Below are 56770 nucleotides of genomic sequence, written 5' to 3'. Positions count from 1 at the left end.
GCGATCGGCGGGGCATTTTTCCGTTACTCCGACGATATTATCATCGTCATTCCCGGCGGCGAACCGGAAGCGTTAGCCGCGCGTGACTTCGCTATGGCGGAGATTCAAAAGCACGGATCGCAGATCGTTATCAAAGCGAAGAAAACGTCCGTACTAAAATACTCCCCCGCCCCCGGCGGACAGGCGTTCGAGAAGCTACACGGCGAGCAAGGCGAAAACGGCCTCGAATACCTCGGTTTTCGATACGACGGACGTGCGGCATACCTACGCGATGCAACGCTGTCGCGGTTGTATAGGAAAGTAACACGGTCGATACGTGCCGAGGCGCGTGCGTTGGTGCGGCGATATCTTGGCAAGGATCAAGCATACATCGAGAGCCGATTTGACGCCGCCAAATTTATGCAACGGTACGGACGAGTCGAGGAATTCGACCCTGCCGCCAGCTACGACACATGGACGTTTTGGACGTACGCAAAGCGCGCTATCGAAACATTCGGTCCGCTTGGGCGACCGATCGGCGGGCAGTTGAAGAACTACGGTCGGATTGTCCGCACTCGAATGGCGCACGAGATTGCTGACGCCCTCGCCTAACGAGTGAGTGCGATTAGCGGCGTTAATCCACTTGCGAAACCGATCCGCCGTTAATCCACAGATCCGTTTCGCGACCCTCCATGCTATCCCATACGATGCGGGGAATTACGGCGACACCTTACCAAATCCCCAACCTGAACCAGCGGCAGCTTTCAAGATGTGATCTTGGTGCCGAGTACGTCGCCTTTGTCAGCGGCTTTGATCAACGGGACATGACGCGCGGAATGGCCGGTGTCGGCGTAAACTGCCATTACCGGCACCGCGTCGGAACGGAGATATCTGGTCGGCTGCCGACTCCGCGTGAGCGTCGGCTATCCCCGCGACCCGTCTCAAATCCGGACATTCTCCTTACGGCCATAGCCGGCAGATAACGCGGTTTATGAAAACCATGACTGAACCTATTTTTTTGGGAGGGGCTGCTGTGCGCCCCTTTTGCCGCCATTTTTAACGAAATCGGCAAACGACTGCTATATTTCACAACTGGCCGTTGCAGTCCCAACCATTCAACACCCGCGAGACAAGCGGCGTCGGATCAGCGGCAGGGTTTCGCCAGTCGGCGCGGCCGGGATGCGTGACAGTCACTACCGTCCGGCCATTCGCCGCCTGATGAGCTTCACTCTTCCAGCGTCGAGCATTCATCTCCTGAAAGCTATCGAGTAATTGGTTCGCTCCGACCTTTTCCCGCACCCACTTTCCGGCGGTGCCACCAAAGCAGATGATGGCTTTGACGCTAAGCGTGTCGATCACGGCTTGATGGACAGGCCAGCACATGTCGAGCAAATGGCTTTTCTCAGCCTGCAGCATGGCCTCTGTCGCTGATCGTACGAAGACGACGTTACTTGCCGGGGTAAGGCGAGGATCTAGGTTAAGCTCTCGCAGCATGTGAAGAACGCGAGGCTGGAGCCCCCATGTCCCCGGCGCCGCGCCTTCCCAACTATCATCGGCGTAAGCAGACCATTGGCGAGTAAGAGCGCGAAAATCGGCGATGCTCGTGCCGATTGTCTCGGAGGCCTGCTTGTCGGGATTACCGCCTGGATTAAGGCCGAGGAGATATACTGGCCGCGTTTCCGTGAATGCCTCAGGTCCGGTGTAGAACACCGATCCAGAACGATTCAGAAGCGTAGCGGGCAAGCTACTAAGCGCAGCATCAATCGAGTTATGCGTGGCAGGGGTTCTATTGCTGGTGACTGGCGGCGAGGAAGTTTGGCGAGGTGCTGGAGAGTGAGCAGCCGATAAAACAACAGGTCGATGGCTATGCTTTGTTTTCGCGGAACGAGATTTCTGCGTCTTTGGTTCCAGTCTGTTCATTTGCCAGGCGAATACGATAAAGACAGCAACCATTATAACAACGCCAACGCCGCCAAATACCTCGAACGTCCTCATAGCAATCCACAAAATGGCCAAAAATCCAAATAAGCGAACCATGCTGCAGTCTCAATTGGAAAGTTTCGGGGTATGGTGAAAATAATACTCAATTATCCCGAACAACGTTAAATGAATTGTTTGGTATGTTGCGACCGGGAATGGTAATATTCACCATGATCTAACTTTAGCGAGATATTCCATAACGGCCTCGGCTGCTGACAACGCGGCTTGTCGGAACAATATGCATGGATAGGTGGGGAGGCAATCCTCCCCTGTAGGTTCATTCACGCTGCCAAATTACGCTTCCAAAACACCCGGAGCATCGGGGGTTTGCTGTTGAAGTGAGACCGACTTTTCCATTATAAAGCGCTCGCGATAGAGGTTGTGAGCAGCGTCGCAGACATTCGATGCAAAGTAAGCATTAAATCCGCCGCCGACTACAGATCCAACTACGGGTACAACCTGAGCCAGCTTTGCCTTAGTAAGTCTTACGCCCAACGCTTTTGCGATCTGTTGAACTAATTTCACGAAAGCGCTCTTCTCCAATTCCTGCCAAGTCGCCCGCTTTGCGAGACTTCCGGAGATTTTTGTCAGTTGAGCCATTGCAGCAGCTTTTGATGCGTCCGTCGGACTTGAGGATAGGGCCAAGACATTCAGAGCGTAAATTCGCTCTTTTTGGTTGTTTATGTCGAAACCGTAATAGGTGGCATATTCTCCAACTGCTCGCAGGCAACCAACCATTAGCGCAGGGACATCGGCGACGAGCCCAACAGCCCCGACAGCGCCAGTGGCAGCACCCTCAGCGAACAGCAGCCCTTTATATTTAGCGGCGAGCCAGCCGACGGTCCGATCAACTTGCTGAAGATCAAGCTTAGAAATATCGTCTAAGCATGAAACCTCATGGCCATCTCCCCTGAATTCTTTAAATATTACTTCTGGATTTACGCTCCACTGGGCTGCATCGTTTGCGACCCCGATAATTCCAGTCATTGCCTTCTTGATCACATCGCCAACGTAAGGAGTGCTCATGATCGCTTCGCCAGCAATGTCTACTGGCTTTGTTAAAAGTCTCGTCGCCGTGCTGAACCAAGTTTTTGGCGGGTTCTTCCATGCTTCAATTTCTACTAAGGCATTTTTCTCATATGCTGAAAGCTTCATGAACCACGTCCTGGCGAGAGTGCAAAGGCAATTTCCAGTTACTTTCTAGGCGTTAATCAGCACAGTCAATCAATGATCTTGAAGGCTCTCACATCGGGTTCTGACCGGGTCGAAATTCCAAAGTTCACCGAGCCAAAGTGCTTTCAATAGGAAGACGCCCAGTTCGGATTTCAGGACAATCTGGGTATCGCTTGGGCAACCCGGAAGCCTGGGCAAATTCCGGCATCAGAAGCCTCGGAAACCGTGGATTTCTGCCGTTCTATCGCTCGTATTCGTAATGATGGGGTCACAGGTTCGAATCCTGTAAGCGGCACCATTCTCCAACATCAACAAGCTGAAATACAACGCAGCGTCGCTGCCTGCACGTTCGCGCGGGCAACACCGCTGCGGGGCTCTTTTTCAGCTGGTGAAAATAAGGGGGTCACGCCGGCGATGGAGCCGCTACGTTCGCAGGGAAGCGAAGTGGGAGCAGGATGTGGCGCAAGCGGCGAATCACGAAGATACGGCGGACCTGCCCTATTTGCGCAAGGTGGTCGGGGCTTCGATGGCCGGCACCATCGTCGAATGGTACGAATTCTTCCTCTACGGCACCGCCGCCACGCTGGTGTTCGGCAAGCTGTTCTTCCCGGCGGGCACGAACGAGCTCGACGGCGTGATCGCCGCCTTCGCCACTTACGCGGTGGGCTTCATCGCGCGTCCGCTGGGAGGGGTGGTGTTCGGGCACATCGGCGACAAGGTCGGGCGCAAGTCGCTGCTGCAGTTCAGCCTGATGCTGATCGGCGCCTCCACGTTCCTCATGGGCTGCCTGCCGACGTTCTCGGGCATCGGCTACTGGGCCCCGGTCCTGCTCGTGAGCCTGCGCTTCATCCAGGGCTTCGCGCTGGGCGGGGAGTGGGGCGGCGCGGTGCTGCTGGTGGCCGAGCACAGCCCCAACCGCAGCCGTGCGTTCTGGGGCAGCTTCCCCCAGGCCGGGGTGCCGCTCGGCAACCTGCTGGCGACGATCGTGCTGCTGGTGCTGTCCGCCACGCTGTCCGACGCGCAGTTCCTCGCTTGGGGCTGGCGGATCGGCTTCTGGCTGTCGGCGGTGATCGTGGGGGTCGGCTACTACATCCGTACCCAGGTTGCCGATTCGCCGATCTTCGAGGCCGCCAAGGCCGAGGCGGAGAAACGCGCCGATGCGGGCTATGGACTGGTCGAGGTGTTCCGGCGCTATCCGCGCGGCGTGTTCACCGCGATGGGCCTACGTGTGGGCGAGAACATCCTCTACTACATGGTGGTCACGTTCTCGATCACCTACCTGTCGCATATCGGTGTCAACACGACGAACATCCTGACGCTGCTGTTCTGTGCGCATATCCTGCACGTCATGGCGATCCCGCTGTTCGGGGGGCTGGCGGACCGGGTGGGGCGCAGGCCGGTCTACCTGACGGGCGCGGTGCTGACGATGGCCTGGCCCTTCGCGGCATTCCCGATGTTCGCCACCGGCCATCTCGCGGTGGTGCTCGCGGCGATCTTCATGGGGATGATCGTCCACGCCCTGATGTATGCGCCCCAGCCGGCGATCATGGCGGAGATGTTCCCGACGCGCATGCGCTACTCCGGCGTGTCGCTGGGCTATCAGGTCACCGCGATATTCGCGGGATCGTGGGCGCCGCTGATCGGGACGGCGCTGCTGCGCGCCTACGACGACTGGCTGCCGATCGCGTTCTACATCCTGGGAGCGGGCGCGATCAGCGTGGTTTCGGCGCTGGTGATGGCGGAAACCCGGGGCACCTCGCTCCTCGCGATCGATCGCGAGGACGAGGCGCGGCTGCGGGCGGCCGGGCCCTGATCGCCTTCGGGCCGATCAGGGCGAGACGGCGCTCGCGCGCCAGCCCATCCATCGGCGAAGCGGCGGGGACAGGCGCCCGAGCGTAACTTCCAGGCCGCAGGCCAGGGCTAGTGAGAGCCCGAACAGCGGCATCGCCAGCGCCAGCGCGAGGACCAGCGCCACCAGCGCCCAGGAATGGCGCAGCGCGGCGAGGCTGACCGGAGCGCCGAGCTGGCCGCCCGGGCGCCGCCGCCACCACAGCACGACGCTCGACACGCAGAGCGCCGCCAGCCCGCACAGCACCGCGAGGTTGGCGAGCTGGTTGGCAAGGCCCGCCCAGGCGCCCTCGTGGATGGCGACGCCGTAGCCGACCGCGCGGTCGATCCAGTGGCGGTCGGCGAAGCGCTGCACGCCGACGAGCGTGCCGTCGGCGGCGATCTCGGCGCTGTCGCGGCGCGGGCGGTTCTCTGCTTGGCTGCGGACCTGCCACGGGGCGCTGTGGGTGGTCGGGGGGCTGACTTCGACGGGGGCGGCGAAGTGCAGGGCGGCGGCACGGGCGGCGACGGCGTCGAGTGCGGCCGGGGGCGGGGCCATGTGCATCTTCGTCATGCCGTGATGCTCGGCATGTTCGGATAGCATTGCGCGCATGCCGGCGTCGGCGCGGACGCGGTTGGCGGCGTCGGCGGACGCACCGGCGGACCAGTCCTGCGCGCCGTAGGCCATGCCGGTGATGGCGCGGACCTGGCGGAAATAGTCACCCCAGGCGCTGGCCCAGGGCAGCCCGGAGGCGATCAGGAACAGCGCTCCCAACGAGACCCACAGGCCGGTCACCGCATGGATGTCGCGCCAGAACAGCGCGCGGCCGCGGCGCAGGCGGGGGTAGAGCACGCCGGCGAGGCGTGTCCCTCCGCGCGGCCACCACAGGAACAGCCCGGTCAGCAGCATGACCATGGTCCAGCACGCCGCCGCCTCGACCAGCGCCGAGCCGCGGTTTCCGGCGAGAATTTCGCCGTGGAGGCGGAAGATCACGCGCATCAGGCGGTCTTCCTCGGGCACTTGGTACAGCACCGCGCCGGTCTGTGGGTGGACCCATACGCGTATGTCCTGCGCGCCCTGGCCCACCAGCACCTGCACCGCATCATCCGGGTTTTCGGGCAGCACGTACTTGTGGAGCACCGATCCCGGCACCGCCGCCACGGCGCGCGCGGCGATCGCGTCGGGCGCGAGGCTCGGCGCCAAGGTGCGCTTAACGCCGCGATAAGGCGCATATAGCGCGTTTTCGATCTGCGGCTTGAACAGGTAGATCCCGCCCGTCACCGACAGCCAAAGCACGAAGGGCAAACAGAAAAGCCCGGCGTAGAAGTGCCAGCGCCAGACTGCGCGGTACCAGCGTTCGGTGCGCATTTCCGTTCCGCTCACAGCTTCCACCCCGCTTCGAGCAGGAAACTGCGCTGCGGGTAGGGGTGATAGACCCATGCGCGGTCGTTGGTGATGTTGTCGACCCCGGCGCTGACGCGCAGCTGCGCGGTCACGTCCCAGCTGACCTTGGCGTCGAGCGCAAACAGCTCGGAGGTGTAGCCGTAGGTATCGCCGCGCTGGAGGCCGAACAGGTCGGTGTTCGGGCGGCTGGCATAGCGCACGCCGACCGAGACCAGCACCGGCTCGGCGACGCGGTAGCGCAGGTTGCCGTTGATCCGCCAGCGCGGGATGCGCGGGAACTGCACGCCCTCGGCGGCGGGGGCGGCGTCGTTGCGCAGCGTGACCGAATCGATCCAGGCGGCGTTGGCGTCGAGGTCGAGGCCGGGCAGCGCCACGTCACGGGCCTCGGCGATCAGTTCGAGGCCGTATTGGCGGGTGCGGTCAATGTTCTTGTAGCTGGAGGTGGTCACCCCGTTCTGGTTGAACCCGGTGAACGAGAAGATCGTGTCCTTCACCCGCTGCCAGAAGGCGGAGGCGGTCAGCTTCACGCGGCCGAAATCACGGGCGACGAGCAGGTTGGCGTCGGTCGAGCGTTCGGGCCGCAGGTTCGGGTCGAAGCTGTCGCGGTTGAAAGTGCCGTCGCCGTTGAGGCTGCCCTGGAACAGCTCGCCCACCGTCGGGAAGCGGGCGGCCTTCGCGAGGCTGAGCTGGACGCGGGTATCGGGACCTGCCGCCCATTCGAGCGCGGCCTTGGGCTGGAAGCCGTCGGCATGGCGGCTGGGGTAGAGCCTGGTGACCGTCGCTCCCGCCGTGCCGAGGCGCGCCAGCCCGCCGTCGAACGCGCGCCAGTCCTCGTAGCGGGCGCCCAGCGTCAGGGTCACCGGATCGAACGGCACGCGCAGTTCGGCCCAGGCGGCGAGGTTGCGGGTCTTGCCGAAGGTGCGGGTGGAGAACGCCTTGCCGTCATCGCTGCGCCAGTCGGCGAGCGCGTAGTTGGTGAGGTCGGTCCGGTAGAGGTTGGCGCTGCCGCCGCCGGCCAGTTCCAGGCGGCCGAGCCGGGCGGTCAGCGAAAGTTCGCCGGTCCACCACCAGGTCGGCCCCTGCCTTGCCAGCGTGCCCACGCCGTCGCTGGCCCCCGCATTGTAGCCTTTCGAGGTGAAGCCGTCCGCGCGCAGGATCCGGTAGGTCGAGACGTTGGCCTGCACGACCACCGCGTCGGACAGCGGCGCGGCGAGCTTGAGGCCGGCGAGCAGTTCGTCGCGCACCGTGCGCGACCAGTTGGCGCCGCTCGCGGTGTATTTCTGCCCGCCGATCGAGACGAGGCCGTCGCACACCGGGTTGCCCGCCGCGTCGCGCAGGTAACAGTCCGGGGCTGTCTGGCTATCGAGGTTGTGCCAGTAGGCGAGCAGGAATTCGCCGGTCACGCCGGATGCGCCGTCGTAACCGAGGCGCAGCTTGGCCTGGTCCTGGGTGATCCGCGCCGGGCTCTGCGCGGCGAACATCGGGTTGGTCGCGGTGCCGGGCGCGCCCGCCATGGCCTGCCTGGGATCGAACACGGCGCCCGTCACCGGCGTCGCGGGGGCGGCGCTCGCCGAGGGCGTCAGCCCGTAGAACATCTGCGGGTGGCCGGTGTTGCGGAAGTGGCGACCCGATAGACGCAGCGACCACGGGCCGTCCTTCTGGTGGAAGCCGAAGCCGGCCTCGGCGGAGTAACCCCGGTAGGTGTCGTGGGTGCGGTACTGGTCGTAGGGCTGGGCCATGCCCTGCACCGCCGCGAAGGCCTCGGTCCGCTCGGGCGAGCGGGTGGTGATGTTGACCACGCCGCCCATCGAATTGCCCGCATAGCGCGCCGAATAGGGCCCGTAGACGACGTCGAACTGCGCGACCTCGCCGGGGCCGACCACGCCCCACTTGGGCGCATAGGCGAAGGAATTGCCGAGGAAGTTGGACACGGTGAACCCGTCCACCATCACCAGCGTGCGGGCGCTCTGGGTGGAATGGGTGCCGCGAAAGCCGGGCACGCCGTTGGAATCGCCAGCGTAGCGGGTGCGCACGAAGAAGTCGGGCGCGTACTTCATCAGGTCCTCGACGTTGCGTGCGTTGACGCCTGCGAACTGCTCGTCGCCGAGGCTGACCGAGAGGCCGCGCGCGTCGAGGCTGATGTCGCGCTCGCGCTGGCCGACGACGAGGATGGTGTCGCCCGGGGCTTCCTCCGCGAGGGCGTGGAACGGCAGCAGGGCAAGCGGTGCGGCGCCGAGCGCCAGCAAGGTACGGAACATGGAAAATTCACCTGAACGGCCGCGCGCTGGCGGGGCAGCGCGGGCTTGCATGACGACCGCGGGCGCTGGGCCTACGGCGTGGCTATGGCGTCAGGTGAAGGGGGGAGGGGCCTGGCTGGGCGGGCGGATGCGCGCGGGCGTGCAGCGGAGCGCCAGCGGCTGGCGCACGATCGCGGCTACGAACACGAAGGCCAGCGCCGCCAGCACCAGCGGCGCGAGGTCGGCGCCGGTCATTCCGGCGGCGAGTGGCGCGAAGGCGCAGGGGTGGTCGGCGGTGGTGGTGTTATGGTCCTGATGCGGACCCTTCTTCGGGATCGTGATCGTCATCGTGGTGCCGGCAGGCATCGAGCCGGAGCACAGCGCGACGATCAGCCCGGTATCGGGCGCGGCGGGCATGTAGCCGGCCGGGACCAGCGCCTTCAGACACAGCGCGGCGGCCAGCAGCAATGCCGCCAGCGCCGGTCGGTCCCGAAAGAAATGCCTGATCGTGCCCACGGGTTCGCCTTTAGCGGGTCGGGTCGGTTGGGGGAAGGGGAAGACCTGAGGCGAATGGCCCCGGTGTCTGCCCCTTCCTAAACCGTCAGCCCCAGCCGACTACGGACTTCACTTCGAGGTATTCGTGGAACCCGAACTCGCCCCACTCGCGCCCGTTGCCCGAGCGCTTGTAGCCGCCGAACGGGGCGTGGAAGTCGAAGCCGCCGTTCACCCAGATCGCGCCGGTGCGCATCCGCCGCGAGACGGCGCGGCAGGCCTCGATGTCCTCCCCCGAGACGTAGCCGCCGAGGCCGAAGTTCGAATCGTTGGCGATGGCGATGGCGTCGTCGATGTCGTCGTAGCCGATGATGACGAGGACCGGGCCGAAGATCTCCTCGCGGGAGATGACCATGTCGTTGGTGCCGATGAACACGGTGGGCTTCACGTACCAGCCCTTGTCGAGACCATCGGGACGGCCGAGGCCGCCGGCGATCAGTTCGGCGCCTTCGGCGACGCCCTTCTCGATGTAGTCCTGGATGATGTTGTATTGGCTCTTGGAGACGACCGGGCCCATCGCGAAGTTGCCGGTGGGATCGCCCACGGTGACGCCGTTGGCGGCCTCGGCGGCGACCTTGCGGACTTCATCCATGCGCGAGGACGGCACCAGCAGGCGCGAGCCGGCGGAGCAGGTCTGGCCGGAATTGCCCATCATGCCCGCCGTGGCGCCCGCGACGTTGGCGGCGAGCGAGGCATCGTCGAGCACGATCCAGGCGCTCTTGCCGCCCAGTTCGAGGCCGACGCGCTTGACGGTGTCGGCGGCGTCCTTGGTGATCTGCACGCCGACCGGCTCGGAGCCGGTGAACGAGATCATGTCGACGTCCTCGTGCTTCGAGAGCGCGGCGCCGATCACCGAGCCCTGGCCTTGGATCATGTTGAACACGCCTGCCGGAACCCCGGCCGCATGGATCATCTCGGCGAGGATCTGCGCCGAGTAGGGGGCGAGTTGCGGGGGCTTCAGGATCATCGTGCAGCCGGCTGCTAGCGCGGGGAAGATCTTCACGCAGGTCTGGTTCATCGGCCAGTTCCACGGCGTGATGAGGCCGCAGACGCCGATCGGCTCCTTGCGGATCATGGTGACGCCGCGCTGTTCCTCGAACTTGAACTCGCGCAGCACTTCGATCGCGGTGCCGAGGTGTCCCTTGCCGAGCAGGGTGTGGAAGCCGTTGGCGAGCGAGGTGGGCGCGCCCATCTCGACCATGATCGCCTCGCCCAGTTCGGCCTCGCCGCGCAGGTATTCGGCCTGGATCGCCTCGAGCAGGTCGAGCCGTTCCTTGACGCTGGTTTCGGAATAGCTGGCGAAGGCGCGGCGGGCGGCGGCGACGGCCTTGTCGACGTCGGCGGGGGAGCCGAGCGAGATTTCGCCCGAGACTTCCTCGGTGGCCGGATTGATGACTTCGGCGGTCTTCGGGGTGACGGGGGCGACCCATTGGCCGTCGATGTAGAACTGCGTGTAGTTGCGCATGACCTTCTCCCAAGGTTTGTGCTGGGGACTAAAGGCAATGCCCGCACCGCGCGCAAGGCGGGTACGGGCATCGTCGTTTTTATCTGGGCGCCGCCTGAGCGCGCCCACTTGGCCGGAAAGCGGTCTTTCCGGCTGAAGGCATTACTGCGTGCCTTCAGCGTACCAGGTGCGGAACTCGTTGTAGTTCGGCATTTCCTCCGAGTTCGCGGCCGGGTCGATCGGCACATGGATCACGGTGCAGCCGCCGCGGGCATAGGCGCGCTCGATGGCGGGACCGATGTCGGCGGCCTTCTCGACGTATTCACCGGCGGCGCCGAAGCCCTCGGCGATCTTGTCGAAGCGGACCTTGTCGGACCAGTGGACGCCGGTTTCCTTGGTGCCCTTGCCGAAGGTGCGCTTGTAGACGCCCACTTCGAGGCCCCACTGGAAGTCGACGCCGACGACGATCACCAGCGGCAGCTCCTTGCGCACGGCCACTTCGAGCTCGCCGATGTGGAACAGGAACGAGGAGTCCGAGGTCAGCAGCATGCCCGGGCGCACCTTGCCGGTCTCGGCCTGGTCGGCGAGCATGGCGCCCGTCGCATAAGGCAGGCCGGTGCCGATGTGGCCGTAGTTCTGGTTCCAGATCACGTCGCGCGGCTTGGCCTGCGAATAGGTCCACTGGAAGATCACCGTGGCGCCGCCGTCGCGGATCAGGATGCCGTCCTTGGGGAACGCCTTGGTCGCCTCGGTGACGAACTGGCTGGTGTGCATCTTCGAGGTCGAACCATCGGGCTTGGACGCGGCGTCCTCGGCCAGTTCCTCGAGCTGCTGGGCATCGCGCTGGATATATTCCGAGAGCGATTCCGACGCCTTGCGCGGCGTGTCCTTCAGCGCGCGGACGAGCTGCGGGACGACGGCGCGGACGTCGCCGACCAACGGGATGTCGATCGGGCGGTTGACGCCGATCGCGGTCGGATCCTGCTGGACGTAGATCCACTTGCGGTTGGCTTCGTTGTCGACCCAGTGGCGCCAGCGGCCGTAGTGGCTCGGCTCGCCCAGTTCGGTGGCGAGGGCGACGCAGCAGTCGCTCTCGACCACGGCGTCGATCGAGGCTTCCGAGAAGCCGTAGGGGAAGGTGCGGTCTTCCAGGCCCGGAATGAACGAGGTGCCGCCCGAGGTCTGGACGACCGGGCACTGCATCAGGTCGGCGAGTTCCTTGACCGCCGCGCCCGCCTTGGCGGTGTAGACGCCGTGGCCGACCAGCAGCACCGGGTTCTTGGCGTTGCGGATGGCTTCGACGGCTTCGAGGATGCGGTCGCCGTCGGCGCCCTGGTTGGTCAGGCGATAGCGGTGCGGCGGCAGCACCGGCGGCAGGTCGAGTTCCTCGAGGATGATGTGCGAGGGGAATTCGATGTATGCCGGTCCCGGCGTGCCCGACATGGCGATGCGGATCGCCTCGCGGACGATCTCGTCGGTCTGGTCGGCATATTCGATCGAGCTGGAGAACTTGACCGAATCCTCGATCATGGGCTCCTGGCGGACGAACTGGATGCGGCCGCGGCGCACGCGGCGCTCGGTGATGCGGGCGCGCTGGCCGCCGATGAAGATGACCGGGTCGTTCTCGACCTTGGCGCACTGGATGGCGGGCATCATGTTCGCCATGCCCGGGCCCAGGGTGCCGATGCAGACGGCGGGCTTGCCGGTGATGCGCGCGGCGGCGGCGGCCATGTGGCCGGCGGACGCTTCATGGTGCGGCGAGACGACGGTCCAGCCGCGCGTCTCGGCCTCGAGGAAGAGGTGGACGAAGTTGGGATCGGGGATGCCGAACAGGGTCTTGATGCCCTCGGCCTCGAACAGGTCGAGCATGCGCTTGAATACGGGGGTGCCCGTGGAGGACTTGGCCGGCGCTTCCGCCTGGGGCTGGTCGTCGTACATCGTGGTTTGCCTTTCTTCCGATCCGTTGTCGCTAGGTCTTCAAGGGAGGTTCGGGGATACCGATCACGCTCCCAGGGTCCGGCTTGGGCAGGTGGTTAGCCCAAGCCTTTCGATGCTGTCAGGTGAAATCAACAGTCCTGTTCACTTCGACTCGCTGACCATCGCCGGGGCGACGCTTGCAGGCGCGTTGGCGAGTTCCGCCAGCACCGCTTCGTTGTCCTGTCCGAGCATCGGCGCCGGTCCGCGCACTTTGCCGGGCGTGGCCGAGAACCATGTCGGCACGCCGGGGAAGCGCACCGGGCCCTGCGGCGTCTCGACTTCCTCGAAAAAGCCGATGGCGTTGAGCTGCGCGTTGTCGAACAGCTCGTCGGTGGTCTGCAGGCGCGCACAGGGGATGTGGAGGGCGCGCAGCGTGTCGAGCCATTCCTGCGTGGTGCGGGTGAGGAACGTCTCGCCCAGCAGTCCGTAGACGCGGCCGATCTGCTTCGCGCGCTTCTCGAGCGTGGAGAATTCCTCGCTCGCCCAGGGCGGGCTGACCGAGGCCATGAAGGCGTCCCAGTGCTTGTCGTTGTAGACCAGCGCGGCGACGTAACCGTCCTGCGTTCGGTAGGGCCGCCGGTTGGGCTCGACCGCGCGGTGGTAGTGCGCGGGCGTCGTCGGCGGCGCAAACATCGCGCCGTTGGCATGCTCGACCAGCATGAACGAGGACATCGCCTCGAACATGGTGACTTCCACCTCCTGGCCTTCGCCGGTGCGCTCGCGGTGGAACAGCGCCATCATCGTCGCGTAGAGGGCGTGGAGACCGGCGACCTTGTCCGCCATGATCGTGGCGACGTAGCCGGGCTCGCCGTTCATCAGCCCCTGGACGTGGGGGATGCCGCATTCGGCCTGGATGGTGTCGTCGTAGGCGGGCTTGTCCCCCTCGGGCCCGCGCCGGGAGTAGCCGTAGCAGTTGGTGTAGACGATGTCGGGCCTGATGGCCTTCACGGCCGCGTAGTCGAAGCCGAGCTTGGCGATCGCGCTCCCGCGCATCGAGTGGATGAAGACATCGGCGGTGGCGATCAGCGCGCGCAGCGTCGCGCGGTCGGCGTCCTGCCTGAGGTCGAGCATGAGGCCGCGCTTGCCGCGGTTCACGTTGACGTAGATGCCGCCCATGCCCGGGACCGGGCCGGTGGTGATCCAGCGGGTGTTATCGCCGGCGGGGGGCTCGATCTTGAACACCTCGGCGCCCATGTCCGCCATGATCTGCGTGGCGTAGGGCCCGAAGACCACGCTGGTGAGGTCGACGACGCGAATGCCCGCGAGGGGGCCCGGCGCCGTCATGTCTGCCTTTTCGGCCATCCCGCTCTCCACCTCTGCCGCCAGCGCTCCACCTGCCTAACTTCGTCATCCCCGCGAACGCGGGGACCCATCTGATGCCCGTTCGACAGGCACCGTCATCAGCTGGGTTCCCGCCTTCGCGGGAATGACGAGGAGGGGGACGAGGCCTTGCGGCGATCCTTCTTGTCCCAGCAAACCTAACCCAACGTCGAAATCAAATCCATGCGTATTTTCGTTCGACGAACCGATATCGGAACAACGCCGTTGTCTCGGCCCCTTCGCGCTGCTACGCCGTCGCCAGCGCCGGAACGGGCGGAAACCGGGAAGAAGGGCCGAAACCAGGTGGATTTCACACTCAACCAGGACCAGCAGGATATCCGCGAGGCCGTCCTGAAGCACTGCTCGCAGTTCCCCGACGAGTACTGGCTCGAAAAGGATCGCAGCGGCGAATTTCCGACCGAGTTCCACCTGTCGATGGCGCAGGCCGGCTGGCTCGGCGTCGCCATGCCCGAATCGGTGGGCGGCGCTGGCCTCGGCATCACCGAGGCGGCGGTGATGATGCAGGCCGTGGCCGAGAGCGGCGGCGGCATGACCGCGGCCTCCGCGATCCACGGCCCGGTCTTCGGCCTGGAGCCGGTCGCCCTGTTCGGCACCGAGGAGCAGCAGCAGCGCATGATCCCGCCGATCCTGTCGGGCGAGGAGAAGATGTGCTTCGCGGTGACCGAGCCCAACACTGGCCTCGACACCACCAGCCTCAAGACCCGCGCCGAGAAGGTGCCGGGCGGCTACAAGGTCAACGGCGAGAAGATCTGGATCACCAACGCCCACGTCGCCGACCGCATGCTCCTGATCGCGCGCACCACCCCGCTGGAGGAGGTCAAGAAGAAGACCGAGGGGCTGACGCTGTTCTACACCAAGCTGGACCGTGCCCACATCGAGCACCAGCTGATCCCCAAGATGGGGCGTCACGCGGTGGGCTCGAACATGCTGTTCATCACCGACCTGTTCATCCCCGAGGAAGACCGCATCGGCGCCGAGGGGCAGGGCTTCAAGATTCTCCTCCAGGGCCTCAACCCCGAGCGCGTGCTGCTCGGCGCGGAAGCGACCGGGCTTGGCCGCATCGCCATCAAGAAGGCGTCCAAGTACGCGCAGGAGCGCGTCGTCTTCGGGCGGCCGATCGGGCAGAATCAGGGCATCCAGCACCCGCTCGCCAAGGCTTGGATGCAGGTCGAGGCGGCGAGCCTCATGGTGTTCAAGGCCGCGACCATGTTCGACAAGGGGCTCGACTGCGGGGTGGAGGCCAACGCCGCCAAGTACCTCGCCGCCGAGGCCGGGTTCGAGGCCTGCCAGACCGCCGTCATGTCGATGGGCGGCATGGGCTACGCGCAGGAATATCACGTCGAGCGCTACCTGCGCGAAGTGCTGATCCCGCGCATCGCCCCGGTCAGCCCGCACCAGATCATGAACTACATCGCCGAGAGGGTTTTGGAACTGCCGCGCTCGTACTGAGAAGGTTTGCGCCGTCCCGGGCTTGACCCGGGACCGCTGGCCGCCAAGCAAGGGCCCAACACATCACCGTCATCCCCGCGAAGGCGGGGATCCCGCTTCCTCGCGGCGGGTGAACACCAAGCGGGGCCCCGCCTGCGCGGGGGCGACGAGGTTAGAGGACATCTGGAAAATGCCGTTCGATCACCAGCCACCCCGGCACCAGCCTTCCACCGCCCGCTCCTGGCTCTTCGCGCCGGGCGACAGCGAGAAGAAGATGACCAAGGCGACGGAAGGCGACGCCGACATCGTCCTCATCGACCTCGAGGACGCCGTCGCCCCCGACGCCAAGGCCGCCGCGCGCCCCATGGTCCACGACTTCATCAAGGCCCACCCCGAGCAGCGGGCGCGCCTGTGGGTGCGCATCAACCCGTTCGACGGCCCGCACACCCTGCACGACCTCGCCGCGGTCATGCCCGCGCATCCCGGCGGCATCATGCTGCCCAAGGTCTATGGTCGCGCCGAGGTGGAGAAGCTCGACCACTGCCTCTCCGCGCTGGAAGTGGCGAACGGGATCGAGGAAGGCTCCACCCCCGTCATCGTGCTCATCACCGAGACCGCCGAGGGCATGTTCCACACCGGCGACTACAAGGGCGCGCCGCGCGTCGTCGCGCTGACCTGGGGGGCGGAGGACCTTGCCGATTCGATTGGCGCTTCGTCCAACCGCAACCCGGACGGCTCGTACTCCTTCACTTACGAACTGGCGCGCAGCCTCACCGTGCTGGGCGCGGCGACGGCGGGCGTCACCGCGATCGAGACGATCAGCGCCGACTTCCGCGACCTTGACGCGCTGCGCACCCGCGCCGAGAAGGTCCGCCGCGACGGTTTCCGCGGCATGATGGCGATCCACCCGGCGCAGGTTCCGGTGATCAACCAGGCCTTCACCCCCACCGAGGCGGAGATCGCCGAGGCGCAGGAAGTGGTCGACGTCTTCGCCGCCAACCCCGGCGTCGGCGCGATCGGCTGGAAGGGCGGCATGCTCGACCGGCCGTATCTGGCCCGCGCGGAACGACTGCTGCGGCAGGCGGGGAAGCTCTAATGGCTGGCGTTCGTCGTCGTCCCGGACTTGATCCGGGACCGCTGGCCGAGCCGCGCCTACCTCGCCGCACGCGGAGCCTCGCCGAAGGGTGGGCCGTTCCCGGCCAGCGGTCCCCGGTCGAGCCGGGGACGACGTCATTATGATAGCGCCGGAAAACCTCGACCTCACCCAATACCTTCGCCCCGGCGACCACATCGTCTTCGGCCAGGCCTGCGGTGAACCCACAACGCTGGTCGAGGCGCTGATCGCGCAGGGGCCCACCATCGGCGACCTCAAGGCGTTCATCGCCACCAGCTTCTCCGGCCTGTTCACGCCCGAGAGCGCGCCCGCATTCCGCTTGTCGTCGATGGGCGCGATCGGGGCGCTGCGGGCGATGACCAAGGCCAATCTGCTCGACGTCATCCCGGTCCACGTCAGCCAGGTGGCGCCGCTGATCACCGCGGGCGTGATGCCCTGCGACGTGGCGATGGTCCAGGTCAGCCCGGCCGACGCTGAGGGCAACCATTCGTGCGGCCTCATCTCCGACTACGTGCGCGCCGCCGTGGACAAGGCGCGCGTCGTCATCGCCGAGGTCAACGAGGCTGTCCCCTACGTGCCGGGCGAAATGATCCCGGCGAGCGCCATCGACGTGGCGGTGCCGGTCAGCCGCGCCCCCGTAGAAGTCGCGCCTGCGAAGATCGGTGCCACCGACGAGGCCATCGCGCGGCTCTGTGCGGAGTTCATCGGCGACGGCTCGGTGATCCAGACGGGCGTCGGCGCGGTGCCCGATGCGATCCTGCGCCGGCTCCACGACCGCCGCGACCTCGGCGTCCACTCGGGGATGCTGGGCGACGGGCTGGTGGACCTCGCCGAGGCGGGCGTGCTCACCAATGCGCGCAAGGAGATCGACCGGGGCGTCTCGATCAACGGCGCGCTGATCGGCACCCGGCGGCTCTACGACTGGGCGCATGACAACCCGGCGATCCGCATGACCCCGACGAGCTACACCCACGATGCGGGCGTGCTGGGCCAGCTCTCCCGGCTCGTCACGATCAACTCCGCGCTGGAGGTCGACCTCACCGGGCAGGTCAATGCCGAGCAGTCGGGCGCGGCCTACATGGGCGGCACTGGCGGGCAGGTGGACTTCGTGCGCGCCGGGGCCCGTTCGCCGGGCGGGGCCTCGCTGATGGTGCTGGCCTCGACCGCCAAGGGCGGGACGCTGAGCAAGATTGTGTCCTCGCTCTCCGGGCCGGTTACCAGCGCGCGCAGCGAAGTGGACGTGGTGGTGACCGAGTTCGGCGCCGCCCGGCTCAAGGGCCAGACGCTGGCCGAACGCGCCCGGCGCCTCGTCGCCGTCGCCCACCCCGACTTCCGCGAGGACCTCGACCGCGCCGCGTTCGAGATCGCCAAGAGAGGTTTCTGAGATGACCGACGCCGTCCTGTATGACGCCCGCCCGGACGGCATCGCCGTCATCACCATCGACCGCCCCGACCAGCGCAACGCCCTCAGCCGCGAGGTCCGCGAGGGCCTGCGCGCCGCGTGGGCGCGGTTCGAGGCGGACGACGGCGCGCGCATCGCCATCCTCACCGCGACGGGCGATAAGGCCTTCTGCGCGGGCGGCGATCTCAAGGAGATGGTCGAGACCGGCATGGCGGTCCCCCCGCGCGACATGTACGCGCTGCCCTACGACACCATCGAGCTGTCCAAGCCCACCATCGCGGCGGTCAACGGCGTCGCCTTCGCGGGCGGCTGGATGATCGCGCAGGCCTGCGACTTGTGCGTCGCCTCGACCAGTGCGAAGTTCGCCATCACCGAGGTCAAGGTCGGGCGCGGCAGTCCCTGGGCGGCGCCGCTGATCCACATGATCCCGCAGCGCGTGTTCATGGAGATCGTCCTCACCGGCAAGCCAATTACGGCGGCGCGCGCCTACGAGATCGGCCTCGTCAACCGCTTGGCCGAGCCGGGCGCGGTGCTGGACGCAGCGATCGAACTGGCGCTCGAAGTGCTGGAAGGCGCGCCGCTGTCGGTCAAGGCCGCGCGCGAGACCGTGATGCTCTCGACCGAAATGGGCCGCAGCGCCGCGCTCGCCGCCGCCCGCGCGGCGCACGAGCTGACCTACAATTCGCACGACGCCCAGGAAGGCCCGCGCGCTTTTGCGGAAAAGCGCAAGCCGGAGTGGACCGGGCGGTAATCCCGCCCCTAACCCCCTCCAACGGGAGGGCGGTGGGCAGTCATCCGTTTCGCCCACGGCTTCCAGCGGTGCCTGACTTGACGGATACCCGGTGCCGGGGCCTATGGCCGGTGTGCCCGGAGCGCTCGGCTTCGCAAGTCCCGACCTGAAAGCTCCCGACACCATGCCGCAAGATTCGATGGTCCAGCTCGCCCTCTTCACGCAGGCCGTCGAGGCGTTGGGCGGGCAGCGGGTGACGGCGCGCATGCTCGGCCTCGAGGAGCGGGACCTGCTGGCCCGGCTGGCGGGCGATGCGCCGCTGGACACCGGGATCCTGCGCGACATCGCCAAGGCCCTGATCGACCACGCCGACCGCTGCCGCAAGATCGAGCGCAAGCTCTCGCCGGCATTCTCGGAGAACCTGACCGTCATCCAGGCCGAGGGTTTCGGCGGCGGGTGAAACGACAAGGGCGACAGGTCCTTCGACCTGCCGCCCCCGCCCTCCTCCAGAGCTCTCAAATCTCAGCTCACGGTTTCCCGCGTCTCGAACGCGACGCCCGGCAGGTCCGGGGTCTTGCGCCAGTCGGCGAGCATGTCGCGCCAGGCGTCCCAGCCGGGCAGGTAGCCCTTGAACAGGGCCCACTTGAGCTCCTTGTCGCCTTCGTTGTTGAAGTAGCTGGGCGTGCAGCCCTGCTGGAATTCCGACATGTCGACTTCGTTGTCGCGGCAGTGCTGGACGTAGCCGGCGACGCCTTCCGCCGTGGCGGAGAACTTGTCGGCGCCGCGCCGCACGGTCTCGCCGATCATGAAGGCGAGGTGCTCGGCCTGGCGGCCGAACTGCTCGGTGGTGCTCGAGTTGGTCGCGCCCTGGATATAGCCCATGTAGAACATACCAGGGAACTTGTCGGTGGTCACGCCGTGGAGCGTGCTGGGGCCGTTGGTCCAGTGCTCGTAGATCGACAGGCCGCCTTCACCCTCGACGGTGTCGATGCCCCACCGGCGCTTGAGGTCGGAGGTGACCTCGAAGCCCGAGGCGAAGATGAACAGGTCGACCTCGTATTCCACGCCGTCGGCGACGAAGCCCTTCTCGGTCATCCGCTCGACGCCCTGGGTCGGCGAGACGTCGATGACCTTGACGTTGGGCTGGTTGAAGGTCGGGTAGTAGTCGTTGTTCGACAGCGGCCGCTTGCACATGAAGCGGAACCACGGCTTGAGGATTTCTGCCGTTTCCTTGTCGGACACCTGCTCGTCGACGCGGCGGCGCAGGCGTTCCATCACCTGGAAGTCGACCACGTCGCGGCGGGCCAGCAGCTCCTCGATCGGCAGCTGCGGGTTGCCGTCGGCTTCGAGCTCGATGTTGAGGTTGCGGCTGATCTCGGTCCAGATGTCGCAGATCTGGTCGGGCTCGCCGGGCAGGAAGAACTGCTGCGCGCCGCGGTGGAAGTTCGCCATGCGCTCCTGCTGCCAGCCGGGCTGGAGCGAGGCCGCCCAGTCGGGATCGGTCGGCGGATTGGGCCGCTCGTCGATGTTCGAGGGCGTGCGCTGGAGCACGTAGAGCTGCTTGGCGTACTTGCCGAGATAGGGCACCGCCTGCACCGAAGTGGCGCCGGTGCCGACGATGGCGACGCGCTTGTCCTTCAGCTTGTCGAGCACCGGCTGCGTCCACGAGCCGCCGGTGTAGTCGTGCTCCCAGCGGCTGGTGTGGAACATCTTGCCCTTGAAGTCGTGGATGCCGGGGATGCCGGGCAGCTTGGGCATGTTCATCACGCCGCCGGCCATGACCACGAAGCGCGCGCGCAGGTCGTCGCCGCGGCTGGTCTTGACGTGCCAGCGCTTGATCGTCTCGTCCCAGGTGATGCTTTCGACGAGGGTGTGGAACAGCGCCTTGTCGACCAGCTCGAAGTCGGTCGCCATCTTCTGGCAGTAGGCCTGGATTTCCCAGCCGTCCGAGAACTTCTTGCTCGGCAGGTAGCCGGTTTCCTCGAGCAGCGGGAGGTAGCAGTAGGCGTCGTTGTCGCACTGCACGCCGGGGTAGCGGTTCCAGTACCACACGCCGCCGAAGCCGCCCGCGTGGTCGATGTTGCGCACGTTGGAGACGCCCTGCTTGTGCAGGTGGTAGCCCGCCAGGATGCCGGAGAACCCGGCGCCCAGGATCGCCACGTCGAGGTCCTCGACGATCGGATCGCGCGTCGCCACCGGGGTGAAGGGGTCGTGGGCGTAGTTGTCGGAGAAGTCGCCGGTGGGACGCACGTACTGCTCGCCGCCTTCGCGGCGCAGGCGCTTGTCGCGCTCGGCGATGTACTTCGCCTTGAGCGCGGGGATGTCGAGTTCCTCAGGCGCTGGCACGTTGGTTTTCTGGCAGATCATTCCGGTCCCACTTTCTGTCGTGCGGGCGACTCTGCCGCGAGGCGGCGCCCTATGGATGCGATGTGGATTTGGCGCATTTAGTTGTCAACAGTGTTGTTGATTAAGCATCCGCATCCGTAACCGATCGCTCTCCCGATCGCGCCATGGCGAAGCTGTAGCCGATGTGGCCGACGTGGCCGTGGAGGCCGAAGTCGAGCAGCTGTGGATTCTCCGGCCCCTTGTCCTGGAACGCCTCGGCGGCGGCGGCGACGTCCTCGATGGTCCATTCGGGCCGCCAGGCGCCGCGCGTCTCGGCGATGAAGGCACGGGCAATGCGCCCGGCGATCGAGGCGATCATCTCGCCACTGACCGAGCAGGCCTCGTGCGCCAGCCAGGCGACGACGGGGGCGACCAGTTCGGGGTCCATCGGCGGGTACTGCGACACGTCGATGCCCTCGGCCATGCGCGTGACCGCGCTGGGGACGATGACGTTGGACTTGACGTTAAAGTCCTCGCCCTCGAGCGCGGCGACGTTGCTGAGGCCGATCATGCCCGACTTCGACACGGCGTAGTTCACGCAGGCCTTGTTGCCGTAGATGCCGCCGATCGAGCTGGTCAGGACGATGCGGCCGAAGCCCGCGTCGCACATCGGCCCGAAGGCGGCCTGGACGACGTGAAAGGCGCCGAGCAGGTGGACGTCCAGCACGCTGCGGAAGTCCTCGTAGGCGATGTCGCGGATGGTGCCGTAGCGCACGTTGCCCGCATTATGGATCAGCGCGTCGATGCGGCCCCAGGTGTCGAGCGCGGCCTGGATGATCGCGCGGCCGCCCTCAGGGGTGGCGACGGTATCGGCGTTGGCGATGGCCTCGCCGCCCGCCGCGACGATCTCGTCCACGACTTCCTGCGCGACGCTTGTATCCGGTCCATCGCCGCGAATCGCGCCGCCGAGGTCGTTGACCACCACCTTGCAGCCCAGCGAGGCGAGCAGCAGGCAATAGGCGCGGCCAAGGCCCCGGCCGCCGCCGGTGACCACCGCGACGCGGCCGTCGAAACGCAGGGCAGGGGTCGGCATGGTCGGGCGTCCTCTCGTGCGGCGCGGGTCGGCTTGTCGGAAGAACGGCGGCGCCCTGCGCTCGGCGTTCCGGCGCGACGCCCGGCCGGATTGATTATGGGTTCGGCGCACGAATATCCGCACGCCTTCCCACTTGGCAACGGTAGGCCCGTCGCCGGGGCGATGCCGGGTGGAGGCGGGTGGGCCGCGTTGCGTGGGGGGACACCTGCCTATACCAATCGGCAAAAGACTCGGCCCGCGCCGATGGAGAGAGGTGTATACATGCTGCAAGCCGCAGGCCGGAATTCCAACGCGATAGCCGCCACCCCGGGCGAAGGCTGGGCGATCCACCGCATGACCCCCGCCAGCCGCCTCGCCAGCGCCAACGGCATCCGCACCGGCGCCGATGGGCGCATCTATGTCGCGCAGGTCGCTGGCTCCATGGTCAGCGCGATCGACGTCGACAGCGGCGTGATCGAGACGATCAGCCCCAACGGCGCCGGCATCGTCGGGCCTGACGACCTCGCCTTCGACGAGGCGGGCAACCTCTACTGCACCGAGATCACCATGGGCCGCGTCTCGATGATGACGCCCCAGGGCGAGTACCGGGTGATCCACGGCGACATGCCGGTCGCCAACCCGATCACCTACCACCAGGGCCGGCTGATCGCGGGCGAACTGCGCATCGGCGGCCGGATCATGGAGCTGGACCGCGACGGCGGCGCTCCCCGCGTGATCTACGAGGGTGTGCCGATGGCGAACGCCTTCGAGGTCGGCCCGGACGGCAAGCTCTACTTCCCCGCGCAGGGCGCCAACGAGATCTGGCGCATCGGCCTCGACGGCGGCGAGCCCGAGGTGGTGGCGAAAGACCTCGGCGTGCCCGACTCGGTCAAGTTCCACCCCGATGGCTACATCGTCTCGACGCAGGTCTATTCGGGGCAGGTCCTCAAGATCGACCCGCGCACCGGCGAGAAGTCGATCCTCGCCGACATCGGTCCGGGGCTCGACAACGTCGCCTTCGTGAACGGGCGCACGTTCGTCAGCCATATCAACGGCTCGATCACCGAGATCGTGGAGCCCGGCAAGACGAAGCCGCTGGTCGAGAAGGGGCTGCAGTGGCCGCTTGGCCTCGCGGTGGACGAGCATGGCCATGTCCTCGTCGCCGACGGCGGGTTCGCCTACCTGCTGCGGCCGGGCGAGCACCTGCAGCTGGCCGGGATGCTGTTCTCGCCGGGCTTCCCGGGCTGGATTCGCGACGCGGTCGCCAGCGGCGCGGACGAATGGATCGTCACCACCGCCAACGGCGACGTCGCGCGCTGGAAGCCGGCCGCGGGCGAAACCGAAGTGCTGGCGAGCGGCTACGACCGGCTGATGGGCGTCTCGGTCGGCCCCGACGGCGGCGCGGTCTTCGCCGAGTTCGGCACCGGCAAGGTGTTCGCGCAGGAGGGCGGCAACGTGGTCGAACTGGCCTCGGGCCTCGACCGGCCGATGGGCGTCGCGGTGGCGGGCGACGGCAGCGTCTACGTCGCCGAGAGCGGCGCGGGCCGCGTGGTCAAGCTGGTCGGCGGCCGCCAGGAGACAGTGCTCGACGGCCTCGCGCGGCCCGAAGGCCTCGCCATCGCCGGGGGCACCCTCTACGTCGCCGATCCGGGTGCCAACGCCGTGGTCGCCTGCGACCTGTCGGGCGGCGCGCGCGAGACGCTCGCGAGCGGCCTGCCGATCGGCGGCCCCGGCGGCGCGCAGCCGATCCAGCTGGGCGGGGTGGGCGACATGTGCGGGCCGATGAACACTTTCAACGGCGTGGCCGTCGCCCCCGACGGCACCGTCTACCTCTCCGCCGACGCCGAGGGCTCCGTCCTCGCGCTGCGCCGCGTCTGACACGGGAGCCCGCCACGATGCTCAAGCAGATCTGCTTCTTCCGCAAGCGCCCCGACATGACCATGGACGAGTTCATGGACTACTACGAGAACCAGCACTCGCAGCTCGCGAAGAAGATGGGTGCGGCCCCGGCGATCCCGGGCGCGGTACGCTACGTGCGGCGCTACCTCGTGCCGGAGAAGAACCCGATCACGGGGCAGGTCCATGACAGCGGCTACGACTGCATCATGGAAATCTGGTGGAACAGCCGCGAGGATTTCGAGCGCTCGCAGGCGATCATCTCCTCGCCCGAGCGCCTGCCGATGACCAAGGCGGACGAGGACAAGCTGTTCGCCGGGCACGAGAACCCGGTAGCGACCTGCATCGAATACGATTCGCCCATGGGCCCGAACGGCGAGGCCACGCAGGTCGAGCTGCGGTACGGGGACTGAGGGGTCTGATGCGAAACCACGTTTTCTGCCCCAATCCCCGCCATCCCCGCGTAGGCGGGGATCCCGCTTGTTCTTTCGACCTCGCGACAGGAAGCGGGATCCCCGCCTGCGCGGGGATGACGGGGTGCGGTGGGGCAGCGGAAGTGGTCCGTCCTCTACAGGGCGGGCTGTAAATGCACGCCCCCGCACCTCCCACCGCCCGCGAGGAATGGCGCGCGAACCCGTTGCTGCCGGTGGCGGCGGGGCTGGGCTATGCCACCAGCGTCATCCACATCTACGGCATCGGCCCGTTCTACGGCCCCACCGCCGCCGAGTTCGGCTGGAGCCGCACCGAGGTCACTTTCGGCCTCACCATCGCCACGCTGGTGCAGGCGGTGGGCGGGGTGTTCATCGGCCTCGCGGTCGACCGCTTCGGCCCGCGCCGGTTCGGGGTGGTGGGGCTGGTGCTGCTCGGCCTCGCCTTCGCGCTACTGGGGAGCGCGGACGGTTCGCTGCTCAACTGGTACCTGCTATGGGGCCTGATCGCGCTGGCGGCGCTGCCGGTGCAGGCCTCGGTCTGGACGAGCGCGGTGGCCTCGCGCTTCACCGCGTCCCGGGGCATGGCCTTCGCGGTGACGCTGTGCGGCGCTTCGATCGCGGCGGGGGTGTTCCCGCCGATGGCGACCGCGCTGATCGGCGCATTCGGCTGGCGCGCGGCCTTCCCGGCACAGGCCGCGATCTGGCTGGCGGTGGCCTTCCCGGTGATCTTCGTGTTCTTCCACGGCCGCTACGACAAGGGCCGGCGGCAGAAGGTCGAGGACCTGGGCTCGAAACCCGCCGACCTGCCGGGCGCGAGCCTGAAGGACGGCCTGCGCTCCAGCGTCTACCACCGCCTGTTCGTGGCGAGCCTGCTGTTCACCTTCACCATCATCGCCCTCGTCGTCCATTTCACCGCGATCCTCGGCGACGCCGGGGCGAGCCCGATGGCGGCGGCGGGAATCGCGTCTGTCATCGGCTGGTTCTCGCTCGCCGGGCGGCTGGGGACGGGCCTGCTGCTCGACCGCCTGCCCGCCTCGCTGGTCGGCGCGGCGGTGTTCCTGCTGCCGGTCGCGGGCTGCCTGCTGCTCCTGCTCGGCGGCGGCTCTATGGCGGCGATGATCGGCGCCTCGGCGCTGATCGGGCTGACCCTGGGCGCGGAGATCGACGTGGTGGTCTACCTGCTCACCCGCCATTTCGGGTTGCGCAACTTCGGCGGCCTCTACGGGGGCCTGCTCGCGGCGCTGTCGATCGGCACCGCGATCGGGCCGCTCGCGGCGGCGCAGTTCTACGACCGGACCGGCAGTTACTCGGGCTTCCTGTGGCTGGCGCTCGGCTTCATGGCGGCGAGCAGCGTTGCGATCGGCACCCTGCCGAGGGGCAAGGCGGCCTACGCGGCGCATTGAACGCCGTTGACGGGATAAGGGGGATCGCTGGTCGTGCCGGTAACCGCACCGGCGATTTGCCCCGCCGTGCCAATAATGAGATAACCGCCGCAAATCGGCACAAGGATACGAGGATACCATGGGTGAAATCGGCAAGATCGTGCAGGCGCCGGAAGAGCTGGTCGCCCCGGTCAACGTGTCCCCCGAGGCCTACATCTCGCGCGAATACGCCGAGGCGGAACGCAGCAAGCTGTGGCGCAAGGTCTGGCTCCAGGCCGGGCGGATGGAGGACATCGAGAAGGTGGGCTCCTACATCACCTTCGACATCCTCGACGATTCGGTGATCATCGTGCGCGCCGGGGCGGACGAGATCCGCGCCTTCCACAATGTCTGCCCGCACCGCGGCCGCAAGCTGGTCGACACCCCCAAGGGCAAGCGCAACGCGCGCGGCAGCCGGCCGAATTTCATATGCGGCTACCACGGCTGGACCTTCGACCTCGAAGGCACCAACACCTACGTCGAGCACCAGGACGACTGGCAGGGCCACCTGTGCGATGGCCTCGCCGACCTCGGCAAGGTCAAGGTCGAGAGCTGGGGCGGGTGGATCTGGATCAACCTCGATCCGGAAGCCGGGCCGCTCGCCGAATACCTCCACCCCGCCGCCGGGATGCTCGACCCCTACGGGCTGGAGAAGATGCGCCCGCGCTGGCGCAAGTGGGTGGTGTTCGAATGCAACTGGAAGGTCGCGATGGAAGCCTTCTGCGAGACCTACCACGTCTCCTCCACTCACCCCGAGTTCATGGAATTCGGCCAGTTTCGCGGCTGGGCCCGCAACCAGGGGCTGCACTCCAACATCGGCTACGAAGCGCCCAAGGGCCAGGAGGAGGACTCGGGCAAGCTGCGCCTCGGCGCCGGCGAGGACCCGCGCTTGACCACGGCGGACATGCAGAACTTCACCTGGGCCAATGCCAACACCAACACCACCACCACGCTGGTGGCGGTGGCCAATCGCCTCAAGGACGAGCTGCCCGAAGGCACCCCGCCCGCCGAAGTCTCCGCCTACTGGATCAGCACCGCGCGCAAGGAGGACGAGGCGCGCGGCGTGGTCTGGGCGCAGGTCGACCCGCAGCACACCGCGCAGGCCGGCACCGCCTGGCAGATCTTCCCGAACTTCCAGATCGGCCACGCGGTCAACAACATGCTCTGCTACCAGGCGCGCCCCTACAAGGGCGACCCGGACATGTGCATCTTCGAGGCGGCGGTCTACGAACTCTATCCCGAGGGCGAAGCGCCGGAAACGGAGTGGGAGTACACCGAGCCGGGCGACTGGCCGCCGGTGCTGCAGCAGGACTTCAACAACATGGCGGCCGTCCAGCAGGGCATGAAGAACGTCGGCTTCCGCGGTGCGCAGCCCAACCCCTACATGGAACGCTCGGTCGGCTCGCTGCACATGAACCTCGCGAAGTTCATGGGGACGGGCGCGCCCAAGACGTATTGATCGGTCGCTGCGCCGGTTTTCCGTCGACTAAACAAATCCCGTTGCCCCCGCGAAGGCGGGGCTCCCGCTTCCTTCCGCCCCGCTGCAGAAACAAGCGGAATCTCCGACTTCGCGGGGATGACGGATGAGGGTGTGGATGACGAATGAGGTGGAGGCATGGTTCTGCCGCCCCACGCCTCCATGCAGGATGACCCGCTCATGCAGTTCCCCCTCGTTCATGTGAGCTGGGCCCTCGCGGACAATGCCGACCGCCCGGAGTGCGATGCCTTCTTCCGCGACGTGTTCGGCGCAAGGACCGCCTACGAAATCCTCGTCACCCCGGAGACCGCCGCGCTGGGACTCGACCGCGAGGAATCGCTGCTGATGGTGGGCGACACCATGGTCATCCCGATCGCGCCGGCCGGTCGCGGGGCGGAAGTGGGCAATCCGCTGGGCGACATGCTGCGCCGCTCGGCCATGCCGATGCGCTGGATCGGGCTGGCGCTCAAGACCACCGACCTCGCCGCCGCCGACGCCTGGTTCGCAGGCCGCGGCTTCAAGCGGCACTACGATCCGGGCATGGAGGCGCACTATTTCCTGGTGCCACGCGGGCAAGCGCTGGGTGTGCGGCTGGAGATCGTGCGCCAGGACATGCCGAACGACCCGCGCCATGATCCGCAGTGGACGCCCGAGGCGCACCCGCTCGGCATCGAGGGCCTGCAGGCGGTCGGCGTCACCACGCCCTCGCTGGCCGAGGCGCGCGCGCTGTTCGCCGGCAAGCTCGAATGGCCGGAGATCGGAGAAAGAGACCTGCCCGATGCCCGGGTCGCCGCCTTCGCCATGGGCGATACCGTGGTCGAGGCGGTGGAAGGCGCGGAGGGCTCGGCGATCGCCGACCACGCGCGCGACGTGAAGGGCATCCACCACCTCGTCTTCAAGGTCCGCAACGCCGCCTCCGCCGCAACGTACCTGCACGGCAAGGGCCTGCCGGTGATCGGTGATACCGACGACCGCTTCGCCATCCACCCCGACGCCGCGCACGGGCGGCTTATCTGGTTCACCGAGGTCACGCCGCCGGGCTATCTGCCGGTGGGGTCCAAACTGGCCACGCCGGCATAACGTCGTCCCCGGCCCGACCCGGGACCGCTGACCGGGCCGCGCCCACGCATCGGCAGGGCGCCCGCCGGAGGTTTCCGCCGGAGAGCCATCGCCTCTAGAGGACCCAGCGGTCTCCGTTTCGCGGGGTCGAGGGGATGTCGGCTTGACTCCGGCCCGCGAAAAGCCTGCCTTGCGGGTTACCCCGCACAACCGGCCGGAGTTTGCCCGTGAAGCCCACGATCACCGCTTTCGCAGCCTCGCCCGACGGGGGCCGGGGCCTTGCGCGCGATATGCCGGTGCGCTGGGCGCTGGAGGAAGTCGGCCAGGCTTACGACGTGCGCCTGGTCTCTTTCGCCGCGATGAAGGAGCCGGCGCACCTCGCGATCCACCCGTTCGGCCAGATACCGACATACGAGGAAGGTAAGCTCGCCCTGTTCGAGTCGGGCGCGATCGTGTTCCACATCGCCGAGCACCACCCCGGGCTGCTCCCGGACGATCCGGATGGGCGGGCGCGCGCAATCATGTGGATGTTCGCCGCGCTGGGCACGGTGGAGCCGCCGGTGGCCGAGCACGACATGGCGCCGTTCCTCGACGCCGGCAAACCTTGGTACGACGCGCGCCTGTCCGCGCTCGACGACCGCGTTCGCGTACGGCTGGGCCAGCTGGCCGCCCGGCTCGGTGAGGCGGACTGGCTCGATGGGACCTTCAGCGCCGGGGACCTGCTGATGGTCTCCGTGCTGCGCCGGCTGGCGGGCTCGGGCCTCGTGGAGGAATATCCCAGCCTCGCCGCCTACGTCGCACGCGGCGAGGCGCGGCCCGCGTTCCAGCGGGCGTTCGCGGCGCAGCTGGCCGTATTCCATGCCGCGCAGGGTCGCTGAACAGACCCCAAAAACGCCGAGGGGAGGCGGCGACCCCGATTTTCCTACATCGCCGACGCCTGCTAGCTTCGCATTCGGCTCTTTGCATCGTCGATCCATCCACCGCCCGGTAGCCTTGCAGGAAGGCCGCCGCGCGCATGCACTTCATCAACTAACTCGTCACTTCGCTTCCGCGATCAGCTTCAGCGCCTCGGGCGAGGTCCAGTCGTTGCCGCCGGTGTAGCGCCAGACTTCCTTGCCCTGCGTGTCGAACAGTACGGTCACCGGCAGGTTGCCGCCATACTGGAAGCCGAGGTCGCCCTGCTCATCGATCCACGGCTCGATTTGCTCGAGTTCGCGGCGGCGCAGGATTTCGACGACCTTGTCGGCCTGCCCGGTGTCCTGCGAGATCGGCAGGATCGTCACACCCAGTTCCGGCTCGCGGGCGATCAGCTTGGCGAGCGTGGGCATCTCGGCGATGCACGGCGCGCACCAGGTCGCCCACAAGTTGATGAGCAGTGGCTTGCCCTTGAACGAGGACAGGTCGAGGCTTTCGCCCGTATTGTCGACGAGGCTGACGGTCGGCATGGCCTCGCCCTTGTGCGATCGGTCGAGCTTGTCGGACTTGGCGGCGGGCTGTGCTGGCCCCGCCTGCTGCGCACCTTCGGAAGCCTGCGGTTGCGCCTGCTTGTCGCTTTGCCTATCGCAGCCCGCGATCAGGAGGGCCGAGGCCCCGGCGAGCGAACACAGGACGAGCGACTTGAGCGATGTGAATGACGGCAAGGGTGGGGGCTCCAATGCAATGTGGGGCGGGCGGTTCGCGCAGGGACCGTCGGCGATCATGCGCGAGATAAACGCCTCGATTCCCTTCGACAAGGCATTGTGGCGGCAGGACATCGCCGCCAGCAAGGCGCACGTCGCGATGCTGGGCGCCTGCGGCGTCGTTTCGGGCGAGGACGCGGTGACCATCCGCGACGGCCTCGACGCGGTCGCGGCCGAGTACGAAGCGCAGGGCGTGCCCGAGGACTGGGACCTCGAGGACATCCACATGACCACCGAATCGCGCCTCGCGCAGCTGATCGGGCCGGTCGCCGGACGCCTCCACACCGCCCGTTCGCGCAACGACCAGGTCGCCACCGACTTCCGCCTCTGGGTCCGCGATGCCATGGACCAGGCGCTGTCCGGCCTCGAGGCGCTCCAGGTCGCGCTGGTCACCCGTGCGGATGAGCATGCGGACAGCATCATGCCCGGCTTCACCCACCTGCAGACCGCGCAGCCCGTCACGCTCGGCCATCACCTGATGGCCTACTACGAGATGACCGGCCGCGATCGCTCCCGCTTCGCCGATGCGAGGAAGCGCATGAACCGCAGCCCGCTGGGCGCGGCGGCGCTGGCCGGCACCGGCTTCCCGATCGACCGGACGATGACCGCGCAGGCGCTCGGCTTCGACGGGCCGACCGACAACAGCCTCGATTCGGTGTCCGACCGCGACTTCGCACTCGACTACCTGATGGCCGCCGCGCAGTGCTCGCTGCACCTCTCGCGCCTCGCCGAAGAGTTCATCATCTGGGCCAGCCAGCCGTTCGGCTTCGTGACGCTGCCCGATGCGCTGTCGACCGGTAGCTCGATCATGCCGCAGAAGAAGAACCCCGACGCCGCCGAACTGGTGCGCGGCCATGCGGGTCGGATTTCCGGCTGCCTGGTCTCACTGATGATGACGATGAAGGGCCTGCCGCTCGCCTATTCGAAGGACATGCAGGACGACAAGCCGCCGGTGTTCGAGGCCGCCAGCCTGCTGGCGCTGTCGATCGCGGCGATGACCGGCATGGTCGCCGAGACGAAATTCCGCATCGACCGGATGCGCGGCGCCGCCGAACTCGGCTTCGCCACTGCCACCGATCTTGCCGACTGGCTGGTGCGCGAGGGCGACATCCCCTTCCGCGAGGCGCACCACATCACCGGCGCCGCGGTCAAGCTGGCCGAGGGCCGGGGCATGGCGCTCGACCAATTGCCGCTGGACGACCTCAAGGCCATCGACAGCCGCATCGACGAGCGCGTATTCAAGGCGCTCTCGGTCGAGGCATCGGTCGCCGCGCGCAAGTCGCATGGCGGCACCGCGCCCGACCAGGTGCGTCTGCGGGTGGCCGAGGCCCGTGCGGCGCTGGGTCTGGAGAAGTAAGTCGATGCGCAAGATGGCGATTATCGTGATGGTCCTGGCGCTCGCCGCCTGCGGGCAGCGCTCGCCCCTCGCGCTCAAACCGGGGCAGCAACTGCCGCCCGCGCCTTACGGCCGGGCGGACAAACCCTCGGCGACCGAACTCCTGACGGCATCGCCCGTCGCCATTCCCGAGCGCAGCGTCGAGCTGCGCACCCGCTCCGAGGAGCGCGCGGACGATCCCTTCGATCTGCCGCCGCCCGAAGCGCCCCAGCCCCAGTAAGGCAGCGAAAATTCCATGGATCATTTCGGACTCGTAGACGGCGAACTCCACGCCGAGCAGGTGCCGCTTGGCACCATCGCGCGTGAAGTCGGCACCCCCGTCTACGTCTATTCGCGCGCCACGCTTGCGCGCCACGCCAGGGTATTCCGCGAGGCGCTCTCGGCGCTGCCCAAGGTGCACATCGCCTTCGCGGTGAAATCCAACCCCAACCTCGCGGTGCTGCGCCTGCTCGCCAGGGAAGGCTACGGCGCCGACGTCGTCTCCGAAGGCGAGATGAACCGCGCGCTCGCCGCGGGGATGAAGCCGGAAGACATCGTGTTCTCGGGCGTCGGCAAGACCCGCACCGAACTGACCGCCGCGCTGCGCGCCGGGATCGGCCAGTTCAACCTCGAGAGCGAGGAGGAGGGCGTGGAGCTCGCCGCTCTGGCCGTTGATCTCGGTGCCCGCGCCACCTGCACCCTGCGCGTCAATCCGGACGTCGATGCGAAGACCCACGCCAAGATCTCCACCGGCAAGGCGGAGAACAAGTTCGGCGTCGCCTACGACCGCGCCGCGGGCATCTATGCCCGCCTGTCGGCGCTGTCGGGGCTGGCGATGCGCGGGCTCGCCGTCCACATCGGCAGCCAGATCACCGATCTCGAACCCTCGCGCCAGGCCTTCCTCAAGATGGGCGCGCTGATGGAAGACCTGCGCGCGCAGGGCGAAACCGTCACGCACATGGACCTCGGCGGCGGCCTCGGCGTGCCTTACAAGGCCGGTGACGAACTGCCGACACCTGCCGACTACGGCCGCCTCGTCAGCGAAGTCGCGCAAGGCTGGGGCGTCACCCTGATGTTCGAGCCGGGCCGTGTCATCACGGGGAACTCGGGCGTGCTCGTCACCGAAGTGGTGCGAGTCAAGGAGGGCACCAGCAGGCCGTGGGTGGTGGTCGACGCCGCCATGAATGACCTCGCCCGCCCCGCCATGTACGACGCCTGGCACGACTTTGCCGCTGTGAACCCCACGGGCGAGACGATGGTCGCCAACATCGTCGGCCCCATCTGCGAAAGCTCGGACACCTTCGCCATGGGGCGCGAGATCGACGTAGTGAAGGCTGGCGACCTCGCGGTGTTCCGCACTGCCGGGGCCTACGGTGCGACGATGGCCAACACGTACAACAGCCGCGCGCTGGTGCCCGAGGTCATGGTCGACGGCGACAGGTGGGCGATCGTCGCGAGTCGCATCGAACCCGCCGCCATCCTCGCCGCCGAGCAGGTGCCGGACTGGCTGGATTGAGCCTGGCCTGCTAGGCTTGGCGCCATGATCGAAACCCTGCCCCTGTTCCACCGCATCGCCGGCACCCCGGTCGTGGTGCTGGGCGGGGGCGAGGGGGCCGAGGCCAAGCGGCGGCTGGTCGAGCGGGGGGGTGCGGTGGTGCTCACCGACCTTGCCGAGGGCATCGCGGCCGGGGCGCGGCTGGCCTTCATCGCCCACGAGGACGCGGCTGCCGCCGAGGCCGACGTGGCCAGAGCCCGTGCGGCCGGAATGCTGGTCAATGCTACCGATCGTCCCGCGCTCTGCGACTTCACCGTCCCCTCCATTCTCGACCGTTCGCCGGTTCTGATCGCGGTCGGCACCGGGGGCGCATCGGCGGGACTTGCCAAGCAGTTGAGGCTGCGGCTCGAGGCGCTGCTGCCGCAGTCGCTGGGCGCGCTGGCCGCTGCGCTGGGCGCGGCGCGCGCTGCGCTGCGCCAGCGGTTTCCCGAGGCCGGTGAGCGTCGATGTGCGCTCGATACGGCGCTGGCGGCCGGCGGCGCGCTCGATCCCCTGGCCGAGCACCACGCCGGCGCCGTAGCGGCATGGCTGGCGGGAGCACAGGCGGGGGAGGCTGGCGTGTTCGAGATCACCCTGCGCAGCTGGGACCCTGACGACCTGACGCTTCGCGAAGCCCGTTTGCTCGGTGCGGCCGACCTGGTTGTCCACGATTCGCGAATCGGTGCGGAAGTGCTCGACCGGGCCCGCGCCGACGCGGTGCGCAGGGTCGATGGCGCAATGCCGTCGGATAATCCAACGGGCCGCCTGACGGTCGTACTGAAGGTTCCCACCGGAGGTTAGCGCTCCACAACCCCGAAAAAACCGCGTTCGTCTAGCTCCATCACCCACGGGCGATTTGTCGCCGGGATATGTATTCGTCGAAGGCTATCGGCTTTTACTGTGGCAGTTGCCGATGACATTTTTTTAATTCAACATATCAGCTGGGGATGCGGCAGGAGTCTCGACATGGGACCTTCGAGCATGGCAGCGATACATGTGGACGCGGCAGCGCAGTGGCGACGGGTAGAGCCTGTCGGCCGCGCTCTCCTGCACGACCTCGCCGCGCCGACAGGCGTGTGGGGCAGCCGGGACGATTGCGCACGGACAGACGCCAACGACGACAATCACGCAGAACTGCGGTCCTGCCTCTACCCGTTCCACCGGCAGGACTGACGCCCGTTATGGAACTGCGCGGCGCGCTGGCCGCTCTTCGGCAGGACGACATCGAGTGGGAGCGCGGCCAGCACGCGCTCGCCAGGACGCTCGGCGCGTGGCGCGCGGAGCCGATGGTGGCGCCCGTGCTGGCGGCCATGGAGCGCTTCGGGTGCGGCGCCCCGCTCGACCGTTGCAAGGCCCTGGCCCGGATGTTCGAGGGGCCGGCCACGCGCGCACAGGCGTTTGCCGGCAGTCTCATCGCTGCGGGGCTGGCGGCTCTCGACGGTCATCCGCTTGGCCAGTTGCCGCTGCGCCACGCAGGCCGGGACGCTGCCCCGCAACTGGTGCTGGCGGAGGCGGGCGCCGCTATGCTGTCGCTTGTGGCCTACGACGGTGCCCCGCTCGCGGTCCTGCCGCTCCCGCGTACCGCACGCTTCCGCCCGGTCGAGACGTGGAACCGGGTGCTCGCGGGAACGGGATGGGCCGACCATGTGCGCCTTGGCGGAGACCGGGCCGCAGGTACGCCGCTCGGGTCCGGCCGCGTGGACCTGGCGGCGGGCACCGCCTACCACTGCTTCGGCCCGCGCGAGCTGTTCGAGGTGCGCCGCGTCGAAGGCGTCATGGCGGTCCTGCGGCTGGAACGCCGGCTCGACGACCATGAACCGGTGCGCGAATACGCCCTGGCCGATGGGGCGCTGGTACATCAGGCCAGCGCGCGCCGGGAAGACGGCCGCGACGAGCTGGTCGTGGAACTTCTCGGCCGGATGAAGCGGATCGACGCGGTCCCGCAGATGGCGCGCGTGGCGCTGGGCGGCGGCGGGGAGGCGCTGCGCTGGCAGAGCTTGCGCGAAGTGATCGCGCTCGATGCGCTGGCCGGCGTGGAACTGCTCGGGCAGGTCGCCGCCGATCCCGAGGATCCCCTCGGGCCGCAGGCGGCTTCGCTGCTTGCGGTGCTGCTGCAATCCCGACCCGACCTCAGGCGGGCGGCGTCATGGCCCGCCTGATCGCGGCGCCCGATCCGACTTCGGCCAGTCTGGCAGAAGTATGCGAGGCGCTCGCCGTGTGGGGTTTCGACCCTTCGGAGGACGAGAGCGTCGCCCACGCCGCCAACTGGCTGCGGCGTCTCGGCAACGACCGCGACTTCCTGGGGGACGTTCTCATAGAGATGCTGTCCGGCCGGTCTCCGGGAGGCCGCACGGCGAGCCGCCTGGCGGGAATGGGTGGGGGCGGGGGCTCGGGCAACCGCGTCGTCCTCGCCGCGCCGGGCCGGGGGCACTATTCGATCAGCGCCAGCATCTGGCCCTCGGCGGACGAACGCACCCTGCACGCCAGCGGCCCGGACGCCTTCGGTTATGGCCAGGCGCGCGACTACAACCACGATTTCCTCACGCTCGGCTATTTCGGCCCGGGCGTGACATTCGACGAGTACGAGTATCTCTATCCGGCGGTCGCCGGCTGGAGCGGCGAGCCGGTTGAACTGCGCAGTCTCGGCCGCTCGCAGCTCGAGCCCGGCCAGCTCATCCATTGCCGTGCGCACCGCGACGTCAACGTGCCGTACCCGCCACCGGCGCTCTCGGTGGCGCTGACGCTGACGCATGAGCACGCGGCGAACGGCTGGATGGACCACTATGTGTTCGACCTGGAGGAGCGCCGTATCGCGCGGGTGCTGGGGCATGGGCCGAGCGAGACTTTCCTGCGCATCGCCGTCGCGCTGGGCGGTGAAGAGGCGCAGGACCTCGCCACCCGCTTCGGCCGCCATCACCCCAGCGACCGCATGCGCCTCGTGGCCTGGCGGGCGCTGGCGGGCGCCGCGCAAGGCATCGAGGCGCAGGACCGCGTCTGGCGCGAGGCTGAAGGCTGCGGCAGCCGCGTCGTCGCGGTGGCGGCGGTGAAACGACGGGAGATGCTGGGGTAGGCTCGGTCCTGCTGGTGCAGGATCGATGACACCTCTAGAACAGCCCGCCGACCAAGGCGTCGACCGCGCCCTGGAGGATCACCGCCGCCGCCGCCGAATCGATGCGCGTTGCGCGTTTGGCACGGCTCATGTCCTGGTCGATGAGCCCGCGCTCGGCGCTGGTGGTGGACCAGCGCTCGTCCCACAGCAGGATCGGCAGGCCCAGCACCGAAAGGTTGCGGGCATAGGCGCGGCTGGACTGCGCGCGCGGGCCTTCCGAGCCGTCCATGTTGAGCGGCAGGCCGATGACGATGCCCCTGATCCACCGCTCGCGGATCAGTTCCTGCATGAGCGCCTTGTCGGCGCCGAACTTGCCGCGCTTGAGCGTCTTGCCGGGCGAGGCGATGCGCCAGCCGGCGTCGGCGAACGCGGTGCCGATGGTCTGGCTGCCGAGGTCGAGGCCCATGAGCCCACCGCGCCCGGGCAGCACGTCGCGGAAGGCGAGCGCGCCCGTCGTAATCAGCGCTGCGGGTTGTGTGCTGTCTGCCATGCGGCCACGCGTCTTTCGAAATCGGCCCGGAGATTGGCCCAGAACAGCGTCACGTCATAGAGATGGTAGTTGTTTCCGGGAAGCACGTAAGGCCCCATGTCGAGCTTGGGCGGCTCGCCGATGTGGAGAAAATGGTCGGGTCCGCAGGCGGCCGGAACCACGCCAGCTGTCAGCGCGCCGCCGCCGGCCTTGAAGTCGGGGACGAGGGTGCCGAGGTTGGCGGCTGCGTCCGAACCTGTGTTCTGGGTTCCGGTGAGCGGGTTGGTACACAGGAACGCGCTGCCCGCCACCGACTGTCCGTCCAGCCCGGTGCGGCGACCGTAGGCGCGCGCCAGCATCTCGGTGTCGGCGGGATCGGCGACCGTGAGCCAGCTGACCACGCAGCGCGGCTGGTCGGCGCGCTCGCAGGCGGGGAGGCCCATGCGCGGCAGGTCGTGGTCCAGCGAGACCGGCCAGCCGATCACCCAGGCGCCCACCAGCCGGTCGGCCAGCGGCGTACCGGCCACACGGTCGCGCAGCAGGCGGCGCAGCAGGAACGCGCCCTGGCTGTGCCCGGCGAGCGCGATCGGTTGGTCTTCGGGCAAGTGGCGAGTGAAGACCTCGAAGGCGGCGATCACGTCGCGGTAGGCGAGGTCGATCGCCTGCGTCGCCTCGGGCTTGTCCGTGAGGAACGCGCCGACCGCCGCCTGCCGGTAGCGCGGCGCCCAGAGTGCCTCGGCCTCATTGAACGGGCTCGCCATCCCTCGCACGAACAGGGCGGCGCGGTCGCGGCTGGTCCGGTCGTCCAGCGCGGCATTCCAGGCGTCGCGCGCGATGTAGCTGGTCGGGTGGATAAAGAACACGGCGACCGGCAGCTTCTGCGCGGGCGGGGCGACGCCGGGCGGGAGCCAGGAGGCAGGATCGTCCTTGAGGCCGGGCCGCGAGACCCACATCGCCGGGTTCTCCCACGATTGGGAGGCCATGGCATTCTGCGGGGAGAACGATACGCCGGGCACGAAGGCCAGCTCGGTCAGGTCGTCCGACCAGACGCGCAGGGCCACCATCAGCAGCAGGAGCGCGACGGTGACGGCCGCGATCAGGTACAGGAACTTGCGCGCCACTCAGGCTCTCTCCAGCTTCCCGACATCCTCGGCCGGTTCGCCGCCGTTACGGGCGGCTTCGCGTTCGAGCCAGATCTTGATCATCGCCACCAGCGGATCGGCGAGCGCAAGGCCAAGCAGACCGAACAGCACGCCCATGATGAGCTGCGCGGCGAGTACCAGCGCGGGCGGCAGGTCCACGGTCTTGCGAGCGATGTAGGGGACGATCAGGTAGCCGTCGATCAGATGGATGAGCAGGTAGACGAAGATCGTGTAGACCCCCATCTCGGCGCTGACCGAGAAGCCCACCAGCACCATGATCGCGCCCGATATCGGCGCGCCGATGTTGGGCAGGAAGGCGAGCAGGCCGGTGATGAGGCCGAGCAGCACCGCCATCGGCACGCCGAACAGTTGCAGCATGAACCATGTGAACAGCCCCTCGACGGTCATGCCGATGACGCGCCCGAACAGCAGGCGGCGCAGCGCGCGGCCCATGACCTGCGCGGTCGTCTCGAAGTGGTCGCGGCGGTCGACCGGCAGCATCCAGCCCACGCCGCGGCGGTAGAGGCGCGGCTCCATCGCGATGTAGATGCCCAGAACCAGGATCAGGAACAGTGTTGTGAGCCCTCCGAGCAGTCCGCCGAGCACTGCTGTGACCTGACCGATGCCGCCCATCGCCTCCTGCGCGATCGAGCGCACGTCGCGCACCCTGATTTCCATGCCGTGCCGCGCCAGCCAGGCGAGCCCGCGGTGGAACTGGCTCTCGATCGTGTCGGGGAGTTCGGCGGCCTGCTGGGTGATCTGGCTACCCGCGAAGCGCGCCAGCCACAGCATGAACAGCATCGCTGCGAGCAACACCAGCGCCACGCGCCACCCGCGCCCGATCGGCAGTACGCGGCCGATCATGCGGGCGCCGCCGTCTATCAACGCGGCGAAGACGATGCCGCCGAAGATGACCAGCAGCGACTGTGACAGGAATACCCCAAGCGCGAAGAGGGCGACCATGCCGATCCATACGAACGCCTTGCGCGCCTCGTGCCGGATCAGCGGGTCGGAGATGTCGGTCGGCCCGGGGCGGGTGGGGGTTGCGTCCTCTTCCCCCGTTTCGGGTTCGGGGCCGCCCGTGCTGGCCATCAGCGCGCGGCCTCGGGCTGGATGCGGGCGGCGTCAATCGGTGGGCGCAGGCTGGTGAAGGCGCGCCCGTCACGCAGCGCGCTCCACCACGTCAGCGGGTTCCAGCTCTGCGTGCCGTCAAGCGAGAAGGTGATGAATTCCGCTCGCCCGCCGATGTCCGAAAGCGGCACCGGACCGCCGAGCCCGCCTTCGCCTTCGCCGCGTGCGTTCACGTAGAACGGTGCACGGCTGTCGGCCGAACGGTCTCGGTCGTCGCCCATCAGGAAGACATGGCCTTCTGGCACCGTGATCTCCGCATAGTTGTCGAGGTCCTGCGTGATATAGTCGATCACCTGGTAACTCGCGCCGTTGGGCAGGGTTTCACGGTAAGTCGGGAGTTCGTAGACCTCGCGGCCGCTGGGCAGCCGGGTGCGGTACTGGCCGAAGCCGTCGTAGCAGTGGCCGGGCTCCTGCCCCTCGCAGGTGAGGGCGTCGTCGGCGGCGATCTGCACCGGCGGCTCGATCTCGCGGGGGATGAACTTGCCGTTGAGCCGGATGCGCCCGTCGATCACGGCGATGCGGTCGCCGGGGCGGGCGACCACGCGCTTGATGAGGTCGGCCTTGCGGTTGCCGGGCACGACGATGACGATGTCGCCGTACTCCGGAACCTGCCCGAGGATGCGCAAGGTCGCGCGAGGCAGCAGGTGGAAGCTGAGCGACGACCAGTTCCAGCCGTAAGGGTACTTCGACACCACCAGCCGGTCGCCCACCAGCAGCCCCGGCATCATCGAGATCGAGGGGATGTAGAAAGGCTTGGCGATGAACGAGTGGAACGCCAGCACGCCCAGCAGCATCAGGAACAGGCCGCGCAGCTCCTGCAGCCAGTTGGTTGCGGCCTTCGCGTCTTTTGCCGGCTGGGGTGCGGGCAGCGGGGCCATCGGGGCGGTATGCTCGGTCATGGTGGCGGTGGGACTCGGGTCAGGCGGGAGCGGAAGGGCGGGCTTCGATGATGACGAAGGCCTGCGCCCAGGGATGGTCGTCGGTGAGCGTCAGGTGGAGGACCGCCTCGTGCCCGGCGGGGATCATCGAGTCCAGCCGGGCCTTCGCTCCGCCGGTGAGCGCCAGCGTCGGAGCGCCCGAGGGGGCGTTGACCACGCCGATGTCCTTCATGAACACGCCGGCCTTGAACCCGGTTCCGACCGCTTTCGAGAAGGCCTCCTTGGCGGCGAAGCGCTTGGCCAGCGTGCCAGCGACGGTATGCGGACGGCGCGCGGCCTTGGCCTGCTCGACCTCGGTGAAGACGCGTTGGAGGAACCGCTCGCCGAAGCGGTCGAGCGAATTCTGGATCCGCTCGATGTTGCAAAGGTCCGAGCCGAGGCCGATGATCATGCCGCCTTATCCATTCACCGCACCTCATCCATCAGCGCGCGCATCTTCTTCACGCTGGTTTCCAGCCCGGTGAAGATCGCCTCGCCGATGAGGTAGTGTCCGATGTTGAGTTCCGCCAGCTGCGGGATGGCGGCGATGGGCTGGACGTTGTCGTAAGTGAGGCCGTGGCCGGCGTGGGGCTCGATGCCGTTCTTGGCGGCGAGCGCGGCCATGTCGACGATGCGGCGCAGCTCGTGCTGCACGGCTTCGCCCTCTGCATGGGCATATTCGCCGGTGTGGAACTCCACGACCGGCGCGCCGAGCTGCATCGCCGCTTCGATCTGGCGCGGCTCGGGGGCGATGAACAGGCTGACGCGGATGCCCGCATCGGTCAGGCGCGCGACGATCGGGGCGAGCCGGTTGTGCTGGCCGGCCGCGTCGAGCCCGCCCTCGGTGGTGCGCTCCTCGCGCCGCTCGGGTACGATGCAGGCGGCGTGGGGCTTGTGCCGCAGCGCGATCGCCAGCATCTCGTCGGTGGCCGCCATCTCCAGGTTGATCGGCAGGCCGGTGGCCTCGAACACGCGCTGGAGGTCCTCGTCGCGGATGTGGCGTCGATCCTCGCGCAGGTGCACGGTGATGCCGTCGCCGCCGGCCTGCGCGACGATCTGCGCGGCCCGCGCGGGGTCCGGATGCTCGCCGCCGCGCGCGTTGCGGATCGTCGCGACGTGGTCGATGTTGACGCCCAGGCGAAGCCGAGCGGGGTTGTGCACGCTGCTCACGAAATTACGCCTGCGCCCGGCTGCCGGGCTTGATCGCGGGGGTGGCGGCGAGGTCCGCCGGCAGCTCGTCGGGCGCGTAAGTCGGGAAGTTGAGCGCCACGAGCGGGAAGAACGGCACGCCGAGGTCCACCGATCCGGCCGAGCGGTCCACCAGCGACGCGGCGGCGATCACCTGGCCGCCTGCTTCCTCGATAGCCTTGATGGCCTCGCGGCTGGAGAGGCCGGTGGTCACCACGTCCTCGACCATCAGGACCTTGTCGCCCGGCTCGAGCGAGAAGCCGCGGCGCAGCTCGAAGGTGCCGGTCGGGCGCTCGACGAACATCGCGTCGACCTGCAGCGCGCGGCCCATCTCCTGGCCGATGATGACCCCGCCCATCGCCGGCGAGACGACCTTGTCGATCTGCCTGCGGATGTCGTGCGGCAGGTTCGCGGCGATCGCGACGGCAAGGCGCGCGGCGCGGGCCGGGTTCATCAGTACACGGGCGCACTGCAGGTAGTGCGCGCTGTGGCGCCCGGAGGACAGCAGGAAGTGTCCTTCCAGCAATGCCTTGCTGGCGCGGAACTCGGCGAGGACCTCTTCTTCGGTCATTACGGACAATACCTCCGGAGCGATTTGCTTTGATCTGGCGCACTTGTGTCGCGCCTAGCGTCAAAATTTCCCCTAGAGGCGCTTGAGACACGCGGCAAGCGCGCGTATACGCCCGGCCAAAGGGGGCGAATGCCTCCAAAACAGGGGTGCGCGCAAGCCGAGGCGAATCGGATGCGCGTTCGAAGGAAGTGGAAGCGCAAAAAACCATGACATTCGGTAAAACTATTCATGGCCTGGGGCAGGCAATCGGAGGTCTCGGGCTATCCGTGGCCGCTCTCCTCACTGCCGCCGTCCCCGCTTTTGCGCAAGGTGCGGCCTCGTCCGCTCCGGCTGCGCCTTCCGCTCTTGCCACCGGCGCCGCGCAGGGCGCCGCGGTCGCCTCGGGCGCGGGCAGCTACGTCCCGATGAAGCCCGTCGAGGGTATCGGCATGCCGATCGACGGCGCCTACGGCCTGCAGACCCAGTTCTCCAAGACCGGCGAATACGGCGAGTGGATCCACAACATCATCCTGATGCCGATCATCACTCTGATCTGCGTGCTGGTGCTGGCGCTGCTGGTGGTCATCGCCGTGCGCTTCAACCGCCGCCGCAACCCGGTCGCCTCGAAGACCAGCCACAACACCCTCCTCGAAGTGGTGTGGACGCTGGTCCCGGTGCTGATCCTGATCGGCATCGCGGTCCCTTCGATCGACCTCATCGCCAAGCAGTACAAGCCCGCCCCCGAAGGCGCGCTGACCATCAAGGTCACCGGCAACCAGTGGTTCTGGACCTACGGCTACCCCGACAACGGCGACTTCGAGGTCATCTCGAACATGCTCAACATCGCGGGCCAGCCGGTCATCAACAACGGCGTGCGCAACGTCGGCACCAAGCCCTGGGACGGCCCCTCGCACCTCGAGGTGGACAACCGCATGGTCGTGCCGGTGGGTGAGCCCATCCGCCTGCAGATCACCGCGGCCGACGTGATCCACTCGTTCGCCGTGCCCTCGCTGTGGTTCAAACTCGACGCCGTGCCGGGCCGCATCAACGAGAAGGTCCTCGTGGTCGAGAAGCCGGGCGTCTACTACGGCCAGTGCTCCGAGCTTTGCGGCGCCAAGCACGGCTACATGCCGATCGCGGTCGAGGCCCTGCCGCGCGACAAGTACAACGCCTGGGTCCTGACCCACGCCGGCGGCGCGATCGACACCGGCAAGAAGCCGGTCGCGGCCGCCGCGGCAGCACCGGCTCCGGCAGCGGACGCATCGGAGGCTCCGGCCGTCGATGCCACCGCCGAAGCCGAATAACAGAAAATTCCAGGACAGGGTCCCACCATGGCAACCACTGCTGATCACTTCCAGGCCCACGCGGACGACCACGGGCACGGCCACGACCATGACCACAAGCCGGCGTTCTTCGCCCGCTGGTTCATGTCGACCAACCACAAGGACATCGGCACGATGTACCTGATCTTCGCGATCATCGCGGGGATCGTGGGCGGCGCCTTCTCGGGCATGATGCGCCTCGAACTCAACCACCCGGGCATCCAGTACCTCGATACCTTCGCCCGCTGGTTCGGCGCGGTGAACCCGGACTTCAATACGACCCTGCACACCTGGAACGTCCTGATCACCGCCCACGGCCTGATCATGGTGTTCTTCATGGTCATGCCAGCGATGATCGGCGCCTTCGGCAACTGGTTCGTGCCGCTGATGATCGGCGCGCCGGACATGGCCTTCCCGCGCATGAACAATATCTCGTTCTGGCTGACGGTCGCGGGCTTCGTGTCGCTGCTGTGCTCGGCCTTCGTGCCGGGCGGCACCGGCAACGGCGCCGGCACCGGCTGGACGGTCTACGCACCGCTGTCGACCAGCGGCTCGCCGGGACCGGCAGTGGACTTCGGCATCTTCTCGCTCCACCTTGCGGGCGCCGGCTCGATCATGGGCGCGATCAACTTCATCACCACCATCCTCAACATGCGCGCGCCGGGCATGACCCTGCACAAGATGCCGCTGTTCGTGTGGTCGATGCTCGTCACCGCCTTCCTGCTGCTGCTCTCGCTGCCGGTCCTCGCCGCGGCGATCACCATGCTGCTGACCGACCGCAACTTCGGCACCACTTTCTTCGACGCCTCGGGCGGCGGTGACCCGATCCTCTACCAGCACCTGTTCTGGTTCTTCGGCCACCCCGAAGTCTACATCATGATCCTGCCCGGCTTCGGCATCATCTCGCAGATCGTCTCGACCTTCTCGAAGAAGCCGGTGTTCGGCTACCTCGGCATGGCCTACGCGATGGTCGCGATCGGCGTCGTCGGCTTCATCGTCTGGGCGCACCACATGTATGCGACCGGCCTTTCGGTGAACACCAAGATGTACTTCACCGCGGCGACCATGGTCATCGCGGTCCCCACCGGCATCAAGATCTTCTCGTGGATCGCCACGATGTGGGGCGGCTCGGTTACCTTCAAGTCGCCGATGGTCTGGGCGCTCGGCTTCATCTTCCTGTTCACCGTGGGCGGCGTCACCGGCGTCGTGCTGGCGAACGGCGGCGTCGACGACGTGATGCACGACACCTACTACGTCGTCGCGCACTTCCACTACGTGCTGTCGCTGGGTGCGGTCACCGCGCTGTTCGCCGGGTTCTACTACTGGTTCCCGAAGATGAGCGGCCGCATGCACTCGGAATTCCTGGCGCATGTCCACTTCGTGATCTTCTTCATCGGCGTGAACATGATCTTCTTCCCGATGCACTTCCTCGGCCTGCAGGGCATGCCGCGCCGCTACCCCGACTATGCCGAGGCCTACGAGCACTGGAACCACGTCGCCACCATCGGCTACATGGTGATGGCCGCCAGCCTCGTGGTGTGGTTCGTCAACATCGTATACGCCTACACCGCCGGCAAGAAGGCTGCCGACAACTACTGGGGCGAAGGCGCGACCACGCTCGAGTGGACGCTTTCGAGCCCGCCGCCTTACCACCAGTTCGAGACGCTTCCTGTCATCGGGGATACCGTCCACCACTGACCCGCCCGGCTCCATGCAGCCGAGCCGCCAAACAACGATCCAGGGCCACTCGAGCGAGCAGCCCTGGATTGCTTGCATTAGGGGCCTCTCCTTTTCACGGCTCTCGCTTTACCGGCGCCCGCAGGTGTATGATCGAATGACAATGACGATTCCCAACCCCGCGCCCGCCGCGAGCAGCAGCGCCCCGCTTCCGGCGGACTGGCGCGACCTTTTCGCGCTGACCAAGCCCCGCGTGATGAGCCTGGTCATCTTCACCGGCCTGTGCGGGCTGCTTGCCGCGCCGCAGTCGATCCACCCGGTACTGAGCTTCACCGCCATCCTATGCATCGCCATGGGCGCGGGCGGCGCCGCCGCGCTAAACCAGTGGTGGGAGGCCGACCTCGACGCCGGCATGAAGCGCACCGCGCAGCGCCCGATCCCGCAGGGCCGGCTCGACCGCACCACCGCGCGCGACTTCGCGGGCGTCCTGTGCGCCGCCTCGGTCTTCCTCATGGGCGTCGCGATCGGCTGGCTGGCCGCCGCGATCCTGGCGATCTCGATCGTCTACTACGCGGTCGTCTATACGATCTGGCTCAAGCCCCGCACCCCGCAGAACATCGTCATCGGCGGCGGAGCCGGGGCGTTCCCGCCGCTGATCGGCTGGGTCGCCGCGACGGGTCATATCTCGCTCATGCCGGTGGTGCTCTTCGCGATCATCTTCATGTGGACCCCGCCGCACTTCTGGGCGCTCGCGCTGTTCGTGAAGACCGACTACGCCAAGGTCGGCATCCCGATGATGCCGGTGGTCGCGGGCGAGCGTTCGACCCGCCGCCAGATTCTCGTCTACTCGGTGCTGCTGCTGCCGCTCAGCGCGCTGCCCTGGTGGCTGCCGGGCGACGAGCACACCGGCGCGGTCTACGGCGTCTCGGCGCTGGTGCTGTCCTCGGTGTTCCTCGCCTTCGCGGTCCGCGTCGGCCTGCGTGAGCGGACCGGCCCGGACGATGCCATGAAGCCCGAGAAGCAGATGTTCGCCTATTCGGTGCTCTACCTCTTCGCGCTGTTCGCGGCGCTCGTCGCCGACCGCTTCATCGCCCTCTGATCGGAATATTCGTGATGACCCAGCCCCGTATCCAGAAGACCGCGGAGCAGATCCGCCGCAGCCGCAACCGCGTGCTGGGCCTCGGTCTTGCCGCGTTCGTCGTGCTGATCTTCTTCATCTCGATCGCCAAGATGAGCTGATGCGATGACCAGCGCCGCCGATCTCCAGCCCTTGCGCAAGGCCCGCAACCGGCGGACCGGGCTGATGGCCCTTTCGGCCGCGCTGGCAATGCTGGGCCTGGGCTATGCCTCGGTGCCGCTCTACCGGATGTTCTGCGAGGCGACCGGCTTCGGCGGTACCACCAAACGCGTCGACGAGGCTCAGGCGGCGACGGTCCAGGACAGCGGCCGGACGATCTCGATCCGCTTCGACGCCAATGTGGAGCGCGGCATGCCCTGGCAGTTCAAGCCGCTGCAGCGCACCGACACGGTGTCGATCGGCGCGCGCGACATGGCGTTGTTCTGGGCAAGGAACACTTCGGATAAGACGGTGACCGGCACCGCCAGCTTCAATGTCGAGCCCGAACAGGCGGCGCGCTATTTCAACAAGATCCAGTGCTTCTGCTTCACCGAGCAGGTGCTCAAGCCCGGCGAGGAAGTGCGCATGCCGGTATTGTACTACATCGATCCGGCGATCCTGGATGATCCCGACAACAAGGACGTCCAGCAGATCACGCTGAGCTACACTTTCCACGTCACCTCTACAGGCGACGCAAAGACACTGGACCGAACTCAAGCAGGCGGTTAAGGCCGCCACGGGAACCGTTTGCGTGATAATCCGCCAAGGCGCGACGCATACGGAAGACAGATTGGATGAACGGGGACGAAGGCACCATGGCTGGCACGAAGAACCACGATTACCACATCCTGCCGCCGGACATCGCGCCGCTCGCGACGACCATCGGCGCCTTCACCTTCACCACCGGCATGGTCCTGTTCATGCACGACATGCCCGGCGGCAAGTTCGTGCCCTGGCTGGGCATGGCGATCCTGCTCGCCTCGATGTTCATGTGGTTCTCCAAGATCGTCCACGAAGCCCACGCGGGCGACCACACGCCGGTCGTCCAGCTGCACCAGCGCTACGGGATGATCCTGTTCATCGCGTCGGAAGTGATGTTCTTCGTTGGCTGGTTCTGGGCGTTCTTCGACTTCTCGCTGTTCCCGTCGACGCTGGCCGAGGTGGTCGGCGGCCAGTGGCCGCCCAAGGCGATCGAGGCGGTGATGGACCCCTTCGCGCTGCCGCTGCTCAACACGCTGATCCTGCTGTGCTCGGGCACCACGGTTACCTGGGCGCACCACTCGCTGATCCATGGCGACCGTGACGGCCTCAAGAAAGGCCTCTGGGCGACGATCCTGCTGGGCGTGTTCTTCTCGTTCATCCAGGGCTACGAGTACCTGCACGCGCCCTTCGGCTTCGGTGGTAACACCTACGGTTCGGCCTTCTACATGGCGACCGGCTTCCACGGCTTCCACGTCATCGTCGGCACGATCATGCTGATCGTCTGCCTCGTGCGCACCTACAAGGGCGACTTTACGCCGCGCCAGCACTTCGGCTTCGAGGCCGCCGCCTGGTACTGGCACTTCGTCGACGTGGTGTGGCTGTTCCTCTTCGTCGCGGTCTACATCTGGGGCGGCTGGGGCTACCCGACGCACTGATCGTTCGACCCGGTCGATACGCAAACGAAAGGGCAGCCGGACTTCGCTTCGGCTGCCCTTTTCGCATCCAATCTCCAGCGCCAGGAACACCATGCGCCGCATTCCCGTCTTCGCCACCATCGTCGTCCTCGCCGCGGTTGGCCTGATGGTCGCGCTGGGCTTCTGGCAGCTCAAGCGGCTGCACCAGAAGGAGGGGCTGTTGGCGCACTACGCGGCGGCCAAGGGCAACCCCGCGCCGGTGGAGTGGACCTCCAAGGGCCCGGGCGAGGACCTGCTCTACCGCCGCTCGCACCTCGAATGCGCGCACCTGGGCGCACGCAGCGGCATCGCCGGACGCAATGCGGCGGGCGAGTCCGGCATCGCCCAGACTGCCCGGTGCGCGCTTGCGGGCGGGGGCACCGCGCTGGTGGTGATGGGCTGGTCGCAGCAGCCGCTGGCGGGCGAGGGCTGGAAGGGCGGCCCGGTCCGCGGGGTGATCGCGCCGGGTCCGCGCCTCGTCGCCGACCCGCCGGTCGCCGGGCTCCAGGCCAACGCCATCCCCGACCCGTCGGAACTGCCCAACAACCACCTCTCCTACGCAGGCCAGTGGTTCCTGTTCGCGGCTACCGCACTGGTGATCTACGTCCTCGCGCTCAGGCGCCGGAAAGCCGACCGGTAAGGGTCACCCTTTGCGGTAATGCGCCCGGACGAGGCCGATGAACGGGCTGGCCAGCGCCCCGGCGATATGCGCCTCGCCGGCGTGGAGCAGGCCGATCTCGCGCACCAGTTCGAAGTCGCGCACCGGGACGAAGTGCTCGGGCCCCGAGGCGAAGCATTCCGGCATCATGCCCACCCCGGCGCCGCTGCGCACGACCGCGAGCACCCGCTCGTCGCTGGTGGTTTTGAGCACGAATCGCGGCCGCACACCCCTCGCCACGAAGAAGCGGTTGATTTCGGGCAGGGCCTCGCAGTGGCGGCGCAGGGCCATGCGGTCGCGGGCGAGCTGCTCGGCCTCGACTTCGCTCTCGCCGGCCAGGGGATGGTCCGGGGGGAGCACCATCATGTAGCGTTCGCGCGCCAGCACCTCGGGATGGAATCGCGCATGGTGGGGGCGCACGGCGGTGAGCGCCACGTCGATCCTGCCGCGCTCCAGGCGATCGGTCATGTCGCGTTCGGTGCCGTCCAGGATTTCCAGCGCTTCGCCCGATCCGAGCGCGCGGTGGCGGGTCAGCCAGTCCTCGATCCACGGGGTCGGGATGGTGTTCAGCACGCCGATGCGCAGCAGCGTCGGATCGGTCACTTCGCTCAGTTCGACCAGTGCATGCTCGTATTCCGCCGCGATCCGCCGTGCGCGGACAAGGAATCGGCTGCCGGCCGGGGTCAGGGCCACGCCCTGACTGTCGCGGTCGAACAGACGTGCACCCAGTTCGCGCTCCAGTTTGGCTATTCCGGACGACAGCGTGGGCTGCGTGACGCTCACCCGCTTGGCGGCGCGGCCGAAGCCGCCGGTTTCGGCCACGGCGAGGAAATAGCGCAGGAGGTATTGGTCGATCATAGACAGTGTCTATGGCAAGCTACGGAAACTTTCAATTTCCGCTGCCCGGCTCGGTTGCCTAGATAGACGTGGCAAATCGAAATATAAAAGGAAGAGGCATGAGCGCGCCGGTCCTGCAGACCAATGTCAACCTCGACAGCCCCGAGGCCAAGGCGCGCGATGCCCACAACCGCGCGCTCGTGGCCGAGCTTCGCGAACGGGTAGCCAAGGCCGCACTGGGCGGCGATCAGCGTTCGCGGGACCGCCACGTCTCGCGCGGCAAGCTGCTTCCGCGCGACCGGGTGGAGCGCCTGCTCGATGCCGGCTCGGCCTTCCTCGAGATCGGCCAGCTCGCCGCCAATGGCCTCTATGGCGACGAGGTGCCGGGCGCCGGCCTGATCGCCGGGATCGGCCGCGTTTCGGGCCGCCAGTGCATGATCTTCGCCAACGATGCGACGGTGAAGGGCGGGACCTACTTTCCGCTGACCGTCAAGAAACACATCCGAGCGCAGGAAATCGCCCAGGCCAACCGCCTTCCTTGCGTCTACCTCGTCGACAGCGGCGGCGCCAACCTGCCCAACCAGGCCGAGGTCTTCCCCGACCGCGACCACTTCGGCCGCTTCTTCTTCAACCAGGCGCAGATGAGCGCCGCGGGCATTCCGCAGATCGCCAGCGTCATGGGCAGCTGTACGGCGGGCGGCGCCTATGTCCCGGCGATGAGCGACGAGAGCGTCATCGTGAAGGAGCAGGGCACGATCTTCCTCGCCGGCCCGCCCCTGGTGCAGGCCGCGACGGGCGAGATCATCTCGGCCGAGGACCTCGGCGGCGGCGACCTGCACAGCCGCAAGTCCGGCGTCACCGACCACCTCGCCGAGGACGACGAGCACGCGCTGACCATCGTGCGCGACATCGTCAGCCACCTCGGCCCGGCGCATCGCCACGACCTCGCCCGGCAGGAACCCCGCCCGCCGAAGTACGCGGCCGAGGAGCTGTACGCCATCGTCCCGGAAGACGTGCGCGCGCCCTACGACGTTCACGAGGTGATCGCCCGGATCGTCGACGGCAGCGAGTTCCACGAGTTCAAGGCGCTCTACGGCACCACGCTGGTCTGCGGTTTCGCGCATATCCACGGGCTGCCGGTGGCGATCCTCGCCAACAACGGCGTGCTGTTCTCGGAGTCCGCGCAGAAGGGCGCGCACTTCATCGAACTGGCCTGCCAACGCCGTATTCCGCTGCTGTTTCTGCAGAACATCTCGGGCTTCATGGTCGGCGGCAAGTATGAGGCCGAGGGCATCGCCAAGCACGGCGCCAAGCTCGTCACCGCTGTCGCCACCGCGCAGGTGCCCAAGCTGACGGTGCTGATCGGCGGCTCGTTCGGCGCCGGCAACTACGGCATGTGCGGCCGCGCCTACGATCCGCGCTTCCTGTTCACCTGGCCCAACGCGCGCATCTCGGTGATGGGAGGCGAGCAGGCGGCGAGCGTGCTGGCGACGGTCCACCGCGATGCTGCCAAGTGGTCTGCCGAAGAGGCGGAAGCCTTCAAGGCACCGATCCGCGAGAAGTACGAGGACGAGGGTAACCCTTACTACGCCACCGCGCGGCTGTGGGACGACGGGGTGATCGATCCGGTGCAGACGCGCGACGTGCTGGCCCTGGCGCTGGAAGCGTGTCTCGAAGCACCGATCGCGGAGGCGCCCCGCTTCGGGGTGTTCCGGATGTGAGGGCGTGGAGACCAACTCCTCCCCGGAACGGGGAGGTGGCAGCGCGAAGCGCTGACGGAGGGGCCGGGAGCTCTCCGGTACGACTGCCGTGAGCGGCGAGGCGCCTCCCCCGCACCACCATTCTGCGGACAATTCTCCTATCCGTTCCGGCGAAGACCGCGGACGTGCCCGGCATCGGACCCTTGGCGCAAGCGAAGGCAATGTCCGATTTGCCCGCAAGCTGCGGCAGGACATGTCGCTGCCGGAGGTCCTGCTCTGGCGTGAGCTTCGCGGAAAGCCGGTGGGTCTCAAGTTCCGCCGCCAGTTCCCGATTGCAGGGTACGTCGCCGATCTTGCCTGCGTCGAAGTGCGCCTTCTGATCGAGATCGACGGCATCGCGCACGATAGGGGCGATCGACCTGCCGCTGATGTTCGTCGCCATGCGGTTCTTGCCGGCAAGGACTGGCACGTCCTGCGCATGGCCGCGAAGGAAGTTCTCGCGGATGTGTCTGTCGCCGCGACCGCGATCGTTGCTTTTGCCGAGAGCCTTCGGCCCCTCCGCCCCTGCGGGGCACCTCCCCGTTCCGGGGAGGATTTGGAGTAATCCCATGATCACATCCCTGCTCATCGCCAACCGCGGCGAAATTGCCTGCCGTGTCATCCGCACCGCGCGCGAGCTTGGTATCCGCACCATCGCGGTCTACTCCGACGCCGACGCGCAGGCGCTGCATGTGCGTGAGGCGGATGAGGCCATCCACATCGGCCCCTCGCCGACGCGTGAAAGCTACCTGGTGGGCGAGAAGATCCTCGCCGCCGCCCGGCAGGCCGGCGCCGAGGCCATCCACCCCGGCTACGGTTTCCTGTCGGAGAACGCGGAATTCGCACAGGCCGTGATGGACGCCGGCATCGTCTGGGTGGGCCCCAATCCTTCGTCGATCACCGCGATGGGCCTGAAGGATGCCGCCAAGACACTGATGGCCGAGGCGGGTGTACCGGTGACCCCGGGCTACATGGGCGCCAACCAGGAGCCCGACTTCCTCGCCACCGAGGCCGCGAAGATCGGCTATCCGGTGCTTATCAAGGCGGTCGCGGGCGGCGGCGGCAAGGGCATGCGGCTGGTCGAGGCCCCGTCCGATTTCATCGACGCGCTCGCCTCGTGCAAGCGCGAGGCGGCAAGCTCGTTCGGCAATGACCACGTCCTGATCGAGAAGTACATCGCATCGCCCCGCCACATCGAGGTGCAGGTCTTCGGCGACAAGCACGGCAACGTCGTCCATCTGTTCGAGCGCGACTGCTCGCTCCAGCGCCGCCACCAGAAGGTCATCGAGGAGGCCCCCGCACCGGGCATGGACGCGGCCACCCGCGAAGCGCTCTGCGCCGCCGCCGTGCGCGCTGCCAAGGCGGTGGACTATGTCGGCGCGGGCACGATCGAGTTCATCGCCGACGGTTCGGGCGCGCTCGATGCGGAGCGTATCTGGTTCATGGAGATGAACACCCGCCTGCAGGTCGAGCACCCCGTCACCGAGGAAATCACCGGCGTCGATCTCGTCGAATGGCAGCTGCGCGTGGCCAGCGGCGAACCACTGCCGCTTTCGCAGGAAGACCTGACGATCGACGGCTGGGCGATGGAAGCGCGCCTCTATGCCGAGGACCCGGCCAAGGGCTTCCTGCCCAGCATCGGCCGCCTCGAACTCCTGCAGTTCGGTGAGGCCGAGGGCGGCCGCATCGACACCGGCGTGTACGAAGGCGCCGAAGTCTCGCCGTTCTACGACCCGATGATCGCCAAGGTCATCGCCTGGGGCGAGGACCGCGAGGAAGCGCGCGAGCGGCTGGGCGAGATGCTGGAGGACAGCGCGGTCTGGCCAGTGCGCACCAACGCCTCGTTCCTCGTCAAGGCGCTGCAGCATCCCGACTTCGCGGCGGGCAAGGTCGACACCGGGCTGATCGGCCGCGACGGCGAGGCATTGGCCGAGCCGCCGGTCCCTTCGGCCGAATCGCTGCGGGTCGCCGCGCAGGCGCTGGTTCCGGCGACCATGGCGCCCGGCCTCAGGCTCAACGCCCCGGCGGTGCGCAGCGCATGGTTCGTGCTCGACGGCGAGAAGATCGAGGTCGAACTCGAGGGCGAAGGCAGCGACGAGCCGATGCCCGGCGTTCTCGTCACCGAGCAGGGGCAGGCCTGGCTGCTCGCACCCTGGCGGCGAGACGGTGCGCATGGGGCGGCCGCCGGATCGGGCGCCATTCTCGCGCCGATGCCGGGCAAGGTCATCGCCGTCGAGGTTGTGCAGGGGCAGGCGGTGACCAAGGGCCAGAAGCTGCTCACGCTCGAGGCGATGAAGATGGAACACACGCTCACCGCGCCGTTTGATGGCGTGGTCGCCGAACTCAACGCCAGCGCCGGCCAGCAGGTGCAGGTCGACGGGCTGCTGGTGAAGATCGAGGAGACCGAATAATGCCCGGACGCTTCTTCGACGAATGGCAGGTCGGTGACCGCATCACCCACCAGCCCAGCCGAACCGTCACCGAGACCGACAACCTGCTGTTCTCGGCGATGACGCACAACATGCAGCCGCTGCACCTGGACGCGGAGGCGGCCAAGGCCAGCGAGTTCGGGCAGATCCTGGTCAACTCGACCTTCACCTTCAGCCTCGCGGTGGGGCTCTCGATCGCCGACACCACGGTCGGCACGCTCGTCGCCAACCTCGGCTTCGACAAGGTGGTGACGCCCAAGCCGACCTTCATCGGCGATACCGTCACCTGTTCGAGCGAGGTGGTGGAGATGCGCGAAAGCCAGTCGCGGCCGGGGCAGGGGATCGTCGTGTTCAAGCACGAGCTGACCAACCAGCGCGGGGAGACTGCACTGTCGATGCTGCGGACGGTGTTGTTGAAGAAGAAGGCTTAGGGCGGATACGCCCCCGTTTGAGGCCTGAATCCTTCGTTTGGATGGCTTGTGAATCAACAAATCAATTCGTCGTCCCCGCGAAGGCGGGGACGCCGCTTGTTCTTCTTAGGGCGCAAGGAAGCGGGGCCCCCGCCTTCGCGGGGGCGACGGGAGTCTTCCGGTGGGATCACTCACCTTTGCAGCGGTTCTGAGCGATCAGGATGGCGACACAGCATTGTTGTTTACCCCTCCAACTGCTCCCCAAGCGACCGCGCCGCGCCTTTCAAGGCCTCCTTCAGCCGCGGCAGTTCGCTCCGCAACGCCGCCCCGATGCCGATCGCGACCAAGGCATGTCCCGGCCGGCGCATGTCGTCGCGGCCGCCTTTCCAGACCGGCGCGGCGATCACCGTGACGCCGGCGATGTAGTGCCCGGCATCCACCGCCACGCCGCTCACGCGCGCGTCCTCGACCTGTGCGAGCCATTCGTCCCAGCTCGGCGCCTCGTCCCAGCGCAAGTGTTCGAAGCGCGGCTCCAGCGCGCTGACCGGGTAGTTCCCGAAGGCGGCGATGCAGCGCCCGGTGGCCGAAACCAAGGCAGGGAAGCGGCTGCCGACCTGGGTGGAGAGCTGGAAGTTCTGCCCCGACTGCGACATCGCGGTCACGATGATGTGGTCGAGCCCGAAGACCTGCACCCCCAGCGTGGTGATCCCGAACTCGCGCGCGAGGCGGTCCAGCGGGGCCTGCGCGAGGTCGTTGAACTGGTCGCGCCGCAGCCACGCGCGGGCCAGCGTGAGCACGCCGGCATCGAGGGTGTAGCGCTTGGTATCGGCGTCGAAAGCCACCAGTTCCTCGGCCACCAGCGCGCGCAGCACGTAGAGGCAGGTGCTGGGCACCAGTCCCAGTTCGCGCGCGATCGCCTGCACCCCCATCGGTACGCCGCGCTTGCCGAGCAGGCGGAGCACCGCCGCGGCACGGGCGATGGCGGGGGCCTTGCTGGCCTTCATGGTGTCGTCGAGGTCCGTCATTCAATATAGTGAATAACATTCAATATTTACAAAAACAACCATGCCGTGCAACACCCTGCTGAACACAAGAACAATCTCCGGCCGAAGCGAGTCGGTCGAACGAACGGGACGGTTGATGGCCAAGGTAATTACGGGGCTTACCGACTACACGCGCTACGCCGATGCGCAGGCGCACGCCTCGTCGGCGGCGCTGTGGGAGCTGTTCGACGGCGACCGCGAGCATCTCAACATCGCGCACGAATGCGTGACGCGCCATGCCGACGGCTCGGGCCGCGCGGCGGTGCGCATCGCCCATGGCGACGGCGCCGACGAGATCATCAGCTTCGATACCATTTCATCGGGCGCGGCGCAGTTCGCGCACTGGCTCGACGCCGAAGGCATCCAGCCGGGCGAGCGCATCGCCTTCATGCTGGAGCCGTCGCTCTCGTTCTATGTCTGCCTGTTCGGGGCGATGCAGACCGGCGCGATCTCGGTGCCGCTATTCACCCTGTTCGGCCCCGACGCACTACGCCTCAGGGTAGGCGACTGCGAGCCTTCGGTGCTGATCACCAATGCCGAGAAGGCGGACCTCGCCCGCTCGGTCGCGGTCGATGGCAAACCCCGTGTAGTCGTCGCCGACGAGGCGTTCCTGGCTTCGCTGTCCGATCTGCCGACCACGTATACGCCCAGGACCAAGGCCAACGACATGGCCGTGTTCCAGTACACCAGCGGCACCACGCGCGAGCTGCCCGAGGCGGTCAAGCACTCGCACCGCACGCTGGTGACGCTGATGTTCGCGGCGCTCTACGGCACCGGTATCCGGCCAGGCGACGAGTTCTTCTGCCCCTCCAGCCCCGCCTGGGGCCACGGATTGTGGCACGGCACGCTCGCGCCGCTGGCGATGGGCGTGACGACCGGGACGTTCGCGGGCCGCTTCGACCCGGTGCGGCTGATGAAGGCGCTGGACGACTTCGGCATCACCAACATGTCGGCGGCGGCGACCCACTACCGCATGATGAAGAACAGCGGGAAGGCGGCGGATTTCCAGTTCCATTTCGAGAAGCTGTCGTTCACCGGCGAGCCGATCGATCCCTCGACGCTGGAGTGGATCGACCAGTGGTTCAAGGTTCCCGCCTGCTCGATGTACGGCACCACCGAGATCGGCGTCGTGCTGGTGAACTATCCCGGCGCGGACGACTTCACGGTCAAGCCCGGCACGCTGGGCAAAGCGGTGCCGGGGCAGAAGCTGGAGGTCCACCGCATCGACGGCACGGTCTGCGATCCCGGCGAGATCGGCGAGCTGATGCTCTGGCGGGGCGGCGGGTGGATGACCACCAAGGATCGCGCCAAGACGGACGAGGACGGCTATTTCTACCACTGCGGCCGCGCCGACGACGTCATCATCTCCGCCGGCTGGACGATGTCCGCGGTCGAGATCGAGAACACCATGCTGCGCCACGACAATGTGATGGAGTGCGGCGTCATCGGCGTGCCCGACGAGCAGCGCGGGCAGGTGGTGAAGGCTTTCGTCGTCGCCAACTGCGAAGGCTCGGACGCGCTGGTGCGCGAACTGCAGGACTTCACCCGCGAGCGCCTCGCCCAGCACGAATTCCCGCGCATCGTCGAGTTCGTCGACGAGCTGCCCAAGAACCCCGCCGGCAAGGTCCACCGCAAGATGCTGCGCGACCGCGAGGCAGCGAAGGCGGCGGAAGCGGTGGCCTGATTACACAGCCTCGTCGTCCCCGCGAAGGCGGGGACCCCGCTTGGTCGGGGCGCGGCGAGGGAAGGAAAAAGCGGGACCCCCGCCTACGCGGGGGCGACGAGACAGAGTTCAGAGATTCGATAGAGATCTAGGAGTAGAGAAATGGCTACCACAGCAGAACCCACCAAGAACAAGTTCCCCAAGATCACCGAGGAAGGCCTCGACGATCTGCGCAAGCGCATCGGCATCAAGATCGAGAACACCGTCGAGCCGTGGAACTACGAAGCCACCCGCGACGCCATCCGCCACTACGCGCACGGCATCGGCGACGACAACCCGCTCTGGTGCGATCCCGAGTACGCGGCGAAGACCAAGTATGGCACCCTCGTCGCGCTGCCTTCGTTCCTGTTCACCACCAGCCGCATCATCTCGGGCTACTGCGGCGGCCTGTCGGGCGTCCACGCCATGTGGGCGGGCGCCGACTGGACCTGGCACAAGCCGGTGCTGCGCAACGACACGATCAGCGCGGTGGCCTCGCTCAAGGACCTGGTCGAGCACCAGACCAAGTTCGCCGGCCGCTCGTTCCAGCAGATCTACCACGTCGACTTCTACAACCAGCATGGCGACCAGGTCGCCGGCGCCGACAGCTGGGTGTTCCGCACCGACCGCGACGAAGCGCGCGAGCGCGGCACCAAGTACACCGAGGCGCGCGGCCGCGTTGAGCCCTTCACCCAGGAGCAGCTCGACGAGTTCTACGAGATCTACGACCAGGAAGAGCATCGCGGCGCCATCCCGCGCTACTTCGAGGACGTGAATGTCGGCGACAAGCTGCCGCCGATGATGAAGGGCCCGATGA

The 56770-nt window shown here is 67.3% G+C and carries 53 protein-coding genes (2 of these 53 cut by a window edge); 33 read left to right on the top strand and 20 right to left on the bottom strand.

Annotated features, from left to right (window positions below; all coding sequences use genetic code 11):
* A protein-coding gene (locus tag AC07M9_RS14450; RefSeq protein WP_494884483.1) for an RNA-dependent RNA polymerase family protein crosses the window boundary here: on the top strand, positions 1-591 show its end. The gene continues 828 nt to the left of window position 1, outside the view; only the last 591 of its 1419 coding nucleotides appear in the window; its start codon lies off the left edge, out of view; the stop codon is at positions 589-591.
* 474 nt (positions 592-1065) lie between these two features.
* Here AC07M9_RS14450 and AC07M9_RS14445 read toward each other — a convergent pair whose 3' ends face one another.
* The gene (locus AC07M9_RS14445) at positions 1066-2016 is read right to left on the bottom strand and encodes a uracil-DNA glycosylase family protein (protein WP_494884481.1); all 951 of its coding nucleotides are present in this window, start codon (positions 2014-2016) and stop codon (positions 1066-1068) included.
* Positions 2017-2253: 237 nt separating this feature from the next.
* On the bottom strand, positions 2254-3114 hold the full coding sequence (locus tag AC07M9_RS14440) for an EcsC family protein (protein ID WP_494884479.1): 861 nt from the start codon (positions 3112-3114) through the stop codon (positions 2254-2256).
* 475 nt (positions 3115-3589) lie between these two features.
* On the opposite strand from AC07M9_RS14440, the gene AC07M9_RS14435 reads away from it, so the two are divergent.
* A complete protein-coding gene (locus tag AC07M9_RS14435) occupies positions 3590-4945 on the top strand; it encodes an MFS transporter (RefSeq protein WP_494884477.1) in 1356 nt (451 codons plus the stop codon).
* Positions 4946-4960: 15 nt separating this feature from the next.
* On the opposite strand, the gene AC07M9_RS14430 is transcribed toward AC07M9_RS14435, so the two are convergent.
* The 6 genes from AC07M9_RS14430 to AC07M9_RS14405 all read right to left on the bottom strand — a co-directional run bounded on the left by AC07M9_RS14430 (position 4961) and on the right by AC07M9_RS14405 (position 13876).
* Positions 4961-6328 carry a PepSY-associated TM helix domain-containing protein gene (locus AC07M9_RS14430; protein WP_494884475.1) on the bottom strand — a complete coding sequence of 456 codons (1368 nt, stop codon included), beginning with the start codon at positions 6326-6328 and terminating at the stop codon, positions 4961-4963.
* Between the two features lie 11 nt (positions 6329-6339).
* Positions 6340-8622 (bottom strand): TonB-dependent receptor, encoded by a 2283-nt coding sequence (locus AC07M9_RS14425; RefSeq protein WP_494884473.1) that lies wholly within the window; start codon positions 8620-8622, stop codon positions 6340-6342.
* Positions 8623-8712: 90 nt separating this feature from the next.
* The gene (locus tag AC07M9_RS14420; RefSeq protein WP_494884471.1) at positions 8713-9117 is read right to left on the bottom strand and encodes a hypothetical protein; all 405 of its coding nucleotides are present in this window, start codon (positions 9115-9117) and stop codon (positions 8713-8715) included.
* A gap of 85 nt (positions 9118-9202) precedes the next feature.
* Positions 9203-10618, bottom strand: a complete 1416-nt coding sequence (locus AC07M9_RS14415; protein WP_494884469.1) for an aldehyde dehydrogenase family protein — start codon at positions 10616-10618, stop codon at positions 9203-9205.
* A 141-nt stretch (positions 10619-10759) separates the two neighbouring features.
* Complete coding sequence (locus tag AC07M9_RS14410) at positions 10760-12535, bottom strand: thiamine pyrophosphate-binding protein (protein WP_494884468.1); 1776 nt, start codon at positions 12533-12535, stop codon at positions 10760-10762.
* A gap of 141 nt (positions 12536-12676) precedes the next feature.
* Positions 12677-13876 (bottom strand): CaiB/BaiF CoA transferase family protein, encoded by a 1200-nt coding sequence (locus AC07M9_RS14405; RefSeq protein WP_494884466.1) that lies wholly within the window; start codon positions 13874-13876, stop codon positions 12677-12679.
* 321 nt (positions 13877-14197) lie between these two features.
* Between AC07M9_RS14405 and AC07M9_RS14400 the strand changes: the two genes are divergently transcribed.
* The 5 genes from AC07M9_RS14400 to AC07M9_RS14380 all read left to right on the top strand — a co-directional run bounded on the left by AC07M9_RS14400 (position 14198) and on the right by AC07M9_RS14380 (position 19049).
* Entirely contained in the window at positions 14198-15364 is a 1167-nt protein-coding gene (locus AC07M9_RS14400) for an acyl-CoA dehydrogenase family protein (RefSeq protein WP_494884464.1), read from the top strand.
* 169 nt (positions 15365-15533) lie between these two features.
* A complete protein-coding gene (locus AC07M9_RS14395; RefSeq protein WP_494884462.1) occupies positions 15534-16439 on the top strand; it encodes an HpcH/HpaI aldolase/citrate lyase family protein in 906 nt (301 codons plus the stop codon).
* Positions 16440-16578: 139 nt separating this feature from the next.
* Positions 16579-17841 (top strand): acetyl-CoA hydrolase/transferase family protein, encoded by a 1263-nt coding sequence (locus AC07M9_RS14390; RefSeq protein ID WP_494884461.1) that lies wholly within the window; start codon positions 16579-16581, stop codon positions 17839-17841.
* Between the two features lies 1 nt (position 17842).
* A complete protein-coding gene (locus AC07M9_RS14385; RefSeq protein WP_494884459.1) occupies positions 17843-18610 on the top strand; it encodes an enoyl-CoA hydratase/isomerase family protein in 768 nt (255 codons plus the stop codon).
* 163 nt (positions 18611-18773) lie between these two features.
* On the top strand, positions 18774-19049 hold the full coding sequence (locus tag AC07M9_RS14380) for a hypothetical protein (protein ID WP_494884458.1): 276 nt from the start codon (positions 18774-18776) through the stop codon (positions 19047-19049).
* A 62-nt stretch (positions 19050-19111) separates the two neighbouring features.
* Here the strand turns inward: AC07M9_RS14380 and AC07M9_RS14375 are convergent, their stop codons facing one another.
* Complete coding sequence (locus AC07M9_RS14375; protein ID WP_494884456.1) at positions 19112-20956, bottom strand: flavin-containing monooxygenase; 1845 nt, start codon at positions 20954-20956, stop codon at positions 19112-19114.
* 100 nt (positions 20957-21056) lie between these two features.
* Complete coding sequence (locus AC07M9_RS14370; protein WP_494884455.1) at positions 21057-22007, bottom strand: SDR family NAD(P)-dependent oxidoreductase; 951 nt, start codon at positions 22005-22007, stop codon at positions 21057-21059.
* A 261-nt stretch (positions 22008-22268) separates the two neighbouring features.
* On the opposite strand from AC07M9_RS14370, the gene AC07M9_RS14365 reads away from it, so the two are divergent.
* The 6 genes from AC07M9_RS14365 to AC07M9_RS14340 all read left to right on the top strand — a co-directional run bounded on the left by AC07M9_RS14365 (position 22269) and on the right by AC07M9_RS14340 (position 29148).
* Positions 22269-23864: a Vgb family protein gene (locus AC07M9_RS14365; RefSeq protein WP_494884453.1), complete on the top strand. Its 1596-nt coding sequence runs from the start codon at positions 22269-22271 to the stop codon at positions 23862-23864.
* A gap of 17 nt (positions 23865-23881) precedes the next feature.
* Positions 23882-24295 (top strand): EthD domain-containing protein, encoded by a 414-nt coding sequence (locus AC07M9_RS14360; RefSeq protein WP_494884452.1) that lies wholly within the window; start codon positions 23882-23884, stop codon positions 24293-24295.
* Between the two features lie 173 nt (positions 24296-24468).
* Positions 24469-25716, top strand: a complete 1248-nt coding sequence (locus tag AC07M9_RS14355; protein WP_494884450.1) for an MFS transporter — start codon at positions 24469-24471, stop codon at positions 25714-25716.
* 118 nt (positions 25717-25834) lie between these two features.
* Entirely contained in the window at positions 25835-27193 is a 1359-nt protein-coding gene (locus AC07M9_RS14350) for an aromatic ring-hydroxylating oxygenase subunit alpha (protein ID WP_494884448.1), read from the top strand.
* 156 nt (positions 27194-27349) lie between these two features.
* Positions 27350-28291 carry a VOC family protein gene (locus tag AC07M9_RS14345; protein WP_494884446.1) on the top strand — a complete coding sequence of 314 codons (942 nt, stop codon included), beginning with the start codon at positions 27350-27352 and terminating at the stop codon, positions 28289-28291.
* Between the two features lie 206 nt (positions 28292-28497).
* On the top strand, positions 28498-29148 hold the full coding sequence (locus tag AC07M9_RS14340) for a glutathione S-transferase family protein (protein ID WP_494884445.1): 651 nt from the start codon (positions 28498-28500) through the stop codon (positions 29146-29148).
* Between the two features lie 159 nt (positions 29149-29307).
* Here AC07M9_RS14340 and AC07M9_RS14335 read toward each other — a convergent pair whose 3' ends face one another.
* Positions 29308-29910, bottom strand: a complete 603-nt coding sequence (locus tag AC07M9_RS14335; RefSeq protein WP_494884443.1) for a TlpA family protein disulfide reductase — start codon at positions 29908-29910, stop codon at positions 29308-29310.
* A 19-nt stretch (positions 29911-29929) separates the two neighbouring features.
* Here AC07M9_RS14335 and argH point away from each other — a divergent pair, with 19 nt between their 5' ends.
* The 7 genes from argH (at position 29930) to AC07M9_RS14300 (ending at position 35928) form a co-directional block, all read left to right on the top strand.
* A complete protein-coding gene (gene argH / locus AC07M9_RS14330; RefSeq protein WP_494884528.1) occupies positions 29930-31306 on the top strand; it encodes an argininosuccinate lyase in 1377 nt (458 codons plus the stop codon).
* A 4-nt stretch (positions 31307-31310) separates the two neighbouring features.
* Positions 31311-31565, top strand: coding sequence for a hypothetical protein (locus AC07M9_RS14325; protein WP_494884441.1), 255 nt, complete (start codon positions 31311-31313; stop codon positions 31563-31565).
* Positions 31566-31580: 15 nt separating this feature from the next.
* Positions 31581-32840 carry a diaminopimelate decarboxylase gene (gene lysA / locus AC07M9_RS14320; protein WP_494884440.1) on the top strand — a complete coding sequence of 420 codons (1260 nt, stop codon included), beginning with the start codon at positions 31581-31583 and terminating at the stop codon, positions 32838-32840.
* A 24-nt stretch (positions 32841-32864) separates the two neighbouring features.
* The gene (locus tag AC07M9_RS14315; RefSeq protein WP_494884438.1) at positions 32865-33659 is read left to right on the top strand and encodes a precorrin-2 dehydrogenase/sirohydrochlorin ferrochelatase family protein; all 795 of its coding nucleotides are present in this window, start codon (positions 32865-32867) and stop codon (positions 33657-33659) included.
* A gap of 180 nt (positions 33660-33839) precedes the next feature.
* Positions 33840-34031, top strand: a complete 192-nt coding sequence (locus AC07M9_RS14310; RefSeq protein ID WP_494884437.1) for a hypothetical protein — start codon at positions 33840-33842, stop codon at positions 34029-34031.
* Between the two features lie 8 nt (positions 34032-34039).
* The gene (locus tag AC07M9_RS14305; RefSeq protein WP_494884435.1) at positions 34040-35017 is read left to right on the top strand and encodes a hypothetical protein; all 978 of its coding nucleotides are present in this window, start codon (positions 34040-34042) and stop codon (positions 35015-35017) included.
* A complete protein-coding gene (locus AC07M9_RS14300) occupies positions 35005-35928 on the top strand; it encodes a transposase (protein WP_494884434.1) in 924 nt (307 codons plus the stop codon). Before AC07M9_RS14305 ends, AC07M9_RS14300 begins: the two co-directional genes overlap by 13 nt.
* Before the next feature lie 34 nt (positions 35929-35962).
* Here AC07M9_RS14300 and ruvX read toward each other — a convergent pair whose 3' ends face one another.
* The 7 genes from ruvX to pyrE are packed head-to-tail and all read right to left on the bottom strand — an operon-like array spanning position 35963 to position 41385.
* Complete coding sequence (ruvX, locus tag AC07M9_RS14295) at positions 35963-36457, bottom strand: Holliday junction resolvase RuvX (protein WP_494884432.1); 495 nt, start codon at positions 36455-36457, stop codon at positions 35963-35965.
* A complete protein-coding gene (locus AC07M9_RS14290) occupies positions 36427-37557 on the bottom strand; it encodes a DUF3089 domain-containing protein (RefSeq protein WP_494884430.1) in 1131 nt (376 codons plus the stop codon). Before AC07M9_RS14290 ends, ruvX begins: the two co-directional genes overlap by 31 nt.
* Entirely contained in the window at positions 37558-38670 is a 1113-nt protein-coding gene (locus AC07M9_RS14285) for an AI-2E family transporter (RefSeq protein ID WP_494884428.1), read from the bottom strand. It lies immediately after the preceding gene.
* Entirely contained in the window at positions 38670-39608 is a 939-nt protein-coding gene (gene lepB, locus AC07M9_RS14280) for a signal peptidase I (RefSeq protein WP_494884426.1), read from the bottom strand. The genes AC07M9_RS14285 and lepB overlap by 1 nt, the downstream gene beginning before the upstream one ends.
* A gap of 19 nt (positions 39609-39627) precedes the next feature.
* The gene (gene acpS / locus AC07M9_RS14275; protein WP_494884425.1) at positions 39628-40038 is read right to left on the bottom strand and encodes a holo-ACP synthase; all 411 of its coding nucleotides are present in this window, start codon (positions 40036-40038) and stop codon (positions 39628-39630) included.
* 14 nt (positions 40039-40052) lie between these two features.
* A complete protein-coding gene (locus AC07M9_RS14270) occupies positions 40053-40796 on the bottom strand; it encodes a pyridoxine 5'-phosphate synthase (RefSeq protein WP_494884424.1) in 744 nt (247 codons plus the stop codon).
* Positions 40797-40800: 4 nt separating this feature from the next.
* Positions 40801-41385 (bottom strand): orotate phosphoribosyltransferase, encoded by a 585-nt coding sequence (pyrE, locus tag AC07M9_RS14265; protein ID WP_494884423.1) that lies wholly within the window; start codon positions 41383-41385, stop codon positions 40801-40803.
* Positions 41386-41591: 206 nt separating this feature from the next.
* Here pyrE and coxB point away from each other — a divergent pair, with 206 nt between their 5' ends.
* The 7 genes from coxB to AC07M9_RS14230 all read left to right on the top strand — a co-directional run bounded on the left by coxB (position 41592) and on the right by AC07M9_RS14230 (position 47775).
* A complete protein-coding gene (coxB, locus tag AC07M9_RS14260) occupies positions 41592-42668 on the top strand; it encodes a cytochrome c oxidase subunit II (protein WP_494884422.1) in 1077 nt (358 codons plus the stop codon).
* Between the two features lie 27 nt (positions 42669-42695).
* The gene (gene ctaD / locus AC07M9_RS14255) at positions 42696-44384 is read left to right on the top strand and encodes a cytochrome c oxidase subunit I (RefSeq protein WP_494884421.1); all 1689 of its coding nucleotides are present in this window, start codon (positions 42696-42698) and stop codon (positions 44382-44384) included.
* A 142-nt stretch (positions 44385-44526) separates the two neighbouring features.
* On the top strand, positions 44527-45462 hold the full coding sequence (locus AC07M9_RS14250; RefSeq protein WP_494884420.1) for a heme o synthase: 936 nt from the start codon (positions 44527-44529) through the stop codon (positions 45460-45462).
* 14 nt (positions 45463-45476) lie between these two features.
* Positions 45477-45602, top strand: coding sequence for a cytochrome c oxidase system small membrane protein (locus tag AC07M9_RS14245; RefSeq protein WP_494884418.1), 126 nt, complete (start codon positions 45477-45479; stop codon positions 45600-45602).
* Positions 45603-45606: 4 nt separating this feature from the next.
* Positions 45607-46209 (top strand): cytochrome c oxidase assembly protein, encoded by a 603-nt coding sequence (locus AC07M9_RS14240; RefSeq protein WP_494884417.1) that lies wholly within the window; start codon positions 45607-45609, stop codon positions 46207-46209.
* An 86-nt stretch (positions 46210-46295) separates the two neighbouring features.
* Positions 46296-47117 carry a cytochrome c oxidase subunit 3 gene (locus tag AC07M9_RS14235; protein ID WP_494884527.1) on the top strand — a complete coding sequence of 274 codons (822 nt, stop codon included), beginning with the start codon at positions 46296-46298 and terminating at the stop codon, positions 47115-47117.
* A 91-nt stretch (positions 47118-47208) separates the two neighbouring features.
* Complete coding sequence (locus AC07M9_RS14230; RefSeq protein WP_494884416.1) at positions 47209-47775, top strand: SURF1 family cytochrome oxidase biogenesis protein; 567 nt, start codon at positions 47209-47211, stop codon at positions 47773-47775.
* Between the two features lie 3 nt (positions 47776-47778).
* On the opposite strand, the gene AC07M9_RS14225 is transcribed toward AC07M9_RS14230, so the two are convergent.
* Positions 47779-48651 (bottom strand): LysR family transcriptional regulator, encoded by an 873-nt coding sequence (locus AC07M9_RS14225; protein ID WP_494884415.1) that lies wholly within the window; start codon positions 48649-48651, stop codon positions 47779-47781.
* A gap of 98 nt (positions 48652-48749) precedes the next feature.
* On the opposite strand from AC07M9_RS14225, the gene AC07M9_RS14220 reads away from it, so the two are divergent.
* The 4 genes from AC07M9_RS14220 to AC07M9_RS14205 all read left to right on the top strand — a co-directional run bounded on the left by AC07M9_RS14220 (position 48750) and on the right by AC07M9_RS14205 (position 53229).
* Positions 48750-50351 (top strand): carboxyl transferase domain-containing protein, encoded by a 1602-nt coding sequence (locus AC07M9_RS14220; protein WP_494884414.1) that lies wholly within the window; start codon positions 48750-48752, stop codon positions 50349-50351.
* Between the two features lie 88 nt (positions 50352-50439).
* The gene (locus tag AC07M9_RS14215) at positions 50440-50934 is read left to right on the top strand and encodes an endonuclease domain-containing protein (RefSeq protein WP_494884412.1); all 495 of its coding nucleotides are present in this window, start codon (positions 50440-50442) and stop codon (positions 50932-50934) included.
* Between the two features lie 4 nt (positions 50935-50938).
* Positions 50939-52780 carry an acetyl/propionyl/methylcrotonyl-CoA carboxylase subunit alpha gene (locus AC07M9_RS14210; RefSeq protein WP_494884410.1) on the top strand — a complete coding sequence of 614 codons (1842 nt, stop codon included), beginning with the start codon at positions 50939-50941 and terminating at the stop codon, positions 52778-52780.
* Entirely contained in the window at positions 52780-53229 is a 450-nt protein-coding gene (locus tag AC07M9_RS14205) for a MaoC family dehydratase (RefSeq protein ID WP_494884408.1), read from the top strand. The genes AC07M9_RS14210 and AC07M9_RS14205 overlap by 1 nt, the downstream gene beginning before the upstream one ends.
* Positions 53230-53450: 221 nt before the next feature.
* On the opposite strand, the gene AC07M9_RS14200 is transcribed toward AC07M9_RS14205, so the two are convergent.
* Positions 53451-54233 carry an IclR family transcriptional regulator gene (locus AC07M9_RS14200; RefSeq protein ID WP_494884406.1) on the bottom strand — a complete coding sequence of 261 codons (783 nt, stop codon included), beginning with the start codon at positions 54231-54233 and terminating at the stop codon, positions 53451-53453.
* Between the two features lie 115 nt (positions 54234-54348).
* Between AC07M9_RS14200 and AC07M9_RS14195 the strand changes: the two genes are divergently transcribed.
* Positions 54349-55935: an acetate--CoA ligase gene (locus tag AC07M9_RS14195; protein WP_494884404.1), complete on the top strand. Its 1587-nt coding sequence runs from the start codon at positions 54349-54351 to the stop codon at positions 55933-55935.
* Between the two features lie 141 nt (positions 55936-56076).
* Positions 56077-56770: the 5' portion of an FAS1-like dehydratase domain-containing protein gene (locus AC07M9_RS14190; protein ID WP_494884402.1), read on the top strand. Its footprint extends 452 nt past the window's final position; only the first 694 of its 1146 coding nucleotides appear in the window; it begins with the start codon at positions 56077-56079; its stop codon lies beyond the right edge, outside the window.

It is taken from the genome of Novosphingobium sp. GW821-FHT09E05 (genome assembly GCF_059416165.1).
The sequence above is the reverse complement of the archived record's forward strand: the minus strand, read 5'-3'. Positions and strand labels throughout refer to the sequence as shown.

Bases quoted from the DNA above. Each gene is read 5' to 3' on its own strand.
- AC07M9_RS14285 (WP_494884428.1), bottom strand. From the start codon at position 38,670: ATGGCCAGCACGGGCGGCCCCGAACCCGAAACGGGGGAAGAGGACGCA.
- AC07M9_RS14395 (WP_494884462.1), top strand. From the start codon at position 15,534: ATGCCGTTCGATCACCAGCCACCCCGGCACCAGCCTTCCACCGCCCGC.
- pyrE (WP_494884423.1), bottom strand. From the start codon at position 41,385: ATGACCGAAGAAGAGGTCCTCGCCGAGTTCCGCGCCAGCAAGGCATTG.
- AC07M9_RS14410 (WP_494884468.1), bottom strand. From the start codon at position 12,535: ATGTACGACGACCAGCCCCAGGCGGAAGCGCCGGCCAAGTCCTCCACG.
- AC07M9_RS14235 (WP_494884527.1), top strand. From the start codon at position 46,296: ATGGCTGGCACGAAGAACCACGATTACCACATCCTGCCGCCGGACATC.
- AC07M9_RS14365 (WP_494884453.1), top strand. From the start codon at position 22,269: ATGCTGCAAGCCGCAGGCCGGAATTCCAACGCGATAGCCGCCACCCCG.
- argH (WP_494884528.1), top strand. From the start codon at position 29,930: ATGTGGGGCGGGCGGTTCGCGCAGGGACCGTCGGCGATCATGCGCGAG.
- AC07M9_RS14360 (WP_494884452.1), top strand. From the start codon at position 23,882: ATGCTCAAGCAGATCTGCTTCTTCCGCAAGCGCCCCGACATGACCATG.
- AC07M9_RS14355 (WP_494884450.1), top strand. From the start codon at position 24,469: ATGCACGCCCCCGCACCTCCCACCGCCCGCGAGGAATGGCGCGCGAAC.
- AC07M9_RS14350 (WP_494884448.1), top strand. From the start codon at position 25,835: ATGGGTGAAATCGGCAAGATCGTGCAGGCGCCGGAAGAGCTGGTCGCC.
- AC07M9_RS14200 (WP_494884406.1), bottom strand. From the start codon at position 54,233: ATGACGGACCTCGACGACACCATGAAGGCCAGCAAGGCCCCCGCCATC.
- AC07M9_RS14310 (WP_494884437.1), top strand. From the start codon at position 33,840: ATGGCAGCGATACATGTGGACGCGGCAGCGCAGTGGCGACGGGTAGAG.
- AC07M9_RS14245 (WP_494884418.1), top strand. From the start codon at position 45,477: ATGACCCAGCCCCGTATCCAGAAGACCGCGGAGCAGATCCGCCGCAGC.
- coxB (WP_494884422.1), top strand. From the start codon at position 41,592: ATGACATTCGGTAAAACTATTCATGGCCTGGGGCAGGCAATCGGAGGT.
- lepB (WP_494884426.1), bottom strand. From the start codon at position 39,608: ATGACCGAGCATACCGCCCCGATGGCCCCGCTGCCCGCACCCCAGCCG.
- AC07M9_RS14300 (WP_494884434.1), top strand. From the start codon at position 35,005: ATGGCCCGCCTGATCGCGGCGCCCGATCCGACTTCGGCCAGTCTGGCA.
- AC07M9_RS14425 (WP_494884473.1), bottom strand. From the start codon at position 8,622: ATGTTCCGTACCTTGCTGGCGCTCGGCGCCGCACCGCTTGCCCTGCTG.
- AC07M9_RS14375 (WP_494884456.1), bottom strand. From the start codon at position 20,956: ATGATCTGCCAGAAAACCAACGTGCCAGCGCCTGAGGAACTCGACATC.
- AC07M9_RS14345 (WP_494884446.1), top strand. From the start codon at position 27,350: ATGGTTCTGCCGCCCCACGCCTCCATGCAGGATGACCCGCTCATGCAG.
- ctaD (WP_494884421.1), top strand. From the start codon at position 42,696: ATGGCAACCACTGCTGATCACTTCCAGGCCCACGCGGACGACCACGGG.
- acpS (WP_494884425.1), bottom strand. From the start codon at position 40,038: ATGATCATCGGCCTCGGCTCGGACCTTTGCAACATCGAGCGGATCCAG.
- lysA (WP_494884440.1), top strand. From the start codon at position 31,581: ATGGATCATTTCGGACTCGTAGACGGCGAACTCCACGCCGAGCAGGTG.
- AC07M9_RS14380 (WP_494884458.1), top strand. From the start codon at position 18,774: ATGCCGCAAGATTCGATGGTCCAGCTCGCCCTCTTCACGCAGGCCGTC.
- ruvX (WP_494884432.1), bottom strand. From the start codon at position 36,457: ATGGCAGACAGCACACAACCCGCAGCGCTGATTACGACGGGCGCGCTC.
- AC07M9_RS14390 (WP_494884461.1), top strand. From the start codon at position 16,579: ATGATAGCGCCGGAAAACCTCGACCTCACCCAATACCTTCGCCCCGGC.
- AC07M9_RS14250 (WP_494884420.1), top strand. From the start codon at position 44,527: ATGACGATTCCCAACCCCGCGCCCGCCGCGAGCAGCAGCGCCCCGCTT.
- AC07M9_RS14195 (WP_494884404.1), top strand. From the start codon at position 54,349: ATGGCCAAGGTAATTACGGGGCTTACCGACTACACGCGCTACGCCGAT.
- AC07M9_RS14220 (WP_494884414.1), top strand. From the start codon at position 48,750: ATGAGCGCGCCGGTCCTGCAGACCAATGTCAACCTCGACAGCCCCGAG.
- AC07M9_RS14325 (WP_494884441.1), top strand. From the start codon at position 31,311: ATGCGCAAGATGGCGATTATCGTGATGGTCCTGGCGCTCGCCGCCTGC.
- AC07M9_RS14240 (WP_494884417.1), top strand. From the start codon at position 45,607: ATGACCAGCGCCGCCGATCTCCAGCCCTTGCGCAAGGCCCGCAACCGG.
- AC07M9_RS14430 (WP_494884475.1), bottom strand. From the start codon at position 6,328: ATGCGCACCGAACGCTGGTACCGCGCAGTCTGGCGCTGGCACTTCTAC.
- AC07M9_RS14415 (WP_494884469.1), bottom strand. From the start codon at position 10,618: ATGCGCAACTACACGCAGTTCTACATCGACGGCCAATGGGTCGCCCCC.
- AC07M9_RS14305 (WP_494884435.1), top strand. From the start codon at position 34,040: ATGGAACTGCGCGGCGCGCTGGCCGCTCTTCGGCAGGACGACATCGAG.
- AC07M9_RS14385 (WP_494884459.1), top strand. From the start codon at position 17,843: ATGACCGACGCCGTCCTGTATGACGCCCGCCCGGACGGCATCGCCGTC.
- AC07M9_RS14440 (WP_494884479.1), bottom strand. From the start codon at position 3,114: ATGAAGCTTTCAGCATATGAGAAAAATGCCTTAGTAGAAATTGAAGCA.
- AC07M9_RS14225 (WP_494884415.1), bottom strand. From the start codon at position 48,651: ATGATCGACCAATACCTCCTGCGCTATTTCCTCGCCGTGGCCGAAACC.
- AC07M9_RS14405 (WP_494884466.1), bottom strand. From the start codon at position 13,876: ATGGCCGAAAAGGCAGACATGACGGCGCCGGGCCCCCTCGCGGGCATT.
- AC07M9_RS14210 (WP_494884410.1), top strand. From the start codon at position 50,939: ATGATCACATCCCTGCTCATCGCCAACCGCGGCGAAATTGCCTGCCGT.
- AC07M9_RS14445 (WP_494884481.1), bottom strand. From the start codon at position 2,016: ATGGTTCGCTTATTTGGATTTTTGGCCATTTTGTGGATTGCTATGAGG.
- AC07M9_RS14205 (WP_494884408.1), top strand. From the start codon at position 52,780: ATGCCCGGACGCTTCTTCGACGAATGGCAGGTCGGTGACCGCATCACC.
- AC07M9_RS14370 (WP_494884455.1), bottom strand. From the start codon at position 22,007: ATGCCGACCCCTGCCCTGCGTTTCGACGGCCGCGTCGCGGTGGTCACC.
- AC07M9_RS14230 (WP_494884416.1), top strand. From the start codon at position 47,209: ATGCGCCGCATTCCCGTCTTCGCCACCATCGTCGTCCTCGCCGCGGTT.
- AC07M9_RS14315 (WP_494884438.1), top strand. From the start codon at position 32,865: ATGATCGAAACCCTGCCCCTGTTCCACCGCATCGCCGGCACCCCGGTC.